Here is a 57,671-nt window from a genome sequence, read left to right on the forward strand (position 1 = left end):
TGCGCGTGTGGCGGAATGGCAGACGCACCAGACTTAGGATCTGGCGTTTCACGACGTGGGGGTTCAAGTCCCTTCACGCGCACCATATTTTGCGGAAGTGGCTCAGCGGTAGAGCATCGCCTTGCCAAGGCGAGGGTCGCGGGTTCGATTCCCGTCTTCCGCTCCATAATTTTTGCGCCCTTAGCTCAGCTGGATAGAGCGTTTGACTACGAATCAAAAGGCCGGGAGTTCGAATCTCTCAGGGCGCGCCATTTTTATTACTAAGTAATTACATGTTTTGACGGGATGTAGCTCAGCTTGGTAGAGCACCTGGTTTGGGACCAGGGGGTCGCATGTTCAAATCGTGTCATCCCGATTTTATACCTTTGCGGGTGTAGTTCAATGGTAGAACTTCAGCCTTCCAAGCTGATAGCGTGGGTTCGATTCCCATCACCCGCTTATAATTAAGAAACATCTGTCTATTATAGGCAGGTGTTTTTTTGTATAGTTACATTCATATGGATACAATAGAACTTAGGGCTTTTAGTTGAGGAGGTAGCAATGTTTGAATTTGAAGCTAAATTAGTGCGACCTGATGCAAGTGGGAGCTGGACTTATCTTAACGTCCCTTTTGATTGTCGAACAAATATTTGAAACAAAGTCCAGAATACAGGTAAAAGGAAGTGTAAATGGAATCCCCTATAGAGGAACGCTTATGCCCCATGGAAACGGAAAGCATTTTATGGTGGTAAAGAAAGAACTACGGGATCTAGCCAAAGTTCAACCTGGTGATATTGTGCGTGTGACGATGGAGCAAGATCATCAATTACGGGAGGTAGAAGCCCCAGAGGATTTCCTTGATGCGTTGAGTAGCCATGAGCAGGCAGAAGCTTATTATAACGGTCTGGCTTATTCTTATCAGAAGGAATATGTATCTTGGATCGAAGCGGCGAAAAGACCTGAAACCAGAGCATCTCGTATCGAAAAATCAGTCAGTAAACTGGCTGAAGGATTGAGGCTCAAATAAAAGTATGAAGAGTGCTTAACAGGCTGAATAGATGAACAGCGTCCTCTTCCATAAGATTGGAAAGGGACGCTGTTAATGTTGGTGATATATGCGAGTGGGCTTAAATAAGAACGGCTACCTCACCACAATTCACAAACTTAATACTTTCGATTTTTACTGATAACTCACCTGAAGGAATAGCTAGCTGACATGTACTGCCGATCTGAGCTAACAGCAACTGCATGCCAATAGGCGAGAACATTGAAATTTTATTATCATTGGGTTCTGCCTGGTTTGGAAATACGATGGTGTAGGTATCTGTAGTATTGTCGTCTAAGTAGCGTAGCTGAAGCTGACTTCCAATCAATACGAGTGAATTCAATTCTTCACCATTGAAACGGGAAAGTAATTGTTCCAGCTCGGAGCAATAATGGGACAACAGCGTTTCAGCATTACTTCTTTGTTTGCTTCGTTCAGGGAAATACTGATTTAGAAATGCGATTTTTTCCTCATCAAAATAAATAAGCTGCTGGACCAGTTGTGTCCTTGAGCCTTCATAAATTAGACTATGGTTCATAGTAGATTTCACCCCCTCTAAGTAGCACATTCTTTGCAAATTTGTTATGACGCGTTGCCATATTAAAATCCCTCCTATACAAATAGAGGTCCCCTAGAGGGAACCTTCTGATCAGTATAACAGCTTCTATATGTAAATCCAATCCATTTTGAAAAGGCAATAAATTCTTACTAAATATTGTATTTAAAACGTTTGACTATTGTATAGTTGGGTGCTATGATAGGCTGATGTTATAGGCATTTCGTAGAAAACTGCGGAATGCCTATACTATATTTCGAAGATAATTTTACATTAAATGTTACCAGGGGAGTGATACGCCATGTACATTTCGTTGAGTTCACCTATAGAATCTAGACATAAAAAGTAACTATAATTTATTAAAGGAGAGATCAGGATGATTCAAGTAAAAGAGTTTGTAGATGCTGATAATTCGTATGCTGAGAATAAGGCGAATGAGTTCTTGGCAGGGCTGCGTGAGGAACAGGTTGTGAATATCTGTTACGGTTCGGTAGTTAAATCTTCACGTGATGGGGCAGAGCATCAAAGAAGCAGTATACTGGTCGTGTATAAGACAAATGAAGGGCAATAACTGGAATACTTTTTTTTCGTGCTTATCTGTTGTCTCCACGCTATGCATCGTGATCGTTCTTATATATTATATGTTTTAGCTTTTCTTATGAACAAAGAGGACCTTTCCCATTTACGGGTAAAGGTCCTCTTTGATTGTATAAGTGCAATTACACTCTTATAATCCGCCTGGGACGGATAATCCTAAGCCGTATGCAACACGCTGTCCTAATTCCGGATCAGCTTTATAGAAATGAACAATTTGACGAAGTTTAATATCGTTACTTTCAACTGGTGTCATAGCGCCTACGATATTTTGAACAAGACGGGTACGTTCTTCTTCACTCATCAGGCGATACAAGTCACCAGGTTGTGTATAATGGTCATCACTATTGTAGGAGACACTGTCGGCATTTCCAGATACTTCGAAAGGTGATGTTTTGTACTGTGGTGCTTCTTTAGGTCCGCCTAAGCTGTTAGGTTCGTAATAGGCACCGGATCCGCCATTGTTGCCGAGTGCCATGCCACCGTCACGTTGATAGTTCTTCACTTCTACTATTGGACGGTTGATAGGCAGGCTGTTATGGTTAGGACCTACACGGTGACGATGAGCATCGCCGTAAGCAAACAGTCGACCCTGTAGCAATTTATCAGGAGAAGCTTCAATACCAGGGACAAAAGAGCCAGGAGAGAACGTAACTTGCTCTACTTCCGCAAAGTAGTTCTCTGGATTGCGATCCAGTACCATGCGGCCAACCTCAATTAATGGATAATCTTTTTGCGACCATACTTTTGTTACATCGAATGGATCAAAGCGGTAAGTGTTCGCATCTTCGATCGGCATAATCTGCACGTAGAGCTTCCACGCTGGGAAATCTCCTTTATCAATAGCATTGAACAAGTCTTCTGTATGATAATCTGGGTTCTCCCCAGCTATTTTGGCGGCAAGATCTGGAGCAAGGTTCTTAATGCCTTGTTCTGTTTTGAAATGATATTTCACCCAGACGGCATTGCCTTCGGCATTTACCCATTTGAAGGTGTGGCTTCCGAACCCGTGCATATGTCTCAACGTAGCTGGGATTCCGCGATCTGACATCAAAATCGTAACCTGATGTAGAGATTCCGGCGATAAAGACCAGAAGTCCCAAACCGCATTAGGGTTCTTTAAGTGTGTCTGTGGATCACGCTTCTGTGTATGAATAAAGTCGGGGAACTTGATTGCATCACGAACGAAGAATACAGGTGTATTGTTACCTACGAGATCATAGTTTCCTTCTTCGGTATAGAACTTCACAGCAAAACCACGTGGGTCTCTTACAGTATCAGCAGAACCTAGCTCCCCAGCTACCGTTGAGAAACGGATGAACATTGGGGTACGCTTGCCTACCTCAGATAAAAAATTAGCTTTTGTATATTGAGTTAAATCCTGAGTGACCTCAAAATACCCATGAGCGCCAGCACCCTTAGCATGAACGACACGTTCAGGAACACGTTCTCTGTTAAAGTGGGCTAATTTTTCAAGCAGATGGACATCTTGCAGCAAAGTAGGACCACGATCACCGGCTGTCATTGAATTTTGATTGTCGCCTACTGGAGCACCCCAGCTGGTCGTAAGATTATTATTATTGGAGCTCATTAATAGAATCACCTCGTAAGATTTGATTTTAGATTTAGTATAAGTTCTATATTAATGTTTTTTGGGGAAAATGCAACACTTTTTGAATAATTGACACATTACAGTATGTGGTAATCGTCGTCCCATTCAGATATATATGATAGATAGAGTGATTAATTACTAAGCAGAGTTAAAAAAGAAACAGCGCACCTCTACCATCACTGGAGGGTGCGCTGTTCTATTTTGATATAGGAATATCCGTTTTCTGTACTTAGTTTTTAATGTACATTCTGTTATAGTATTCATCCAGCATTCTTTTGGTGGCAAATTCGGTGCGAGTGGTTTCGATACTCTTCTTCATCATTTGTACCCACTGTTCACGATTCTCATAATAGGTTGGGAGTACTCGATTCAATAGGGTGTCGTATAGCGCATCACTATCATGCTTATCCAGAACCTCGAAGTCAGTAGTCTCGAAGCCGTCTCCGATCTGCCAGCCATTCTCGCCATCTAAACAGGCTTCCGGCCACCAGCCATCTAGAATAGAGCAGTTCAATACGCCGTTCATGGCTGCCTTCATCCCGGAGGTACCACTTGCTTCCAGTGGTCTACGCGGATTGTTGAGCCAAATATCAGAACCGCGTGTCAGCTGTGCGCCGATAGTCATATCGTAATTCTCCAAGAAGACAACACTCTTCGGATATTTTTTCATCATCGCCACTAAATTGCTGACGATTTTTTTGCCGTTATCATCGAGTGGATGGGCTTTGCCAGAGAAGACGATTTGTATTTTGCCGGACTCCAGATAAGGCTCAATAATTTCCGGCTGCGAGAAGATCAGGTCACTGCGTTTATAAGGAGCAGCTCTGCGTGAGAAGCCAATGAGTAGATTGTCAGCATTTAGACTAATGCCGGACCGTTCTTTGATGAAATCAATCAGTTCACCCTTAATTTCCTTATGCACTGCCCATAAATCGCCATTTTGTTCATAGGCTTGTGTCATTCTTTCATCTACCCAGGTAGGGGTATGAATGGCATTAGTAATGCCAATGATGTCCGATCTTCCGGCAACCTCTTTCCACATCTTATTGGCTGTATCCGCATGAAGCTGAGCCACTGCATTGGAAATACGGGAGAGTCGCAGACCGGCAACCGTCATGTTGAACGGCTCACCACCGATACGCTCCATCTGGTCGCGGGTTAAGCCATTGAATGCACTCATATACTCTAGGCGGTCGAGTGGATGGGTTTCGTTGCCTTCTTTTATCGGTGTATGTGTAGTGAACACAACCTCTTCCCGAGTAGCTTTCCAAGCTTCCTCAAAGGTGCTGCCTCCGGACATCTTCTCACGAATGAGCTCGATGGCTGCTAAGGCTGCATGGCCTTCATTGAAATGATAGACATCAATCGGAATGCCCAGAGCACGCATAGCTTTTACTCCGCCGATCCCGAGTACGATCTCTTGAGCGATCCGTTCCTCACCGAACCAGCCGTACAATTGTCCAGTAATCCAAGCATCATTATTCTCGGGGATATCCGTATCCAGTAGATACAACGTGCTGTTGCCAAAATAATCAGTCTTCCATACTTTGCACACCACATCGGTCTTTCTGACTTTTACAGTTACCTTCACCCCTGTATCTTCAAGAAAATCATAAACATAATTGTGATAGGAGTCGTATGGATTACCGTTCGCATCAATTTTTTGATCCGTATAACCTTGTTTCCACTTCAGCCCAATAGGGATGATAGGAGCATTGATGTCTTTAGCTCCCTTAATGTAGTCACCGGCGAGAATTCCAAGCCCTCCGGCATACATTTTAAAATCGGAATGTAACCCGTACTCCATACTGAAATAAGCTACTGATGGTAATTTTTGTTCGTTCACTTGATAAGCCTCCTAATCGCGGATTAGATTGAATTGCAGTAAAGCTGCTGGCATTATCTACGATGCAAACGTTTGCTCAAAAAACAGTCAACAATCGTTGTGGAAGCGATTGCACCATCATTCTAGCACACTTTATCTACAAAAGCATAACGTCGATTTGGTGAAAATAGCCAATTAGGGGCAAAATCAACGGAAGTGATTGATAAAGTGAAGGGAAGACCCTAAGATAAAGAGATTGAAGAAATAATTATTGGTGGTGTATAAGTTGGGTATAGTTGTGATTGGAAGCTTAAATATGGATATGGTAGTACGTACGAACCGGGCACCGAATGCAGGAGAAACGCTTATGGGACAAGCATTTTCTCTATCTCCCGGTGGGAAAGGAGCGAATCAAGCCGTTGCCGCAGCACGTCTGGGTGCTGAGGTTAGTATGATCGGCAGCGTCGGAAAAGATACCTTTGGAAGCGAAATGCTTGAGATTATTAAGCAAGAAGGTATTCATATAGAACATATCTCAGTGAGTGAAACGGAGGCAACAGGTGTAGCTTCAATCGTTATTGAAGAAGATGGAGAGAATCGGATTATCGTTGTACCCGGAGCGAATATTGATCTCTTTGCAGAGGATATACAGGCGTTAGAGACTGTCATCAGCCAGGCTGAGATGATTGTGATGCAGCTTGAAATGGAACTGGCGATGAGTGAGCATGCTATTGCCATTGCACATCGTCATGGAATTCCGGTCATTCTGAATCCAGCACCAGCTAGAGTGCTTAAAGACGAGATGCTGGGTCAAGTATCATATCTGATACCTAATGAGACAGAAGCGGGAATTTTGACTGGAATGACTGTAGATAGTTTAGAGACTGCTGAGCAGGCAGCCCGTATTTTGCTGCAAAAAGGTGTTAAAAATGTGATCCTAACCTTAGGATCTAAAGGCGCACTGATCGTTAATGCTGAAGGCGCTAAGTCAGTTCCTGGATTCCCGGTCAAGGCGATAGACACAGTTGCTGCCGGAGACTCATTCAATGGGGCATTAGCCCAGCAATTGGTCTTAGGCAAAACGTTGGAGGAGGCAGTGAGCTTCGCTAATGCTGTTGGAGCACTGGCTGTAGGGAAAGAAGGCGCGATCCCATCGCTGCCGCAGTTATCAGAGGTTGAACAGTTTCTAAAACATGTATCGGCAGTAAAATAAACAATACAGAATCAATAGCAGACGACTGGATAAGGGGCTGAAATAATGAGCAGGACAGTAATCGTTAAAAATGTGATCATTGGCGAAGGAATCCCTAAAATATGTGTCCCATTGATTGGAGCTACCTTGTCTGAACTGAAACAGGAAGCCGAATCATTAAAAGAGCTTGGTCCCGATTTAGTGGAGTGGCGGACGGATTTTTTTGATGAAGTTGAAGACGTAGAGGCGGTCAATTCAGCATTAAAAGAAATCCATTCTGTAATTCCGGAGTTACCGCTGATTTTTACTTTTCGGAGTGCCAAAGAAGGCGGCGAGAAGCAGGTTAGCACGGAATATTACATAGCATTGAATATAGCTGCTGCTGAAAGTGGTCTAGTAGATATAATTGATGTTGAATTATTCAATGAGGAACAGGATGTAAAGCTACTAGTCGAGACTGCCCATACTCATAACGTGTCTGTCATTATCTCGAATCATGATTTTCATGGAACACCTTCTCAAGAGGAGATCATCTCGCGATTACGCAAGGCACAGGAGCTTGGCGGGGACTTGCCCAAAATTGCGGTGATGCCTCAGGATGCGGGGGATGTACTGACTTTACTAGAAGCTACGCATATGATGAAAGAACAATATGCAGATCGCCCGATTATTACAATGTCCATGGCGGGAGCTGGGGTAATTAGCCGTCTAGCCGGTGAAATATTCGGTTCAGCGCTTACCTTTGGAGCGGCGCATAAGCCCTCTGCGCCTGGACAGGTAGCTGTGGTTGAGCTGCGAAATGTACTGTCACTGCTGCATCGCAGCCTATAGGAGCTAGAGCTATCAGTGAGGTTCCGGATAATAGAAATAGAGCGGCGACCGGATTTCCGGTGCCGCTCTATTTCTATTTTATTATTTTGTTCCCGTGTATACGTGAACGGCATCTCTTAGGAACGCTGCAAGTCCAGGGCGATGCTTGTCGTAGTACTTGGTAAAACGTTCATCATCCACATACATTTGCGCGACGCCGGCATGTGCCTCTTTGGAATAGGAATCCCAGTAGAAGGAGAGCCACTGGCGGTGTAGATCAGCACTTTTTTGCGCCAATACACTGGCAGGATCTCCATGCTCCATAGCTTGCACGAGTGTCTCGAACATTTCCTCCTCAAGCTGCTGTATAGCCGCATATTGCTCCTCTGTCATACCTTTAAGCTTCTTGTTGGATTGATCCACGGCGCTGTCTCCGTATTTTTCCCGGATTTCTTGACCATAATTCTTCTCGTTATCCTCTACCAGATTTTGCTTAAAACCTTCGAATTTCTCAGCGTCACTCATAGTCATTCTCCCTTCTTGGTGAGCCAGCGTCTGTTCGACGTTAGCGATTAATAGATCTAATTGATGTCTCTTTTCAAGCAGCTTGTCATGATGCTCCCGGAGCGCTTTGGCTCCGTCGAATGACGGTTCAGTCATAATAGCTTTGATACGTTCCAGACTTAAGCCAAGCTCTCGATAAAATAAAATTTGCTGTAGAAGATCTACTTCGGTGCGGCCATAGATACGATACCCCGAGGAGTTGATTCTCGCCGGCTTAAGAATGCCAAACTCGTCGTAGTAGCGCAGGGTTCGCGTACTGATTCCAGCTAGCTCAGCGAGCTTCTGTACTGTGTATTCCGTAGTATCACCTCCCACAAATTCAATGTACACCTTTACGTAGCGTGAAGGTCAAATGTTTTTTTAGCGTATCCAAAACAGCGGCAGTTACCCGCTGAAGATCATTGGGAAGACTGCCGCTGCTATGATTTGCTGATGTTTGAAGTTATTTTTGACCCATCTGCGCCGCAAAATAATTTTGTAATTCCTCTAATTTGCGAGGATCAGCTAGGGTTGTTTTGTCTGAGAAGTAGTGTTCGAGAACAAGGTCCCAGGTAGGTACTATTTTTTGTGAGTTCATCGCTTTAATGGCGACTTTGACCGTCTTGCGTTCTTTGGCATTAGAAAAGGTATCTACGTAATGCTGTGAGCGCTCAAAATCCAGATCCTTAAACACAGCGCGGAAGATTTCCGAAGTCATCTTTGCGTCATCCAACGCACGGTGAGCAGATCCAGACGGTTCAAGTTCAAATAAAGCCATCGCACCTTCGACACTGATATCATTGCTTAGGCCACGAGCACGCAGCACACCCTTCAGTAAATCAAAATACGTTGCGGACATCCAGTAGGAATCGTCCATTTTGTGCATACGCACATCCTGAATGATCCGCTTCATGTCCTCGCCGCCCCAAGTAAGCAGCAGCACTCCGTCCGTACTTAGATCGAGCCACTCTCTAAACGCAGTGATTACTTTCGGAAAGCGGGCTGCGATATCGATTTCCTCTTGAGGAATACCGGTTTTTTTCTTAATGAAAGAATTAAGGGTGGAGAAATATATGGGTTTGATCAAGGAAGAAAATTCATCCTTATACTGCAATGAAGAGTCTAACCGGACAGCTCCAATCTCAATGACCTCCATAGGGTGCTCGCTGGCAAACTTACGGCCGTTGAATTCGATGTCCAGAATAATATAATCCACAGGTACTTGCCTCCGTTCCATGACTGACGCTGTAGTGCTTAATACGTCGACTACTCTATTTTAACAAAAAAAGCGATGTAATGGGGAGTATGGGAACAAGCTAATATTGGAACATAAAAAAGAACCAGCACTATGCGGGTTCTTTTTATAACTATTAATGAGTAAAAAGATTGCAAACAATAAAGTAAGACGATTAATGTTCTGAACCGGCAGCAGGTTCAGGCTGATGAATTGGCTGTTCCAGCAGGACAGATCCGTCTTCAAGACGAAGCCAGGTATCGAAGTCTTGGGTGCCTTGGGTCAGTCTGATGACGCGTGCGCCCCGCATAAAGCCTTCTTTTCCATAAGTATTGTAGCCGGTAGCACGGCCATAGGAAAGACGTATGCCATACAGGCTGCCCGTAAAATCATTGATATGGTCATGTCCGCAGAAGGTGCCAAGCACATCACCCATTTCAAGCAAAGCCGAGAATAATCCCGAGTTAACCTCAGGTGAGCATACACGCTCATACTTATATCCATTGCAGACTTGTGTAGACCAGACCTCACGATATTCCGGAATCGGGATATGGAAGAAAGCCAATGCAGGCAGCCTGTTCTCAGCAGTTTTAGGATTCAACCGAGCGGATTCAGCAGTTAACCAGTTGATTTGATTCCGGTTAATCCAATTGTAGCCTGGGATATGCTCCATCTCGGAGTAACTGCCCGAGTCAACAAAATAAAGGACAGCGGCTGCTTGGCCATCCTGATCTTTTATTTCAAGCGTGTAATTGCCTGTACCTTCAAGATCCTCTGGACCGGCTTCGGCCAGACAGTGGGGATGTTCTAATGCAATCTGCATCAATTCACTGCGGGAGATCAGAGTTTCTGTATCATGGTTACCAAATACGAAGGCCCAAGGGGTACCTGTTTTTTCTACAGCAGCGACAGCATCCCGAAAAGCTTGGGCGGGGTCTTCACAAGCCTTTTCACCAGGTGATACAGGGGCGGTGTAAATTAGATCTCCCGTGAAAACGACAAGATCAGGTTGTTCCGCTTCCAGCACGCGTTCCATCAGTTCACGGGTACGCTGATCTTCGGCTCTTCCATCCATCCAGTGAAGATCAGTGAATTGTACAATTTTCAAGGTTCCATCTTGCTGAAATGATAAGCTGTGTCTCATTGGGGTTATCTCCCTTACTGTCTAATATAGTTAGCCGATCCAGATCCGCTGGGTGAAATGGTCTCCGGAGCTTCTACCAATCATAATATCAAATTCCCCGGGTTCGAAGACCATTTGATCATCTTTTCCGTAGAACATCAGCATTTCTCTAGTGATCTCGAAAGAAACCACTTGTTTCTCATGCGCTGCGAGTGTAATTTGTCGGAAGGCTTTCAGCTCCTTGACCGGGCGTACGACACTTGCACTAACGTCATGGATATAGAGTTGAACGGTTTCCTTGCCGGCGATGTCTGAAGTATTCTCCACCTCAATGGAGGCAACAATCCGCTCGGCAGCATCAACCTTGAAGTTGCTGTAATCAAAACTGGAATAGCTCAGACCATAGCCAAAGCAGAAAAGAGGGTCATTAGGGCAATCCAGATATCGGGTTACATAACGCACATTGGGATATAGGGGGTCATAGGGACGTCCCGTCTGATAGGCATTGTAATAAACAGGGATTTGCCCAACTGAGTAAGGGAAGCTCATAGATAAACGAGCGGACGGATTATAATCTCCGAACAGCACATCAGCTAATGAATTTCCGGATTCTGTACCCAGAAACCAGGCTTGCAGCAAAGCATCGCTGGCCTCAAGAACAGGCTTTAGTTCCAGCGGTCGGCCGCTAAATACAATGGTAACAATCTTTTTGCCGGTATCTTTCAGACGCCAGATCAGCTTCTCCTGATTGGTCGACAAGCGCAAATTGGTTCTGCTTCCGCCTTCCCCGGTATCCTGCTGATTCTCACCGACAGCAGCGAGAATTACGTCGCAATCTTTTAGGCGCTGAAAGGCTTCTTCGATTTCATCCTCCACATCAAAAACACCCTCTAGCATGCTTCCCAGCTCACCAGTCATGGCCGTAATAATATCCGCGGCAGATGTTTTTTGAGAAATGCCGTTGTAGAGTGATACGGCCGGGTCTTTTTCCGTTCCAGACCAGCCGCCCAGCACATGAATAGAGGTAGCGAAGGGACCAGCCAATCCAATCTTCATACCGTGTTTCAGGGGCAGAGCGTTATTGTCATTTTTCAGCAGCACCACTGAGCTGGCACCCAGCTCTCTCGCAGCTTGTAAATTCTCCGCGCTCGGCGTGGGCGCCTCATCTACTAGTGGATCTGCATCCTTGAATGGATTGTCAAACAAGCCGAGAGCGTCCTTGAGTTCTAGCACCCGGATAACGGCTTCATCAATCAAGGAGATATCAAGCTTGCCTTCCTCGACGAGAGCAGCACCGTGGTTTAGATAATGGGTGGACATCATTTCAATATCTAGTCCGGCAGCCAGACTTTTCTCCGCTGCTTCACGACCATCTTCGGCAGCGCCATGAGGGATTAGTTCATTTACGGAATTGAAATCGGCGATGGTAACGCCATTGAAGCCCCATTCCTCACGCAGAATCCCGCGGAGAAGTTTGGAATTACCGCTTGCAGGTATACGATCAATCGTATTGAATGCGGCCATCACCATGGCTACACCAGCATCAACAGCAGCTTTATAGGCTGGTAGATAGAACTCACGTAATACGCCGAGGGACATATCTACCGTATTGTATTCTCGACCGCCTTCGGGAGCGCCATAACCGGCGAAGTGCTTCACACAGGCAGCGATACGACCTTTTTCTTTTAGGTCTTTGCCCTGATAGCCCCGTACCATGCTCTCAGTTACACGAGCATTCAGATAAGGGTCCTCACCGGATGTCTCCATCACCCGTCCCCAGCGCGGATCGCGTACAAGATCCGTCATAGGCGAGAAAGTGAGGTGAATACCGGCAGCCGCGCTCTCCTTGGCTGCAATTTCAGCGAACCTTTCACAGGCCTCCATGTCAAAGCTACAACCTATCGCAAGCGGGATCGGTAGGATCGTTCTGTAACCATGAATCACATCCGCCATGAAGAGTAAGGGGATTTTCTGACGGCTGGCTTGCAAATGCCGGGTCTGTAGATCAATCACATTCCTGGCTCCAATGCCGTTCAGAACGCTTCCGATGTTCTGCATTACCTGCGGCTTAATGTTCAGTTCCTTGAATGGACCGGTTAAATCTACGGTATCATCCAAACCCCAATAGTGAGGGCCTAGCTGGGTTAATTGGGCCAGCTTTTCTTCTAGAGTCATATCGTTCACAAGATCTTGGATAAACAGTTTAGTCATGGTTAACACCTTCCTCGTGAGCGCATTGAAAGTTATTGTGACAAATAGATGTGCTATACCAATAAGAAAGCGCTTGCTATTTGAGTTCGCCGCTGTGCACACGCAGATAAATATAATTGGATGAGACATGATATAGATAAGAACGGGGAGTTCATTGTCAGACATCATATATAAGACTGACATGTCTGTGAAAGAACAAATAGAAACGTTTCCATTAACGATACATATCGATCTTAGTCCGAAGACCATAAAAAGTCAATTATCTTCGCGAAATCGGCCGATTCATTATATTTAGGTTGTAAAGTGTGATTTTTATTACTAGAAAAACAAAAATAAAATGAATTGACAGCGCATACATCTAGGGAGTATGATTTTCGTACAGGGAGTTTCAAAGAAATTATGGAAACGTTTCTATATCATCCGATACGCTTTATCATAAAGGATGAGCAATCAGTTTCAAGCTGGTTGCGGGACAAGAAAGGAAGCTAAGTTATGCATGTGATGAAATGCATCTTTCAAATTGGAGGTGGGCTCATTGGCAAGAATTAAGCTTGCGGGTGGAAATATTGTCCGGGAAGTCATTAAGAACAAAGTGCTTTTTCTAATGTTGCTGCCTGTAATCCTATACTTCATTATTTTTCACTATGCGGTAATGCCTGGCGCTTACGTCGCATTCGTAGATTACAAGCTCAATAAGGGTATTTTCGGAAGTAACTTTATCGGTCTGAAAAACTTCGAATTTCTGGTTCAGAATGGCGATCTGTGGAATATTACCAAGAATACACTGCTCTACAACATCGTCTTCCTAGCTCTGGGTAACATTATTCAAATTGTGTTTGCCATTATGCTTTCGGAGATCTCGGGCAAGTGGTTCAAGAAAGTGTCTCAATCCGTTATTCTCCTACCTTACTTTATCTCTATGGTTATCGTCGGTGTGTTTGCCTACAATATATTCAATTTCAATTCCGGGTTCATCAATACGATGCTAACTGGAATGGGGCTAGACCGTTACGAGTTTTATTCTGATCCGGGCATATGGAAATATATCATTGTAGCCTTCAAGATCTGGGCCGCTACCGGATATGGAATGATTGTCTATCTAGCAACGATCACAGGGATTAATCATGATCTGTACGAGGCTGCTTATATGGACGGAGCCACTACCTGGCAGCGGATCCGTTATATGACCTTACCGATTCTGAAGCCAACCTTTATTCTGCTTTTACTGTTTGGTATGGGTGGAATTCTCAAGGGCTCCTTTGACCTTTTCTATAATCTGATCGGTACGAACTCGGTGCTGTATCCGCAGACGGATATTATCGATACCTATGTCTTCCGTTCACTGGTGGGACAATTCAATTTCTCTATGGGTGCCGCGGTGGGCTTCTACCAATCCATGTTTGGCCTGATTCTGGTGCTAGTAGTTAACTTTATTGTACGCAAGGTCGAGCCTGACAGCGCATTGTTCTAAAACCAGACACGAAACAGGGGTGATGAATATGGAAACTCAAAAAATCAAACAGGATTCCGGAAGTATTATCATAAAAGTGATTAGCTATATCTGCATTAGTATCTTTGCACTGTTCTGTGTATTTCCCTTCGCACTAATGATCTCCTCATCGTTCATGAACGAACAGGAGATTGTCCGTGAGGGCTACAAGCTGCTGCCTAAAGAATTTTCCTTTAAGGCTTACGAATTGTTGTTTAACAACTCTACGCAATTGGTAAATGCTTATAAGATCACTATTTTTATAACCGTAGTGGGTACGGTCCTTGGACTGTTCATGATGTCGATGGCTGGCTTCGTGCTTAACCGCAAGGATTTCAAGTATCGCAACTTCTTTTCCTTTCTTATTTACTTTACGACACTCTTCAGCGGTGGCTTGATTCCAACGTATATCCTGATGGTCAAGCACCTGCATATGAAAGATAACTTATTTGCCATGATTCTACCGGCTGTAGTTGGCGCTTGGTCGATCTTCCTGATGCGTAATTTCATGAAGGCGATTCCGGATTCCTTATATGAATCTGCTACCATTGACGGTGCTGGCGACTTCCATATCTATTGGCGGATATTTATTCCGCTGGCGGTTCCTTCCTTAGCTACCATCGGGCTTTTCTCGGCGATAGGCTTTTGGAATGAGTGGTACAACGGGATGTTATATATGGACTCCCCGACGAAATATCCACTCCAATACTTTTTGCAGCGAATGGTCAATCAGACGAATCTCGGTACACTAATCAATTCGGGGGCAGTTATCAATACGGCTGATCTTCCAACGCAATCCATCAAGATGGCTACAGCTGTGCTAGCCACCGGGCCAATTATTCTCCTCTATCCATTTGTACAGCGTTATTTCGTAACAGGCCTCACTGTTGGGGCTGTAAAGGGTTAATGGACGTCTCCTTTTCGAAGGCGCGTTTATTATAAATGCAATTCATAAATAGAAAAGAAAAGGGAGGCTTACCTAATGAAAGGTAAAAAAATTGCGTCTTCTTTAATTGCTGTACTCATGCTTACTGGGGCATTGACAGCCTGTTCATCGAAGAACAACGAGGCAAGTAATGATCCGGCAGCTACGAAGGCACCAGAAGCTTCAACGAATACAGGAGGAGTAGATACTTCTAAAGAAGCTAAGTTGGTGTACTACCTGTGGGGCAGTGAAGGTGTTCAAAATAAGGCGATTCTTGCTGAGATTAACAAAAAGCTTAAGGCTGATCTTAACGCTACAATTGAAGTGAAGTATATTGACTGGCCGGATATCAATACGAAATATCCGTTGCTATTTGCTTCTGGTGAGCAGTTTGATATGTCTCATGCATCTCCTGGAGCACCAGTATCCTATTTCACATTGGCTAGTGAAGGCGCTCTAGTGGATCTTACCGATATGCTCGATAAAGTTGCTCCTAAGCTGAAGGCAGAAATCCCTGCTAGTGTATGGGAAAATACTAAATACAAAGGTAAAATCTATGGTGTTCCGAGTCTTTATAGCGAATATACACCGAATGGTTATGCCTATCGTGTAGACTTGCTGAAAAAATATGGCATGGAAAAAATTACAACAATCGATGATATGGTTAAATACATGGATAATGTTGTTGCCAATGAGTCCTTCCCACCAATTAACGGTAAGTCTGAAGATGCGGCCAATATGTTCAGAATGCTCGTAGATACTACAGGAATGTGGCTTAACGCACCTGGTATATCTTTGAATGAACTGAATCTTGTGACGAAAAGTCCAGAGGACTACAAGACCGTCTTCCATCCAGCATACACTCAAGAATTCGAAGATTGGGCTGTGAAGATGCGTGAATGGGCAGATAAAGGGTACTGGGGCAAAGATGTACTGTCTGCAACTCTTGGAAGTAAAGATAACTTCAGAGCAGCAAACTCCGCAGGTTATTTGACTCATGCTCAGGACTGGATCGGCCAATACGGTGCAGATTTGAAGGCACAACCAGAGGCAGAAACTGCATTCTTTACCTTTGCGGAAGCCAACAAGAAGATCAAACGTAAGATGGGTGTTGACAACTCGACTGTAATCAGCACGAGCTCCGAGAATCCAGAGCGCTCTTTGATGGTAATCGAGAAGTTCATGACTGACGAAAGCTACTACAACCTCATCCAAAACGGTATTGAAGGCAAACAATATGTTATGGAAAATGGTGTTAAAAAGCAGCCTCCAGGCTTCAACGAAAAAACGGACGGCGGAGGTTTCGCTGCTTGGTCACTTCGTAATGACAAATTCGTAGTTCCTACGGATACAGAAAATCCAATTCGTAACTCCTTATTTGCAGAGTGGGATAAAGTCGCTATCGATGATCCATACAATGGCTTTAGCTTTGATCCAGCTAATGTAACTACAGAAATTGCTTCTATCTCCAACGTGAATTCCCAGCTTGGTATTCAATTGATGCTTGGTAAAACAAGCAAAGATCCTAAAGCTGCTGTAGCGGATTACCGTGAGCAACTGAAAAAAGCAGGAATTGACAAGGTTATTGCCGAAGTAGAAAAGCAATTGGCTGAGTTTGTTCCAGTGAACTAAAGAACGTTAAAAGGTGTGAGGGAGCTATAGTAGCATATAGCTCCCTTACTTATAAGTGGGGGAGTACAGTGGACGTAAATATCAAGGATATCGCGCGGATTTCCGGTGTGGGCATCTCGACGGTTTCCAGGGTCATCAACAATAAGGGGCTGGTGAGTAAGGCTACACGGGAAAAGGTTCTGAATGTTGTTAAGGAATACAATTACATTCCCAATTCCAATGCGAGAAATCTAAAAACTACGGAGTCTAAGAACATTGCACTTATGGTTAAGGGGATTACGAATCCGTTCTTCTCCAATATGATCAAAGAAATCGAGCGGCAGGCTAATCTGCGAGGGTACCCTTTCCTCATTCATCAGGTAGAGGATGGAACGGATGAAATTAATGCGGCGATTCAGCTGACCAAAGAAAAGAATCTATGCGGGATCATCTTCATGGGCGGAACTTACAATCATTCCGAAGAGAAATTCAAGCAGCTGACGGTCCCATTTGTACTGACGACGATCACCTCCACACAAGAGGTGGACCCTGATATTTTTTCCAGCGTCACCATTAATGAATTGAAGGAAGCTTATAAGGCCACCATTTACTTGATATCACTTGGGCATGAGAATATTGGTTTTCTAGCCAAGTCCCCATTACTGGATGAAACGACAGGCAACCGGCGTTATTTGGGCTACAAAAAAGCACTGGAAGAACATAATCTGCCTTATGATGCACAGCTTGTGGAAGATTGTGAATACAGTCCTAGCTCTGGATTTGATGCAGCGCGAAGATTGCTTAAAAGGAATAAGGGAGTAACCGCAATATTTGCAGCCTCCGACACGATTGCTATCGGTGCTGCCAAAGCGGTGCTTACCGCAGGGTTGTCTATTCCGGATGATATTTCAATCATTGGCTTTGACGGGATCGAAATGGCTGAATATTTTCATCCTTCACTTGATACGATCAGCCAACCGGGTACAGAAATGGCTTTATCCAGTGTGGGCGTTCTGTTTGATCTAATTTCTGGACGGTCAGGTCATCAGCATATTGTCTACGATGCGGTATTGCTCAAGCGAGGCTCTTGCAAGATGCTCAAAACACTTAAGGTTTAATACTGACTATAAACGCTATCATTGGAGTGGTAACCCAAATGCAAGACACATTGAGAATAGGTACTCTGGTTCGTGGCGGGGAGGCCGTCACCGTGATTCCGCAAATCGTTCAGCATGGTTTTGAATCCTTTAACCTGAACTTTTGGCAGACCACAGGTGAAACCAATCTTGTAGAAACAGCTGCACGACTTAGGGAACTGGCTGCTGAACATGATTTTGTCATCTCTTCTGTTGGGATTTATGGCAATCCACTTTCAGGAACAGGCGACAACGCTGACACACTCGCCAGCTGGGAGCGATTGATTGATCATGCCCATTTATTCGGCACAGATATTATCGGCGGATTCACTGGACGTCTTCCAGGTTCTTCGATTGACGAGTCGATTCCGAGATTTGCAGAGGTGTTTAGTGAATTGTCCAAAAGGGCAGCCGATCGTGGCTTAAGAATTGCTTTTGAAAATTGCTCTATGGGTGGAAACTGGCAGGCCGGAGAGTGGAACATCGCTCACAATCCTTCAGCCTGGGAGAAAATGTTCAATGCTGTACCGGCAGACAATCTGGGGCTGGAATGGGAACCGTGCCACCAGATGATAGGTCTCATTGATCCGATTCCGCAGCTACGCAAATGGGTGAATAAGGTATTCCATGTACATGGCAAGGATGCCACTATTGCCTGGGATATCGTCAAGGAATACGGAATTCACGGACCTAAGCCTTATGTGTGGGACCGGACGCCTGGCTTCGGAGATACGAACTGGGTGGATATCATCTCGATTCTGCGCCAAGCCGGCTATAAGGGAACTATTGATATTGAAGGCTGGCATGATCCTGTCTACCAGGGTGAACTAGAAATGACTGGACAAGTACATGCGCTAAATTATTTGAAGTATTGCCGAGGTGGCAGTTTTGTCCCTAATCCGGTGTAAAGGATATCAGATAGTAACAACCCAAAAATGACCTCAAAATCCACAGTGAAGTGGAGGGTGAGGTCATTTTTATTTGCATAACTTTAATCCCGAATAAGATATCCTTGCCCAAGCTGGATTTCTTTAAAGCCTGCCATGTGGCGAGCTTGAAAGCGGATCGGCTTAAATCCACCTATAATAATGATGTTTTTAATATCCGCAGCCCCATCTGAAGGCAGTGAAAAGGATTTAATATAGGTGAATTCTTCCGCGAGCGTGGTGTGAATCGCGTTAATATGTGGGTCATTTTCACCTTTTCCCATTAGATTCATTAGGAGATACCCTTCGGCATTCAGTTTTGAATACACGATGCTGAAAAATTCACTGGAGATTAAGTGCCTCGGCGTGCCCGCGGCGGTGAAAGCATCCAAGATGATATAATCATATTTCTGTGGTTCTTCACCTTCAAGGATCTGACGTCCGTCCCCGATCACTACGTTATCTTGGTTGTATCCAAAATAGCGGCGGCTTAATTCGACTACTTCACTGTCTAGCTCAGCTACTTTAAATCTTTTGTCTATAAAATGCCCAGCAATCGTTCCAATCCCATGACCAATAAGAAAGGCATCCTCGAAAGAGGGAACATTGCATTCCATCAAGTGAATGATGGCTTGCGGATATTCAAACACAACTCGTTCTGGGTGATTGAGATCCATCGCACCTTGAATGGCCTGATTGGAAAACTGCATGACGCGGAACGCACCTTGTTCACCGTATAGTTCTGTGGTGTCATAGACCGTGATTTCATGATTATCGCTGCTCGTGTGAATCTGTGATTGCAAGTGATCAAACTCCTTATACGATAGAAATTCGTTTATATTCATTGGGTGTAACGCCGACAACACGTTTAAAAAGCTTATTGAAATAGGCAGGATCGCCATATCCAACTTCTGCTCCAATCTCGTGAATCTTTAGGTCAGGGGCATTCTTGAGCAGATGCTTGGCTTTACGTAGCCGGATTTCCGTGATGTAGTCTGTTAATGTAAGTCCAGTCTCTTGTTTGAACAGCTTACTTAAATAGCTTGGTGTCAAAAAAACCATATTCGCTAAGGTGTTCAGATCCGCATGTTGATTATAGTTGGCTGATATCCAGCGCTTTATGGTTTCTACAGCTGTACCGGACATCTCTAGGCGATGGGCTCTGATCTCAAATAGAATGCTTGAGAAATGGTTGGTGAAACTACGCTCGATTTCACTGAAGCTCATACTGACCCCTATACTTTCATCCAGCCCGAGATAGGGTGAACCTTTATAGCGGGTCTCGAATTCTTGCAGTTCTTTCTGTGCAGATTCAACAATCCATCGACAGACACGGAGAATTTGATCGGGCACAGCTTGTTGTGATTTCAGAACTGAGAATAAGTTATGCACGCGTTCTAAAGCACCCTCCATATTCAGGATCTGCAGATCATGGATTAATGGTTCCTTGATCGCATTAAAAGGCTCAAGGATATTTATCTCTGGCTGCTGAATGTTCTGAATATTTGCATAGTGCAATCGGTCAGGATTATAAATGCCGACGCTGCAGGCTAACTTAGCATCTAAATATGCTTGTCTAAGCTTGGCGGTATCATTATAGGAACTGCTAGTACCTACATGCAGTATCATACCATTGGCAGAGATACGGATCCTGTCGCCGATTTCATTCCTATCGCTGTCTGAGAGTTGCTTTGTAGAATACAGGATACAGACATGCAGTCCATTTTGAATCTCTAGGCTGTCGATACTAAATGCCATCTCTTGCCGCAGACGGTCTACACAAAAACAGACGGGTTCTCTTGATCTTCCTTTGAACACAAAAACTGAGAAATAAGGCTGGGGCAAAGTAAGGCTCGACAAAAGCAAAGGTGAAGGGGGCTCGTCGCCTTGAAGAAGGGTCAGTAAGAGACCAGAACGGTGACGTACCTCCTTGTCACGAGAGAACTGCTGCTCTTCCTCCAATTGATAAAGCAGCTCGAATAATTGCTCCTTATCGATTGGCTTTAATAAATAGTCTACTGCAGAGCTGCGTATGGCTTCTCTGGCATAATTAAATTCAACAAATCCACTCATTAGAATGGAGCGGATTTGTGGGTGACTGGCTTTTAATTGTTTAATTAATTCCAAGCCGTTAATTTGCGGCATACGAATATCAGTAATCACAACATCAAGTTGAAGTGAAGGTAACTCGTCAAGTAGATGTTTCCCATCGGAGTAGGTGCCGATGACCAGAAATTCAGTATTTTCTTTGCTGATCATTCGGGCCAGACCTTCGCGGATCAGGATTTCATCGTCAACAATTGCAATACGCAGCAATCAGAGCATCTCCTCTCTGTAATTCATATCATCTTCACTAGGAGTAGTGAAGGTAATGTCCTCAATACGCAGCGTAACACGAGTACCCACTCCGAGCTTACTCTCTACAAGGAGCCCGAATGAGCTGCCGTAATGCAGACGGATCCTTTCATTCACATTTCGTAGGCCAATACCAAACATTTCACTTTCAGTCCCATTTTGCAGACTATTATTTAAGGAACGAAGGGTAGCTGCATCCATACCGATGCCATCATCTTCTACACAGAATACGACATTTCCATGCTCACTCCATGCGGTGATGCTTAAGGTACCGAGACCTACTTTTTGATCTAAGCCATGAAAAACTGCGTTCTCCACAATGGGTTGGAAGACAAGCTTGATTACAGGAAGATGTAGAAATTTCTCAGGCACATCAATGTGTAGATTGAACTTATCTGGAAACCGGATTTGTAGCAGATGATAATAATTTCGTACATGATCCAGCTCTTGTCTGATCGTAACGGCTTCTTCGCTTCGGACAATACTGTAACGCATCTGAAGTCCAAGCAAATAGGTGAGTTTCGCTACACGGGGGTCATCATTGCTCTCTGCCAGCATACGGATAGACTCCAGCGTATTATAAATAAAATGGGGATTGATCTGATTCTGAAGTGCCCTCATATCAGCCTTCTGCTTACGCTTCTCGGTGAGGGATACTTCCTGCAGCAGATCCTTGACCCTTATGATCATTCGATTAAAATGACTGCCAAGCATTCCAATCTCATCATTATATTTGGAGTGCTGCCAGACATCTAGATTACCGTGCTGTACCCGTTTCATTAGACGGACTAAAGATTTAAGGGGTTTGGTCAGCGCATGTGAGATGAACGTCGCAACACAAAGTGCAAAAGCAATAATGATCAGTGTAGTTAATATAAGAGCATTGCGATTCTTCTGTACAGGTGACAGGATCCGGGCCAAAGGAATCGTAACCATAGTCGTCCAACCTGTCTGTTTCGAGACGGTATACACTACAAGATAAGACTGGCCATTCATTTCTATTTGAAAATGATCCTGTTGCTGATTCACATGCTGCAGCAAAAGCTGCGTGTTCAGACTTTGCCCCTCGCCGGTTTGCATCGAATTTGAGGTGTCTTCGCCGTCATAGATCAGTTCTCCGGTATTATCTACAATTAGTGTGTTGCCTTGTGTAACTGCGTTTACGGGATCGATGATCCCCTTAAACAAGTTGATGTCTACATCAAATACGAGAATTCCTATATTATCTAGCGTGCTTACAGAATTAATGGTACGAAGTACACTGAAAACCTCTCTATGGACATTGGAGTTTATACGTATCGTATGTCTGCCTTGAATGACAGGAGCGGCCCCAGCTTCTTCACTTAAGGTTCTCCATTCGGCTAGTCGTTCTTCAGGATACAGCTCGTGAATCCCGGGGACTCTATCATAAAAAACAGAACCGTACTGATCCACCATGTACACGGCGATGATCTCTTCCTTCGTATGCTTCAAGTAGCTCAGGAACATCGCCATGCCAGTACTTTTATCCCAGTCGGTATTTTGTTGAGTTAGGTAGAATTGTACATCGGTGTTATACAGCGGTAGCGCTGTGTATCTTTTTAGATCGGCAACATAACGGTCAATGGTATCAGAGGCATTCGATGTCATTTGGTTCGCGCCTTCCGTTGCATTCACAAGAACAGAATTGAACATGGAGCGGGAGGACAAATAACTAACATAAGTGATTGGAAGCGAGATCAGAAAGACAAATACGACGATCAGTTTTCGCTCCATCGGAAGATTGGCAAGGAACAACCACATTTTTCGTAAGGCTAGCCGGATGAATGATACCATTTGCGTTGTTCCTTTCTTAAAGAGGTTGTTCAAAAAGTCGACTTTTTGAACTCGCACTTAAAGTGAACTGCCTTATTTAACTGCGCCGCTGGTTACGCCTTCAAAGATGTAACGTTGTAGGAAGAAATATAGAATTATTGTGGGGAGCAGGATAAGCAGAATGGCCGCACAGATCAAATTCCATTCGCCCGAATTGACCCCTTGAAAACGCATCAGGATCGTCGTAACTACGCCCAGGCTTTGTTTTGGCATATATAGATAAGGGATGTACATGTCATTATAGATACTAATCGTCTTCAAGATAATCAAAGTAGCCGTAGCCGGCGTCAATAATGGAAAAATAATCGAGCGATAGATTTTAAAAAGAGATGCACCTTCTACCATCGCGTTCTCATCTAGATCCACGGGAATGTTACGGATAAATTGCAAATAAAGAATAATTTGAATCACATCTGCTCCGATATATAGCACGATAGGGGCGCCGAGTGTATTATAAAGCCCCATGCTTTTGATGATACCAAAAGTGGCTACTTGCGTCGTGATGCTAGGAATGATAGTAGCTATTAGATAAGCACCAAAGACAACAGGTTTTAATTTAAAAGAGAAGCGTCCCAGTACAAATGCTACCATAGTTCCAAATAGAATGTTCAGAATTAAAGTAACAGCAATAATAATTAATACATTACCAAATCCGTTAAGTAAACCTCCACGCTGGAACACCGCAATGAAATTATCGAAATTAAAAAAGCTTTTTGGCAGTGCCATGGAGCTACTACTGTTAAATTCATCAGTCGATTTGAAGGCATTTACGATAACTACATAAGGAGGGAAAAGCACGACAAATACGCCGATGATTAGCGAGAAGTATTTAATAACATCTGTAAAGCGGAATTTGGAGTTTGTCATGTCTATTTGTCTCCTCCCCGGCTAAGAACTAGTTGCTGTATTAATAGTACGATGACGACAAAGAAGAGCAAGATAATACTCATGGCAGAAGCGAGACCATAGTTGTTGTAAGCAAATGCAGTGTCTACAACTTTCTGTACGTAAGTTTCGCTGGCGCCTGCAGGACCACCCTTGGTCAATACGAACGGGAGATCAAAGACTTCCAGTGCTCCTGTGACGGTAAGAAATAAGTTAAGCTGAATGACTGGCTTCATATTCGGTAAAGTAATTCTCCAAAGGGTTTGGAAAGGTCCAGCACCATCAATCTTTGAAGCCTCATAGATATCGTTTGGTATGGCCTGCAAGGAGGCGATGTAGATGACCATGTTATAACCCATGAAACGCCAAAATCCTGTGGATGCCAGAGAATAGTTGACCAGTCCTTCTGTTCCAAGCCAGCTGGTCTGTCCTAGTCCGGTTAGACCGATGCTATTCAGGAACATATTCAGAGATCCGTTAGTAGTGTCAAAGACATAACCAAACATAAAAGCAACGGCAACTCCGTTCATGATGTAAGGAAGGAAAAGTAAGATTCGGAATGCGTTTTTCCCTTTGAGCTTACTATTCAGAACAACCGCAAAATAAATGGCGACTATGTTCTGAATAATTCCCATAGCGAAGTAAGCAAAGTTATGTGTAAATACTTTGAAAATATCAGGATTAGAGAAGACCTCGCGGTAATTAGCAAGTCCGACCCATGGTTTCTCTGGGCTATAGCCATCCCAATTGGTGAAACTGTAATAGATCAGCTTAAGCGCTGGATAATACGTGAATGTCGCAAGGAGCAACAATGGGATCGTAAGGAATGATACAATGATTATCATTTTTTGTTTGTTATAGGAAAGTGTTCCGAACATCGCTAGCCCTTCTTTCATAAAAGCTTGGTATGGAAAGGCAAAATGGACTATCCGTAAGGGCGATAATCCATTTTGCACCGTGTTGTACTTCTGGTCAAAAGTTTGTATTAATAGCCGAGATCTTTCTTAGCTTTAGCCCAGGCTTTATTCCATTTGTCTAATACAGTTTGTGGATCTTTGGCAAGCACAAATTCCTGTACAACAGCAGGGAGATCTAATTGTGCCTTGTTGCCGATTTCTGTAACCTTCGCATCGTCAACAGTTCCTTCTACTAACTCTACTCCGGTAGCTTGGAATTCTTTTAGCTGAGCCAGATTAGATTCTTTTCCTTTTAGTGGGGAGATAAAGCCCGCGAAGTCCTCATAGCCGGAATCCTCAATCATCCATTTTACGAAAGCTTTGGCAGCTTCTAAATTTTTGCTGTTTTTAGCAACAGCATAGAAGAAGTCAGGGCTAAGAGTAGCGGATGGTTTACCTGAATTGTCATAAGGGAACGGGAAGAAGCCAACATCGTCTGAAGGAGCTCCTACTCCAATAACTTGGTTAATGACCCAGTTGCCGAGATAGTACATGGCGAACTTACCAGAAGCGATGTCTTTTTTCGATTGCTCCCAGTTGGTGGAGTTGATGTCTTTTTCCAGATACCCTTTTTCGTTGAGCTCCTTGAGCAGGCTAAAGGCTTTACCATAGCCGTTGTCCATGGTAAATGGTGTTTCAGAGTTCAGCTTCTCATTAGGGAAGTCGGGGTTGCCTGCAATTAGGCGCGGAGTGTCATAAGCCCATGTACCCAGTGGCCATTTATCTTTGAAGTTAGAGGACAGCGGAATGACACCCTTTGCTTTCAGCTTTTCGCAGGCAGCCAGGAATTCATCCCAAGTCTTAGGGGTTTCTGTGATGCCAGCATCCGTAAATGCTTTTTTGTTATAAACAATCCCAGATGTAGAGTTCCCTGTGGTAATTCCGTACAGCTTGCCATCAAAGGATTTGAAGTCTTTAAAGGTGATTTGATCGTTCAGGCCGAGATCATCCAGTGAAGCGAAGTATTTCGGTAGGTCGGAGTTAGGAATGGTAGGAATGAACATAACGTCAGGAAGCTCGCCGCTGGCCATTCTGACTTTAGCCTGTTGATTATAGTCGGTCTGGGAAGCCTCGAATTCGACTTTAACGTTCGGGTATTTTTCATTAAAGCGCTTTAAATATTCATCGTATTCTTTGCCAATCATGTCTGTTCTGTTAGTCAGGAAGGTAATTTTGCCGCTAATGTCAGCTCCTGCTGCAGGTTCGGCTGTTGCGTTGCTTGTCGTGTCACCGCCGGTAGTCTCTGTGTTAGTTGCTGCGGGCTTATCGGTTGCAGAAGCCCCGTTATTGGTGCTGTTGCCATTGTTCGAGCCACAGCCAGCCAGCGTTGATGATAAAACCATAACCATAACAAAAGATAACGAAAATAACTTATTTCTCATAACTTAATCCCCTTTTCATTATTTTGTTAGCGTTTACATGAACATTATAGCTTTAAATAAAGCGTTTAGAAATGTATTGTATTATTATTTATTGTCTTTATTTGTTTTGTTTGAACGATTATAATTAGTGTATACCTAACGAATGGATAACAAAATACCAAAAACAACAAGTGGATTCAATGAAATGCTAGAAGAGGTATGTTATTTTGAAGGATGAATAGGCTTACAAAACTTAAGCAGACGCTTTCGAAGTGAGTTTTGTACGAAGTCACTTGGAGAAGCATATGCTCTACAAAACATTTAGCAATTAGGAGGATATTATGAAACATCTAGAGATGAATCTTGCGAAGTGGGAATTTAGAAGCTGTGGTGACGAGGAGTGGCTTCCGGCTACTGTGCCAGGCACGGTCCATACGGATTTACTGAAGAACGGAAAGATTGAAGATCCCTTCTATGGAACAAATGAACATAACCTACAGTGGATTGATAAGAAGGATTGGGAATATCAAACCACTTTGCAGCTTGGTGAAGAGTGGTTGGAGCTTACTTGCACAGAACTGATTTTTGAAGGTCTTGATACATATGCAGACGTGTATGTGAATAATGTACATGTGCTCGCTGCAGACAATATGTTTTTGGCGTGGAGAGTGGATGTTAAAGATCAGTTGAAGATTGGTGAAAACCATATACTAGTGAGATTCCGCTCTGTAGTTAAAGAGGATCTACCTAAGCTAGAGAAGCAGGGGTATGCGTTACCTGCACCGAATGATCAATCCGAGCTTGGGGGACTAGAGGAACAGCGGATTAGTGTTTTTGCCCGCAAAGCACCTTATCATTACGGCTGGGATTGGGGTCCGCGTTTCTTGACTAGTGGAATATGGCGTAAAGCGGCCCTTAAGGGACGTGATTCAGTTCAAATCATAGATCTCTATATCCGCCAAAATGTGATCACAAAGGAAGAGGCTCAATTAACCGCAATTATTGAAGTAGATGCTCCTGCGGCATGGGAGGGAATGCTGCGAATGAGTGCTGATGGTTTAGAGTCGATGCAAGCGGTTTCCTTAAAGAGTGGCAAGCAACAAATAGAGATGGATATCGTGGTAGATCAGCCGCAGCTCTGGTGGTGTAGAGGGCTGGGCGAGCCACATTTATATACATTCCAAGCGGATTTGGTGAAAGGTAAGGAAGTTGAAGTTAGCAAAAGTGTAAGAACCGGTCTCCGCAGCATTCAATTGATTCGGGAGCGTGATGCGAAAGGGACTTCATTTTCTTTTGTACTGAATGGTGTGTCGGTCTTCGCCAAAGGTGCCAATCATATTCCGAATGATAGCTTCATCACAGAAGTAACTGAGGAGCGGTATCGGCATGAAATTGCCACGGCCGCAGAATCAAACATGAATATGCTGCGAGTGTGGGGCGGCGGTTTTTATGAAGAGGAGATATTTTACAAGCTCTGTGATGAATACGGGCTGTTGGTCTGGCAGGACTTCATGTTCGCTTGCAGCATGTATCCGGGGGATGAAGCGTTTCTTGCGAATGTGAAGAAAGAAGCTGAGTATAACGTCAAAAGATTGCGCAATCATCCCTGCATCGCCCTATGGTGTGGCAATAACGAGATTGATTCGGCCTGGTCACAGTTCGAGGAAAATATGGGCTGGGGCTGGAAAGAAAAACTCAGCGCGGAGCAAAGAGCTACAATGTGGGCTGATTATGAGGAAATATTCCACCGGATTCTACCGGAGGCTGTAGCCGCGTTCCATCCAGGTGTGGACTATTGGCCGTCTTCACCGATGCGGAATTTGACTGGAGATATGAATCAACATGCGACGCGGATTGTGGGCGATGGGGATGTGCATTACTGGGGCGTGTGGCACGGGATTGAGCCTTTTGAGAATTATAATACCAAGGTTGGCCGCTTTATGAGTGAATACGGATTCCAGTCGTTCCCGGAACTGAAGACCGTAATGAGCTATGCTGAAGAGCAGGATTTGGAGCTTACCTCAGAGGTGATGCTGGCGCATCAGAAGAATGGACGCGGAAATCTGTTGATCAAGGAATATATGGATATGTATCTGCCGCAGCCGAAGGAATTTAAAGCATTTCTGTATATGAGTCAAATTCTGCAGGCCGAAGCGATTCGAATCGCGATTGAAAGTCACAGAAGAAATAAACCTTACTGTATGGGCACTTTATACTGGCAGATGAATGATTGCTGGCCGGTCGCCTCTTGGGCGGGGATGGATTACAACGGACGCTGGAAAGCATTGCAATATACCGTGCGCTCAAGCTTTCAAGATGTTCTGTTGTCTATTGACGGTACAGACCGTGAGCGGATTGACGTTCATGTCGTATCTGATTTAAGAACAGCAGTCACCGCTGATTTGGGGCTTAAATTGTATCAGTTTAACGGTTCGGTACTGCGAGAGTGGACACATCCCGTTGAGCTGGGAGCCGATTCAGCGGCTATCGTATTCTCGTCTCCATTGGCGGAACTGTTAGAAGGTCATGGATCGAACGATGTATTGCTTGAGATCAGCTTGCAGGCTAATGGCGAGATGATAGATCGTAAGGTGCACTATTTTATCCCGGAAAAAGAAATTCGGTTGCAGCGTTCAGTAATTAACATAACGGAAACTCCAGATAGCGGAGGTCTAAGCTTCATTGTGACAAGCGATGTATTAGCTAGAGGCGTATACCTGACCTCAGAAGATGAAGGAATATTCTCTGACAATTACTTTGATCTTCTCCCAGGGCAGCCCAAGACGATAACGTTCTCGGAACGCGGAAACGATGGAAGGGACTGGATTCCAGGCGCTCCTAAGGGACTGAAGGTTCAATCGATGGTTGATTTTGTGAGCGAAGATTTACTGTAAATCTTAAGGAGAGAAGGACTATCGCATGGGGATTTCAATTCAGGAAGATAAGGAATTATTCCATTTACAAAGTGCGGGGATGAGTTATATTCTTCAGCTGGTCAATGATTATCCGGCACATGTGTATTGGGGCAAAAAGCTGCGTAGCGACAGCAATTTGGACGACCTATTGAATCTGGGAGGAAATACGGGACTTGACCGACTGCCGCAGGAATATCCACAATACGGCACGGGAGATTTCAGAACGCCTGCTTATCAAGTTCGGCTTGAAGACGGCACTCGTATCACGGAATTGAAATACAGTGGGTATCGCGTAATGGAGGGGAAACCAGCACTTGCCGGGTTGCCTTCAGTATATGTAGAGTCTGACCAAGAAGCACAGACGCTAGAGCTTACGCTTAGGGATGATTACGCCAAGCTAACTGTTATTTTACGATATACCATATATGAGCATTCCAACGTAATTACCCGCTCGGTCGAGTTCGCAAATGATGGAGAAACACAACTGCGATTACAGCGTGCATTGAGTGCGAGTGTGGATTTCTCGTCTGGCGAAATGGATATGATCTATTTGGCAGGAGCTTGGTCAAGAGAAGGTAATCTGACGCGCAGACGTCTGGTGCAAGGTGGTACAACCATTGGGAGCCGCAGAGGGATGAGCAGCCACCAGTTAAATCCATTTGCTGCGCTGGTGAAACCTGAAACGGATGAGAATCATGGAGAGGCCTACGGCTTCAGTCTTGTATATAGTGGAGGCTTTGAAGCTGAGGCAGAGGTCGATTCCTTTGGGATGACACGGTTTACGATGGGGCTGAACGCTTTTGATTTCTCTTGGCTGCTGGAACCTGGGGAACACTTCCAAACCCCAGAGGTAGTTATGGTGTATTCATCTGAGGGGATCGGGGAAATGTCGAGAACCTATCACCGCTTGTACCGGACTCGTTTGTGCAGAGGATTATATAGAGATAAGGAACGACCGATCTTGGTCAATAACTGGGAAGCCACCTATTTCAACTTCAATGCGGACAAACTGGAGTCCATTGCGGCCGAAGGAGCGAAGCTTGGGATTGAACTATTCGTGCTGGATGATGGCTGGTTTGGCAAAAGAGACGCTGACAACTCCTCTCTCGGAGACTGGGTGGAGGATCTACGCAAGCTTCCAGGCGGATTGTCTGATGTCGCCCAACGCGTGAACCATCTAGGCTTGCAGTTCGGACTCTGGTTCGAACCGGAAATGATCTCGCCAGACAGTGAGCTCTACCGGAAGCATCCCGACTGGTGTCTGCATGTGCCAGGACGCCGTCGTAGCGAAGCCCGCTGGCAGCTGGTGCTCGATTATACGCGAGAAGATGTAAGGCAGTACATCTATAAATCGTTAAGTCGAATTTTCACTACCGTGCCGATTAGTTATGTGAAATGGGATATGAACCGTTGTTTAACGGAGATCGGCTCTGCAGAATTACCCTCTGAACGCCAAGAGGAAACTGCACATCGTTATGTGCTAGGTTTGTATGTACTATTGGAGCGAATAACTTCAGAGTTTCCACATATTTTGTTCGAGAGCTGCTGTAGTGGTGGTGGCCGTTTCGATCCAGGCATGCTACATTACATGCCGCAGACCTGGACCAGTGACGATACTGATGCTGTAGAACGGCTTAAGATTCAGTACGGAACAAGTCTGGTGTATCCGGTTAGTTCCATAGGCGCGCATGTGTCCGCTGTGCCGTATCATCAGGTAGGACGGATCACCCCGCTGTCCTTTCGTGGTGATGTAGCTATGTCCGGTAATTTTGGTTACGAGCTGGATCTTACGAAGTTTACAGACGAAGAGAAGGAGCTTGTGAAGGAACAGGTTGCGAACTATAAACAGATCCGCAGTCTTGTTCAGCAGGGCAATCTGTATCGTCTGCAAAGCCCGTTCGAGGGTAACGAGACGGCATGGATGTTCGTCTCAGACGATCAGCATGAAGCACTCATTTATTACTTCCGGGTAATGGCTGTGCCGCACCCGCCACGCCGCAGCTTGAAGCTGAATGGCTTGAATCCGGAGCTGAATTATACTCTGGAGGCAAGCGGAGAGGTCTACGGTGGCGACCGTCTAATGCAGGTCGGTCTGGCACTGCCGGACATTCAGCAGGATTATGTTAGCGGATGCTTTAAATTGAAGGTGCAGGAATAGATAATTTATTTCAAAAGGAAACAAGCCATGAGCTCGGCTCTTGGCTTGTTTTTTGTGCTGGTATAAGTGGATTTTGACTGTTCATGCTCAGTTCATGTTAACGTCATGGGGAGTACATCTTCATTGGTTAGTCTTACCTTAGCAGTCGGATAGGGCAGTCCAATACACAGAGGATGACAGGAGAAGATACGAGTGAAAATAAAAGAGGGAATAACAACGAAGGTGGGCACGAGAACAAGTAAAATATTAAACATAGTACTTAAAGTAATAGGGGCAGTAATCATCGCAATTATGCTTTTTCTCGCCATTGTATATACAGTTAATCTGATTAGCAACAAATCGGAACAAAGAAAAATAGAACCCTATGGTCAGTTAGTACCTGTAGATGGAAAAAATATGAATGTTTTGATTCAAGGACAAGGCGAAGAAACAGTTGTGCTATTACCAGGCTATGGTACAGCAGCACCAGCTCTTGATTTTAAAGCATTAATAGATGAGCTATCACCGTTTTATAAAGTTGTCATGATTGAGCCTTTTGGGTATGGATTAAGTGATCTGACCAAAAAGGAGCGCAGCACAGAGAATATTGTAAGTGAAATTCATGAAGCTTTACAGGGTCTTAATATTGACCGTTATATTCTAATGGGCCACTCCATTTCGGGCATTTACGGACTTGATTATGTTAACAAATATGAAAATGAAGTAAGTGCATTTGTCGGGCTCGATAGCAGTGTTCCATCGCTAAGTGAGAGGAAGATTGAAGCTTCGGCATTAAGAACTTTAAATCTACTCAAAAAATCAGGTCTCGTCAGACTGCAAATGAAACTAAGTGCTGACCCCATTGCTGAACTACCGTTAGATGATACAACAAAAGATCAAATAAGAATGATTAATCATAAAAACATATACAATCCAACCCAATTAAATGAAGCCGGAAGTATGTATTCTAATTTTAAAACAGCTGAAAGTTTAACCTTTCCCAAAAATCTTCCTGTAATTTTCTTTGTGCAAGCGAATCATCCAGCAACGGATAGATGGATACCAGAGCATGAAAAGCAAGTAAAAGACTCTGTACGTGGAAAAGTGATGACATTTGAAGAAGGTCATTATTTATATCGTACTAAAGCAAAAGAGATCGTAGAAAACTTCAGAGTATTTATGGAAGAAGCTAAGTAAATGACTGTTGAGCCGAACGAACTTCAGGGTTTTCTCTGATTGTCGTTCGGTTTTTTCTCGTTTAACGTTTAAGGAATTATGATCCAAAAGCCTGACGGTACTTTACGGGGGACATCCCCTCGAACGTTCTGAACACTTTAATGAAATAGCTGGACTGGGCAAAACCGGACTGAGTCGCAACCTGAGCAATAGAGAGTCCAGTAGAAACCAGTAGAAGCTTGGCTCTGGCCAGTCGACAATCCGTTAAATAACGGTTTGGTGTTTTACCCATAACCATTCGGAACAGCCGTAGAAAATGATAGCTGCTATACCCGGTTAGTCTTGCCATCGACTCCAGTGACCAAGGTCGAGCACATTCGACATGAATGATATCTGCGGCACTGCGGATAGACTGCCTGACCTCGTGCGGTACTGAGCCGTGAAGCGGTTCGGAGTTCTGCAGCAATTTCACTAGAAGCTCGTACAGAAGCGCGGATAGTCTTGGCTCACTACGTGTTACATAGGAAGCGCTCAGCAAATACATTTCCTCGAATAGCTCGTCCAGCTTAGCGTCCAAATCAAAAGTGAACAGGTATGCACTAGACTGGTCCACTTCTTCTAATAAGGGGAGTACAATTTGAGTGCTAAAATGAACCCAACGAACATCCCAAGGCTCTCCGGGATCAGAGCCGTACTGCTGGTAGGCGCCTTTAGGGTAAAGAAACCCTCGTCCTCTGCTCATCGGAATACGTTCGCCCTCATGGAATACATAACCCTCCCCACCAAAGATTAAATGCAGGTTATAGCTTCCCAGGAATCCTTCACTTCTTCTCTCGGTATGCTGTGGAAAGTGACTGTAATGTCCCAAAAATTCAGGATAACAGACATATTTTGAAAAAGCTGGCGTCGGCAAATACCATTGTTTCTTCATGTTATATGGCACTCATTTCTGTCGCGCATCAGAGCGCTAGTTGGATTAAGGTAATTAACGCAAGATAGTTATATGATCGCAATATTTTGTTATATAAGCCTTATTAACACTGATAATACAATAGAATTATAAAATACTGAAAGCATATTTTTAATACTTTGGAGGTAATCATGAAGAAACCTGTCGCAACAGAAAAATTCGAGCTTGGCGTCTGTTATTATCCGGAACACTGGCCGGAAAGCATGTGGGAGGACGATTATCGCCGAATGCGAGAACTAGGCTTTACAATCATTCGGATCGGGGAGTTTGCTTGGTCTATTTTTGAACCAGTCCAGGGTGAATTTCAGTTCGGGCTCTTTGATCGGGCGATTGATTTAGCTCATAAACATGGTCTTCAGGTTGTGCTCGGTACGCCGACGGCAACACCTCCAGCTTGGCTGACCCATAAGTATCCAGAAGTATTAAACGTGACGTATGAAGGTGTTACCCTCCAGCATGGCATGCGCCGTCATTATAATTACAGTAGCCCCAAATATCGTGAGCTGTGTGCTCGGATTACGGAACAGATGGCTGAACATTATGGTAATCATCCAGGTGTGGTCGGTTGGCAAATTGATAATGAGCTCAACTGCGAGATCAGTGAATTTTATTCAGAGAGTGACCATAAGGCTTTCCGGGAATGGCTGCAGCAGAAATATGTCACGCTTGAGCGGCTAAACGAGGCTTGGGGGGCTGTTTTTTGGAATCAGAGTTATAGTGATTGGTCTCAGGTGTATCTTCCGCGTCCTACCCCGTCACCCAAGCAGCCCAATCCCCATCAGGCTTTGGATGAAAAGCGGTTTATATCGGACAATACGATTTCTTTTGCCAAAAACCAAGCGGACATCATCCGTAAACTTGCCCCTAAGCAGTGGGTAACAACGAACGGTCTGTTCGGGCATCTCGACAGCCATGAATTGACGGATGAATTACTGGATTTCTTCAGCTATGATTCCTATCCGCAGTTCTCGACTATTTTTTATGATCCGAATGAGCGGAATCCGCTGAATGACAGAGGCTGGGGACTTTCATTATCTGTTGTCCGTTCTATTTCCCCTAATTTCTGTATTATGGAGCAGCAGTCGGGACCGGGTGGCTGGGTGAACCGGATGGATATGCCTTCTCCGAAGCCGGGACAGATGCGGTTATGGACCTATCAATCGATCGCTCATGGCGCAGATATGGTGCTGTATTTCCGCTGGCGGACAGCCACGATGGGCAATGAAATTTATTGGCATGGCATTAACGACTACCATAACCAGCCCAACCGAAGAGTACGGGAAGCGGGACAGATTGGTCAAGAGCTGGCGGGGGCAGGGCAAGTACTTATCGGCACCCGTAATCAGGCTAATGTTGCTATTATTCGTGATTATGCTAATGAGTGGGATGGAGAGTATGATGTGTGGCATGGTCCATTTATGTGGAAGAGCAATAAGGAGTGGTATAAGGCACTCCAGCGGAAGCATATCCCGAATGACGTACTCTATTTACGCAAAAAGACGACGCTGGAAGAGCTCGCGCGGTACGATGTGCTTATCTATCCTCACCCGGCAATTATGACAGATGAGACAGCATCGCTTCTGGATGAATACGTTCAGCAAGGTGGAAAACTGATCTTCGGATGCAGAACCGGCTATAAGGATGAACGCGGCCAATGCTATATGCGTCCTTTCCCAGGTGCTGCTAGAGATCTATGCGGGATCACAGTCGAAGAATTCACAATGGTTAAAGGTAGTCGTCAGCCAACGACGATTAGCTGGTCGGGTGCGGCAGAAGTGGTTACTGGGGCAGATGATTTTAATGATATTCTCCGGATTGAGGATGATTCGGTCGAAGTCATGGCGGTCTATGCCTCGGACTATTATGCGGGAAAACCGGCGGTTACAAGAAATCGTCGCGGCAAAGGCGAGGTTTGGTATTACGGAGCAGTCTTTAATGAACAAGCAGCGTCCATAATCATAGATCAAGTCAGCCTGCAGTCGCCAGTAGATTGGCTGGTGCTCCCTGAAGATGTAGAGCTGCAAGTTCGTAACGGGACTTCTTCCAGTTATACTTTTTTGCTTAATTATAGTGAAGCTCCTGTCGCGATCCATCTTCATGAGACCAAAATGGATTTACTGAGCGGGACAACGTTATCGGGTGAGGTTACTATGGAAGGCTTCGGTGTATTGATATTACATTAACGCTATGAATAAATAATGATATTAATGGAGTTGCGTATTAGAGAACTAATATGTAACTCTATTTTTTTATAGAAGATATTCAAAAGGATACTTTTTAAATATAGTTATTAATTCCAACAAAATACAACGAGCAACAGGTACAATATAAAGAATATTCTAGATTTGAAGGAGGGAAGTCTTATGATCATTGAAGCTGAGAAAGTATTGTTGCAGTATTCGTTCATTGATCCCATCATTGAATTCATTAGACATAATGAGAATATTACATTTAAAGTGACCGACAAAACGGATAACAAGAATTATTTGTTACGTATACATAAACCAATATCTGAAGGGTTCTCAGGCTTACAACATACTCGAGATGGATTACAGGCAGAAATGTTTTTTCTGCGAGAAATCGATCAGAAGAACATACTAAAAGTTCAAAGACCTGTTCTAAATCAAAAAGGGGAACTGGTTACTGAATATAGTTCGGAGCAATTTGGGGCTAGTTTGGCCACTCTTTTAGAATGGATCGAAGGCTCGACGCTAACCCAAGATGAAGATAACATTGAACAGATTGTTTATAGATTAGGTAGAAATCTTGCTAGTTTACATGAATTCTCACGAACGCTAATGCCCTTGGAGTTACATAGACCTGTATACAATGTCACAAAGATTGATGAAACTTTAATAGAACTTGGAAAGGGAACAGACAATGGAGCCCTTATTCAGGAGGATTACGAAGTTATTAGTAGCGTTCTACTCGTAGTAAAAGAACAATTAGCAGAACTAGACGCTAGGGATAACTCATGGGGATTCATTCATGCTGATTTTCAACTGGGCAATGTCGTTGTGTCAGAACAAAATCCTATCTTAATAGATTATTGTTTATTTGGTTATGGTTACTACCTGTTTGATTTGGGCTCTGCATCTTCCATGTTGAAAAGTGAGCTCCGCAAAACGCTTTTGGAGGGTTATGCTTCTAGATCAAGCTTTTCGCTTGATGAGATTCGGTACATTGAAGGACAAATATTTATGGATATTTTTATTAGTTACGTATTTTTTATTCATGACTCTGAGAGGAACGGTTGGATAAAAGAGCATGCCTCCAAAATATGCAGTACCCTATGCCTCGATTTTCTTGAGGGGAAAGAGGTATATTATTCGTTTTAACGATGGTGTGATATTCTAATGGGGAATGAAAAATGAAGGGACTGAACTATGCGCAGAGATCATTATTTTTAAACCAATTATTAAAATTTAATGGAGGTAAAAATAATGTTAACTACAGAGTTACACACAGAACGATTACATTTAAGAAAAATGAAGGTATCGGATTCGCCAAGTTTGTTTAAAATTTGGTCTGATCCAGAGGTTACCAAGTTCATGAATATTGATAGTTTTACTGATGAAAATCAGGCAAAAGATATGATAAAACTTCTTGATGAATTTTCTCTAGATAACAAAGCTATTCGTTTCTCTATAATTGAAATGGAATCCAATGAAATCATAGGTTCTTGTGGTTTTAATTCCTTAGACTTTGAAAATGAGAAAGCGGAGATTGGATATGACATTGCTAGAGCATTTTGGGGAAGAGGCTATGCTTCAGAAGCTATAAGTGCTTTGTTAGATTACGCATTCTCAACTTTGAAGCTGAATCGAATCGAAGCAAAAGTGGAACCCGAAAACGTGAATTCAGTAAAAGTCTTGCGAAAGCTGAACTTTATGTTTGAGGGAACCTTAAGAAGGTATGAAAGAGTAAACGGAAAGTTTATAGATCTCAATATGTATTCAAAATTAATAACAGATTGATTATTAAAGGCAGTTTAACGCAAAAACTTAGATTTATCCCAGAGGTTATATAGGTCTCCATAAGGAATAAAAACTTATATACTATAAATATAGGAGTTGACCAGATGGAGACAATATTAACAGAGGAAATGATCTTGGATGACCTACTAAAAACATTTCATCGTTTATTCGGTATGAATGTAATTGAAACTACTTCGATAAAACGAGGCTGGTTAAACTTAAAGTGGAAAGTTACGACGGATGCAGGGGAATTGTTACTTAAACAATACAATAAAGAAAGATATAAATTATATAAGTCAGAGGAGATATTGTTAGCACTCTCTCAACAGATTAGATTGTATGACCAAGGTCTAGCGTGCCCCAAAGTGCTATCACAGAATGAAAGTATTTTGCTTGAATCTGATAATGGAGAACGCTTCCTGGTGATGGAGTATTGCCAGGGAAAACTAATTTCACCAGGTAAAATCAATGTCCATCAAATATATGATTTAGGTCGAGCAACAGGAAAAATGCATCGATTGTTAAATGACGGGACACTTGGCATTAAAAATAGTCCGCAATTTATTCCTCCAAGTCGTGAGGAGCGCTTAGCACATTGGAACTCCGTTTGGGAAAAGACTAAGGGACTTGGTAAACCTCAGCTGCTTGCTGATATAGAAACTCAATTTAAAGCTACTGAAGAAATGAATATAGAACTACTCGAATTACTTCAAACAGGCTGGGCACATCGTGACCTTTGGGTAGATAATCTTTTATTTAATGATAACGGATTATCTGCAATTCTAGATTTTGATCGACTAAAATATGACTATCCGCAGCTCGATGTAGCTCGTGCTGTGATGTCATGTGTCTTAGATGATAATTTAGATGTCTCCCTGGCTTCGGCGTTTATGGAAGGGTACAGTGAGGAACGCGACGTGGTAGAGGGCTATTTAACACATTCATTACAGTTGTTGTGGTATATGGAAAGCACATGGTGGATTAATGCTAACATGGATCAACATAGTGTACCGCCAGCTCGCTTTGCGAAGGAAATGATTTGGCTTGCGGAAAATCAAAAAAATATGTCCGCTTTGTTAGGAAATCTTTAGGCAGCGTAAAATTAACCACTATTCGTTAAGCTAACGGGTAACTATAGCTCAACTAAACAGCGACAGTCTAGGGCTTTGTCTCCACGTCCATGACTGCCGCTGTTTCTATTATTGAGGTAATTCGATAAGAACAAGACCTTTTTCCCCATAATCTACATTGACTTGGGTTTGTCTCACCCCTATGATGATTATTAATATAAAATAAATGGCACGAAGAGGAGCGAAACATCATGGCTTTGGAGATCGAACGCAAGTTTCTGCTGCCGGAATTTCCGGAGCAGCTTATTCAAGAAGGCGAATTGAAGATTGTGACCCGGCATAATATCGATCAGACGTATCTGGCGATAGACGGCGGACAAGAGCTGCGTGTGCGTAAAATTACGGATCTGGACTCAGGTGAGGTAACGTATACACACACGTTTAAGGATGGCAAAGGGATCAAACGCGAAGAGATCGAATATTTTATCTCGGAGGGTTTATATAATCAGATGATTGAAGCGGTTAATGCGGTAGCCTTGGTCAAAGAGCGGATTACGGCGGTGTGGAATGGCACAACGGTTGAGATCGACGTCTATTCTCAGCTGAAATTGTCCGTTCTGGAGGTTGAATTTGAATCTTTGGAGGAAGCGGAAAGCTTCAAGGCGCCGGAATGGTTCGGCAAGGATGTCAGCACGGAACGGCAGTACAGCAACAAAACCGTCTGGAAAGAGCTGCAAAATAAGACAAAGAATTAACGGACTTTAGCGCGTAAACGTGGTAGTATATAGGGAAAACAGGCAACGATTAAGTGAAACTTATATTTATATATAGTATATGAGGGGTTCAGGAGGATGAGCATGAAGTATATAAGCACAAGAGGCAATGTGGAACCTAAAGGCTTTATCGATACGGTGTTGATGGGACTTGCCGATGACGGCGGATTGATGGTTCCTTCCGAGATTCCTGTCGTTTCAGCAGCTACTTTAGAAGAGTGGAGAAGTCTTAGCTACCAGGAATTGTTCCTGAAGATTTTCGCCTATTACACTAATGATGAGATTCCTTTAGAAGATTTGCAGGACATGGTCAATACCAGTTATGGCAATTTCCGCACGCCAGAAGTAACGCCTATTCACCAAGTGAATGATTCCCTGTATGTATTAGAATTGTTCCATGGCCCTACTTTTGCCTTCAAGGATGTAGCACTGCAGTTTATGGGTGAGCTGTACTCGTATATTTCCAAAAAGCAGAACAAGATCATCCACATCCTCGGAGCAACCTCGGGGGATACTGGGGCGGCTGCGATTCAGGGTGTCCGCGGCAAAGAAGGAATCAAGATCTGTATTCTTCATCCGCATGGTAAGGTTAGTAAAGTGCAGGAGCTGCAGATGACTACGGTTGATGACAGCAATGTACTGAACCTGTCTGTTCATGGTAACTTTGATGATTGCCAAAAGGTGATTAAGGATCTGTTCGCGGATCTCGACTTTAAGAGTCGCTATCATCTGCGTGCGATCAACTCCATTAACTTTGTACGTATTCTGGCGCAGACTGTCTATTATTTCTATGCGTATTTGCATGTCGATGGCAGCAGCGAGAAGAAAATTAACATCAGTGTGCCTTCCGGCAACTTCGGTAATATTTTCTCCGGATATTTGGCGAAGCAAATGGGATTACCAATTAACAAGCTGATTATTGCCACGAATGAAAATAACATCTTGGAGCGTTTCGTGAACACGGGTGATTACAAACCGGGCAGCTTCACAAGCACATACAGTCCTTCGATGGATATCCAAGTGGCGAGCAATTTTGAGCGTTATCTATATTATTTGGTAGGCGAGGATTCCGAGAAACTATCCGCGTATATGTCCAAGCTGCAAACCGAGGGCAAGATTACGGTTGAAGGCGAGGCGCTTCAGCAGGTGCAGAAGGATTTTGCAGCGCTTGGCGTGAAGAATGATCAATGCTTGAATACAATTGCTAAGTATCAAAAAGAATATAGCTACCTACTTGATCCGCATACTGCATGTGGAATCGCAGCTTACGAAGCTTTTAATGGCTCGGATGAGATTGGGATTACCTTCGCGACCGCACATCCAGCTAAGTTTGATGAGGCGATTACTCTGATTGACATTAAGCAGGAATTCCCGGCACAAATTAAAGCGTTGTTCGAGATGCCACAACACCAAACCGTAGTGGATCATGACAAGGATGAAATTGTGCGTCAATTGCAGGCTTTTTATAAATAAGTTGTAAATCCATATGGCTTAGCAGGCTCCTGTTCTTAAGTTAAGAATGGGAGCCTTTTTACTGCATCCTTCGACAAATCATGTCGCAGTCTACCAGGAATAGTTTCTTATCGACAAAAGATGAAGGAGTGGTGCTTTTTTTCACAAGGCGGATCTATCGGAATTTGTCGGAAATTTGTCCTGAAAAGTAGACATGACTACCCTGAGAGTGAGAAAATAGCATATAGAGCTTTAGTAAGAACTAAAAAGGACGGGATTATCATGACAATTCGTTTCGGGGTCATTGGAACAAACTTTATTACAGACCGCTTCGTGCAAGCCGGCTTGGAGAATGAGGAGTTTATCCTGACAGCCGTGTACTCCCGCACAATGGAGAAAGGTCAGGCCTTTGCTGCAAAATATGCTGGAGCTACAATTTATACGAATTTGGAAGATATGGTTTCCAGTAAAGATGTCGATGCTATTTACATTGCAAGCCCGAACTCCATGCATGCTGAGCAGGCGATTATGTGCTTAAATCATGGCAAACATGTGCTCTGTGAGAAACCAGCTGCCTCAAACAGCGCGGAGCTTAGAGCAATGATTGAAGCCGCTCAGAACAATGATGTGTTGTTGGTAGAAGCAATGAAATCGACCTTCATGCCGAATTTCGGAGTGATCAGAGACAATTTGTATAAGATTGGTCAAGTACGTCGTTATTTTGCGAGCTATTGTCAATACTCATCGAGATATGACGCCTATAGACAGGGAACGGTATTAAATGCTTTTAACCCAGCCTTCTCTAATGGCTCGTTGATGGATCTTGGTGTTTACTGCCTGTATCCTATGGTAGTGTTATTCGGGAAACCGAAGTCTGTAAAGGCTGTGGGCCTAATGCTCTCTTCTGGAGTGGATGGAGAAGGAAGTATTGTCATGCAATATGATGATATGGATGCAGTTGTGATGCATTCCAAGATCGCTGATTCCTATTTGCCAGCTGAGATTCAAGGGGAAAGTGGTACAATGGTGATCGATAAGATCAACCAACCTTACCAAGTGAAGATTCATTATCGCGACGGAACCGTCGAGGAGCTTACGCAGCCTCAGGTATTCGAGTCTATGTATTATGAGGTTGAGGAATTTATCAACTTAATTAAGAATGGTGAACGGGAAAGCAGAGTTAATACACATGCCAATTCCTTGGCAGTAGCAGAAGTTATGGAGGAAGCCAGAGCACAAATCGGCCTCCGCTATGCCGCAGATCTATAAATAGAATGGGGAGCAGCACTTGAAGACTTTTAAAAAGGTATACATTGAAATAACAAGCGTCTGCAACCTGGCCTGCAGCTTTTGTCCACCAACCGCCCGAACGAAGAACTTTATGAAGCTCGATACTTTTAATACGATATTAGATGAAATTAAGCCACATAGTAATCATATTTACCTTCACGTAAAAGGTGAGCCATTGCTGCATCCCAAGATTGGTGAGCTGCTGGATGCGGCACATGCCAAAGGGTTCAAGGTCAATATTACTACCAATGGTACGTTAATTCATAAGGCTGGCCCTAAGATTCTTGGCAAACCTGCACTACGACAGATGAACTTCTCTCTGCATAGCTTTGATGGGCATGAAGGATCTGAGAACCGCGAAGGGTATTTGTCGGAGATTATTTCTTTTGTACGGGAAGCCTCCGCGCAAGGGGTCATTATTTCCTTCCGGCTGTGGAATTTGACGGAGGATAATCTGACCAATCTGGAGAAGAATCGGAACCGTGAGACCCTTGCTGTGCTGGAGGAAGCCTTTAACCTTGATTTCAAGATCGAAGAAAAGGTTGTACCTGGCAGCGGCGTCAAGGTTGCCCCACGGGTATATCTCAATCAGGACCATGAGTTCCGTTGGCCTGCACTGAACGAGCCGGAAGATGACGGAAAAGGGTTCTGTCATGCACTACGCAGCCAAGCGGCAATCCTTGTGGATGGTACCGTTGTACCGTGCTGTCTGGATGGTGAAGGAGTCATTAACCTCGGAAACATTCATGAGACTCCTTTCTCAGAAATCGTAGAGGGTGAGCGAGCGAACAATCTGTTTTACGGGTTCTCTCGTAGAGAGGCAGTAGAAGAGCTGTGCCGCAAGTGCGGATATCGGCAACGGTTCGGAACTTGAGGATTGGAATATAAACAGAATCGGGACATGGCAATTTCATGAATCCTGGTTCTGTTTTTTAATTAACGGGAGTGTATATATAATAATAAGTCTTTATAGTCTCCACTTTGGAGCGAAGGAGGAGTATATGCTGAAATCGTTGGAAGCCATCACCTTATACCGTGAAGGAATACAAGATCATTTGGAGGATAACCTCTGGCTGAAGCTTATTGTCCAAGCCGAGGAGCAGATTGTAAATTTGGAGCGAGTGGAATCTCTGGAGGAGTTGGACCGCAGGAATCCCGTGCTGGATTATGTGGAACGCAGTTTGCAGCTGCTAGACCAGCTTCCCCGTTCGATTTGGATCAAAGAGCTTGTGGAAGAAACATTAATCTGGTCAGAAGCAGCTAAGGGTGGCACATTAAAGGAGCGGTTACTTTGGCAGGAGGAAGGCATTAACTGTTTTGTACATAACATTGGCTCCGCACAGTTATACGGGAAACATTTGAGCGGTACGGTCTCTGACAAAAGCGCACTGGTTCATCAGCTTATTGAAACCCATGGACTGATAGGACAGCAAATCCGTGGGGAGGTGCCTCCGGAAGTAAATAAGCCGCTTCGTGATCTTGTGGAGGAACAATTACTGACTGCCGAGGAACTTGAACGCTTGCTAACCGTACTCAATCATTGCATCATCGGAGCTGTATCTCCCGAGCTATGGCTGAATGTAGAGCATGAAGTGAAACAGCTTATCACTCTGATTGCATCCGGTGAACTTGCTAGTCCAATGCCGATGAAAGAAAGACTGCGCAGAATGCGGCTAGGTCCGATCTCTAGAGGAGAGGATTTCACTACGGAATGGGCAAAGCTGACACAGGAAGGCTTCCATGCGGAACGGTTGGAGTCTTTAAGTAACACTATCTTCTGGTATGTGGAATCTGCAATGCAGACTTTCTCGTTGGAGCAATTTCTGAAGGTGATGTTGCTTGCAGCCCAAAGGGCTCAGAATGAACCCCTACGTCATATCAGCTTCGAGCAGGTTATGAACAGCATTTACTATGACTACAAGGGTGTTAAGAAGATCAATGTTTATAAGAAGCGGATTATAGAAAAATATTTATCGGAGCTTACATGGGAGGATATCGAAAAAGGGACTTTACCTGATGAGAATCCTCATCTAATGCTTCGTCCATACGCTAAGGAGCATCTGCCAGACACCATGTTTTTTCAGTTCCAATTCTCGGCAGCGGCAGAGAAGCTGATCGAATTCTGTATGGAAGCTGAAAAATCGCCCTTGTATGAACGTGCTGTGTTGCTGTTATTCGACTTGTTCGAGCTACGCAGAGACGCCTTCGACCGTTTTCATAATGAAGATACCTACTTAAGTCAAATGAATAATACCGCAGATTATAAGGCGGTGATTCTGGAGCATGTCATTGGGAAAAAAGTGCTGGATATCGGCCCTGGCGGCGGTGTGCTGCTGGATTTGCTGGAAGAGCGGATGCCAGAGGTTACCCCTATCGGCATTGATATATCGAGCAATGTAGTGGAAGCTCTGCGGCAGCGCAAGCAACGGGAAGGTCGTCAGTGGGAGGTCCTGCAGGGAGATGCGTTGAACCTTGAAGATTTCGTAGAGGCTGGAACGGTGGGTACGGTAATCTTTTCTTCGATTTTGCATGAGCTATATTCTTATGTGCCGCTTGATGGTAAAAAGTTCAATCATGACACCGTCTCGGCCGCCCTGCGAAGTGCTTTTGATGTATTGTCAGTGGGCGGGGCTATCATTATTCGTGATGGGATTATGACCGAACCCACAGCATTGCTGCGGAAAGTTCGCTTTCTGGAGGAGGACGGTATGGCGTGGCTGGAGCGTTATGCGAAGGATTTTGCCGGACGTCAGCTTCAGTATCAGAGATTAGGGGAAGAAGAAGTACTCATGCCTGTTAATGATGCCATGGAGTTTTTATATACGTATACCTGGGGCGAAGAGGCTTACATTCATGAAGTACAGGAACAGTTTGGTTATTTTACCCCTACGGAGTTTGCCTCATTTATTGAACAGACTTTAGGAAAGCAGGCGAAGATTGAAGTCTTCCGGCATTACTTGCAAGAAGGTTATACCGAAGCGCTGCGCGATAGAGTAAGGTTCATGGATGAGAGCGGACAGGAAGTGGCCTTGCCAGACAGCACCTGCTTTATCGTGATTCGGAAGGAATAGTTGAAAGATAACATCATCTGCATATAAAAAAGCAATCGGCAACCCCTTTGATGTGGTAGAGGTCCGATTGCTTTTTCTATATAGAGAATTTTGTCTTTGTTAGATTAGTATTTCTAGCTGCGACTTATCAGAATCTTCGGCTAAACGCTGAATTTCTTGGTAGGTGGCTAATTTCTCAGTCCGTTCCTGATCTTTAATTTTATCTCCGGTGTCTTTTATGGTATCGCCTAACGTTTCATTCATTTCCGATATTCTATCTTCGATTTTGGATAACTGCTCACGTTTGGCTGTTGCAGAATGAGTAGAACGAGCTTCATCCGATTCGATTTCCTTGGTCAGAACTCTTGTCTCGCCATGCATCTTAGAATGGGTAGAAGAAACTACCTCCATTTGTGAAACATTTTGGCTTATAGCAACAATCGTATTCAATCTTTCGTTTTGTATCTCTTGCTCGGTTTTAGGTTCATCCGATAGATCTTCTTTTTGAGCTTTTTCTAAGTTCTTTTGTTGCTCTTCAAAGGTGTACTTCGCAATTTGTTGGTCAATCGTTTGGAGCTGTTTATCGAATTCCTTAAGTTGATCTTGAATAGAATCAAGGTTATGTGAGTTTTTGGTGGTTCTTTCAATTAGGCTGTTCTTGCTATCGATGATACTCTGTTTTTGTTTAAGTAGAGAATCAACCATTCCGCTCATTTGAGATTGATTTTGAAAAGCTGCTTTTGCAGATTTGCTTATCGATAAGTGGTCTCCGCTACCACTTGTCTTGCTGTTTGAATTTATGGTTTTATCGTTAGTTTGGTGACTAACAGCTACATTAAGTCTCGTTCCCATAGCAGAGGTCATATTCGTTATATGCATAGCTCATTCTCCTCCTACGACGATAAGATCTATCTATAATATATCGGTAGATCAACAGGAAGAATTAATAAAGAAATTGTGGTTGGAAATTTTAAAAAAGTAGTTCAATATCTTGATATTCATTCCACTCTGATGTTGTTAGTATTAGTAATATAGCGCTTACTTGTAGGTTGTAATTGTTTAAGTAGTGGAACTAACCAACATAACTGAAGACGAGAGAGAGTGATGACCATGTCGAAAAAGGCCAAGATGACCATAGAAAAGGAATTCAAACTGGCTGAGGTAGATCCTAGAATTTATAGCTCGTTCATTGAGCATTTGGGACGTGCGGTATATGGAGGGATATATGATCCGGGCCATCCTTCAGCAGATGAACACGGATTTCGGCAAGATGTAGCTTCAATGATCGGAGAGATTGGTGTACCGATGATTCGTTATCCTGGAGGTAATTTTGTATCCGGTTACAATTGGGAGGATGGAGTAGGACCAGTAGCAGATCGTCCTCGAAGACTGGAATTAGCGTGGCGAACGACAGAACCCAATGAAGTAGGCACGAATGAATTTATTCGCTGGGCAAAAGGAATCCGTTCGGATGTTATGATGGCGGTCAATCTAGGGACGAGAGGCGTAGATGCAGCACGAAATCTGCTTGAATATTGCAATCATCCCTCTGGCTCTTATTTTAGCGATTTGAGAAGATCTCATGGCTTCGAGGAGCCGCATGGCATTAAGACTTGGTGTCTTGGCAACGAGATGGACGGTCCTTGGCAAATTGGCCAGAAGACAGCAACCGAATATGGGAGACTAGCAAGCGAAACCGCTAAAGCGATGAGACTGGTTGATCCGAGCATAGAGTTGGTGGCTTGCGGAAGCTCATTCCGTTCCATGCCTACCTATGCTGAGTGGGAAGCTACTGTGCTGGATCATACTTATGAGCAGGTTGATTATCTGTCCCTGCATACCTATTACGGAAATGCAGAGAACGATACGGCAAACTATCTTGCTAAATCACTGGATATGGATCTTTTTATAAAAGAAATCGTCGCTGTATGTGATTATATCAAGGCAAAGAAACGCAGTAAGAAGACGATGTATCTTTCCTTCGATGAATGGAATGTCTGGTTTCATACCCTGGAGTCAGACAAGCAGATTGACCCTTGGCAAGTAGCACCAGCTCAACTGGAGGACCAGTATACATTTGAAGATGCACTGATGGTCGGAAGTATGTTGATCACGCTACTGAACAATGCCGACCGAGTAAAGATTGCTTGCTTGGCTCAGTTGGTTAATGTGATTGCACCTATAATGACCGTAAGTGGAGGCTTAGCTTGGCGTCAAAGTATTTTCTATCCCTATATGCATACGTCCTTGTATGGCCGGGGAACGGTGCTGCATCCTATCGTGTCTTCACCTTTATATGACAGTAAGGATTATACGGATGTACCGCTGCTAGATTCCAGTGTAGTTTATAACGAAGAGAATGAGGAACTGGTTATTTTTGCGGTAAATAAAAGTCTGGAAGACATGTTGCTGCTGGAATGTGATATTCGAGGATTTGAGGGATATCGTGTGATTCAGCATACCGTGCTGGAGAACGCGGATGTAAAAGCAGTAAATACAGTAGTGCAGCAGTCTACGGTAACACCACATGATCGTGGGGATGCAAAAGCGGTCGACGGGCACCTCACGGCGTCCTTATCTAAATTATCTTGGAATGTTATTCGCTTGCAACGTGCTTAAGTGATTAATTGAAGAAACGGTTCTCGTCCTTTTAAGGGCGCCAACCGTTTCTTCTTGTCTATTTACAGGTGAATTTTCGTCTGAAATTTGAGGGAGAGATCCCTTCTTTCTTGGAGAAGCAGGAAGAGTAATAAGTAATATGATGAAAGCCAACCTCTTCAGCAATACGTGCGATGGACCAGGAGGTCTGGATTAACAGTCTTTTGGATTGCTCCAGGCGATAGGACAGAAGGTATCCCATAGGCGTTACACCGTATATTTTCAGCATATTTTTGGCGAGGTAGTTGGGATGATAGTTGAGCTCCTTTTGAAGGAGGGAGTTGGTCACCTCACGTGTGTAGTTTTGCCGAATGAACAGCTCAATCTTCTCAGCCAGTTGAATGGCGGTTGCATCTGACGCCTCTGCAAGATCACGGTCTAAGAATTGCAGGAACTGTTGGAAGGAGGCTTGACGCTTCCAGTTACGCATCGACTGGGGCTCCTGTTCCAGCTGAAAAAAGAACTCCAGCACCTCCATTGCTTTTTGTGAGATCTCCATATGTTTCGGAATAAAGATCGAACATACATCACTGTGATTCAAATATGCTTTCTGTTTATGGTTCTCGATGAGCTCGCTCTGATTATCCAGACATTCGTTCATATCCTGACACTCTTTCCAGCTACCAAAGGTCTGAAAATGAATCCAAATGATTTCGGTTTCTATAGGACAGGGGGCGAAGCCATAATGATGTGCGTCTGGACGAAGGATGAGAAATTGGCCTTCTTTTAATTCCCACTGCAAATCGTTCTCTGCGATTGGCAGGATGCCCTTCTTAACGATGATGAGATCAAACACACCGATGCAGTTTCGACTGATATGATAGTCTCCAGCATCGTAATGGGCACGGCCACAGTCTATGAAATAAGGAATAGGTGGTGTGATAAAGTGGAGAATCGGGGAGCTCATCTTACACCTCCAAAAGGTTGTAATTTTTAAAAATCAGGTTGTAATCGATCGTTTATTTTCATGATATAACATGTATTATTATAAATAAAGCGTTTCCTTTTAATGTTGTAATAATGTAATCCAATGCACAATGTTGAAGCGGTACTTTGGTACAAGCTACGTTGTGTAAGCGCTACCCAACTTACTCCCTAAGGGGTTAAGTATATAAATCATTCAAGGAGGAAGCTGAATGAAAAAGGCATCACTTTTCACGATGGTTATATTGTTGATTGTAGTTATGGGGCTCAGCGGTTGCGGTGGAGGAAATAAAGAAAAAACTTCAAACAACCAGCCAGCAAAAACGAACGAAAGCAAGGGGAGTACAGATACCGCCACTAAGACGGAACCGAAAAAAGTCATCTTCTGGACCTTTGTGGATGCGCACCAAAAATTCTATGAGAGTATGGCGGACAGCTGGAATGAAAGTCATCCGGATGAACAGATTGCTCTAGAAGCTACAACCATTCCTTATGATGACATGCATACCAAGCTACTGTTGGCACTGCAATCAGGCGTGGGTGCACCGGATTTAGTTGATATTGAGCAAAGTAAATTTCCGAATTTCATGAAAGGGAAACCGCAGCTTGTATCTCTGAACGACATACTGGAGCCTGAGCTCGGAAATATCGTCAAATCGAGAGTAGACATATACAGTAAAGACGGCACTTATTACGGGATTGATTATCATGTAGGCGCAACTGTAATGTACTACAACAAGGAAATCCTGGATCAAGCTGGTGTGAACGCAGATGATATTAAGCTGTGGAGTGATCTGGAAACTGCAGGTAAACAGGTGCTTGAGAAAACAGGCAAGCCGATGATTACCTTTGAAGGGAACGGAAACTGGTCTTGGTGGCCAGCGATTAGTCAACAGGGTTCAGACCAAGTGGATGTAGAGGGAAATGTAACCGTTGACAATCCGATTAATGTGAAGACGATGGAGTTCTTTCAAAAGCTAGTGAAGGAGGGTGTTGCTGCTGTAGCTCCGGGCGCGGGTCACGATACTGAGGAGTATTTTGGATACATGGATTCCGGCAGTGCAGCTTCAGTATTTATGCCTTTCTGGTTTATGAATCGCTTCACAGACCATATTCCTGATCTGAAGGGAAAAGTGATTATTCGTCCAATGCCAGCATGGGAAGAAGGCGGTAATCGTTCAGCAGGGATGGGAGGTACAGCAACTTCTATTACGAACCAAACCAAAGAAGAGGCTTTACTAAAGAAATTCTTGTCTTATGCCAAATTGTCTAAAGAAGGCAACATTCAAATTTGGAAGCAGCTCGGGTTTGACCCGATTCGTACGGATGTATGGACAGATCCGGCGATGAAAGAAGCGAATAAATTCACTGATTATTTTGGGACTGATATTTTTGATACGCTCATTAGCGTTAAAGATGAGATCGCTCCAGTTAATATCCGTGAGAAATCACCTGAAGTATTTGATGCCGTTCGCAATAAGGCGATGCCAGAAATTTTTAAAGATCTGAAAGATCCGGCCCAAGTACTTAAAGACGTGCAGGCCAGTCTGAAGTAGGAATCATAAAGCATCATGTTCTATTGGTTGTCTGTCATCCCCTGCACGATAAAGAGTACCGTTATAAGTGAGCGAGTACGAGACCCGGGGTGACAGACAATAAGTAGACGAAAGAACCCGCGGATGTGGGGGGATTTAACCCGACTGGAGGTAACGTTATGCAAATAGAAAGGGAGATCGTTCACACTACAAAGCGAAGATATCAACTGGGCAATTCGCAAAAAATAGCGCCTTATGTATTCGTGTTACCCTTTATTTTGTCTTTTCTTATTTTCTTTGCTTATCCACTGGTTAACGCTGTCATTATGAGCTTTCAGGAAGTATTACCCGGAGAAACATCCTTCGTGGGTTTAGATAATTATGAAAAGCTATGGAATGAAAATTTCGGGGCAGCGTTGTTTAACAGCACGAGGTATACACTCTGGACGTTGCTTCTTTTAATACCAGTTCCGATGGTGCTGGCTGTATTTTTGAATTCGAAGAAAATGGTAGCAAGTAATTTTTTTAGATCGACTATATTTATTCCTGCTTTGACTTCCGTAGTTGTTGCTGGGGTGATCTTCCGTCTCATTTTCGGTGAACTGGATGGGGCTTTGATGAACACGATTCTTCATTTGTTTGGGCTCGAGAGCAAGCAGTGGTTGTACAGTTCGAATCTAGCAATGTTTGCACTGCTTGTGCTCGCGGGCTGGCGATGGATCGGCATTAATGTACTGTACTTCTTATCTGCACTGCAGAGTATTCCGGGTGAACTCTATGAGGCAGCTGAAATCGATGGTGCAGGTAAAATGCGTAAATTCATGAGAATTACGGTTCCACTTTTGAAACCGATCACGGTGTATGTCGTGACGATTACTATATATGGCGGTTACGCCATGTTTACAGAAAGCTATATGCTGTGGGCGGGTAAGCCATCGCCGCAAAATATCGGGCTTACAATGGTAGGTTACATCTATCAACAAGGTTTCCAGTATTTTGATCTCGGTTTTGGGGCGGCAATTGGCATTACACTGCTGGCGATTACACTGGTGGTCAGCTTGGTGCAATTAACACTTACCGGCTTGTTTAAGAAGGAGGAATAAGATGATGCAGGATAACAAAAAAAATAAATTTTCTGCGGCCTCCATACTACTATTACTCTTGTTCCTTATTCTTGCAGTGTTCATGCTGTTTCCATTGTATGCATTATTTCTAGCATCCCTTAAACCGGCTACAGAATTATTCCGCTATGGATTGAATGTCAGGCTAGATTTCAATCTGATGAGTTTGGATAACTATAAGAGTATTTTTTCAGGTGTGGGTGCGGCAGGTAATTATTTTGCATGGTATAAGAATAGTGCAGTGATTACAACGCTCTTTACATTGTTGAGCTTGCTGCTCTCCTCCATGGTAGGTTACGGGCTAGGAATGTACCGATTCAAAGGCCGGAGCCTGATCTTTACGCTCGTTCTTGTTGTAATGATGATTCCGGTGGAGATTATTATTCTTCCACTTTATAAATTGACCATCTCACTGAAGCTGATTAACACCATTTGGGGCGTTATCTTGCCGTTTGTGGTGGCGCCGCTGCCGATATTCTTCTTTCGCCAGTTTGCACTGGGTCTACCGCGAGACTTCATGGATGCTGGTCGAATAGACGGATGCACAGAATATGGGATCTTCTTCAGAATCATGGTGCCGCTGATGGCTCCGGCCTTTGGTGCAATTACGATTCTGCAAGCGATGAACAGCTGGAATAACTTCTTGTGGCCACTTATTGTGCTACGGACAACCGAACAATTCACTCTGCCCATTGGGCTCGCTTCATTTGTGTCCCCACTAGGTAACAATTATGATGCGCTGATTGCGGGTGCGGTGCTAGCCATCCTGCCTATTTTACTTCTGTTTCTGTTCTTCCAGCGTTTCTTTATTGAAGGATTGACGGTTGGCGGAGTCAAGGGATAGACCAGATGTAGTGTGAATTTACACCCTGCAGAGAAGAGAGGAGATTCTAACATGAGTCAGTCAGTTGCAACACACGAGGTAAGGAAAAATCAAATTCAGGACCCGTTCTGGTCAGAATATATTCGTCTAGTGCGTGAGGTTATGGTTCCCTATCAATGGGAGGCGCTGAACGATCGTATACCAGGAGCAGAGCCAAGCCATGCCATTCACAATTTTAAAATCGCCGCTGGACTTGAGCAGGGCGAATTCTATGGCATGGTATTTCAGGACAGCGATGTGGCTAAGTGGTTAGAAGCAGCAGCCTATTTAATAGAGGAAAAACGTGATCCTGTGCTGGAGAAGGTCGTAGACGGTGTTATTGATATTATCGTCAAGGCTCAGCGGGAGGATGGGTATCTTAATACTTATTTCACGCTTAAGGAACCAGGTCGTGAGTGGAGTAATTTGGCGGAATGCCATGAGCTGTACTGTGCAGGGCACATGATTGAAGCTGGGACAGCCTATTATAAGGCAACGGGTAAAAGAAAGCTGCTGGATGCCGTTTCGCGGTTTGCGGATTACATAGATACGGTATTTGGACAGGAGCCAGGGAAACTGAAGGGTTATGATGGGCATCAGGAAATTGAACTGGCTCTCGTCAAACTGTACCATGCCACAGGTAATGAGAAGTATTTGAACCTGAGTCGCTATTTCTTGGATCAGCGGGGGGAGAAACCTCATTATTTTGAGCAGGAGTGGGAGAAGAGGGGAAGAGGATTACATTTTCCTCAATTGTCGATGGTTCACGATCATCAGTACAGTCAGTCTCATCTGCCTGTGAGGGAACAGGGCAAGGCTGAAGGACATGCGGTACGCTTGGTTTATATGTGTACAGCGATGGCAGATATCGCTGCTGAAACCGGGGATGCTGGAATGCTGGCAGCTTGCTGCGAATTATGGGATAACATCGTCAATAAACGAATGTATATCACCGGCGGCATTGGCTCAATGGAGCAAGGAGAATCTTTTACTGCCGATTATGACTTACCAGGTGACTTAGCTTACGCTGAGACTTGTGCATCAGTTGGACTGATATTTTTCGCCAAGCGTATGCTGCGTCTTCACCAAGACTCCAAATATGCAGATGTGATGGAGAGGGCGTTATACAATACCGTAATTAGCGGGATGTCACTGGACGGGACGAAATTCTTCTACGTGAATCCGCTGGAGGTCTATCCGGAGGTACTTGGTAAAAATAAAAATTATAACCATGTGAAGGCCGAACGTCAGGGGTGGTTCAGCTGTGCTTGTTGCCCTCCGAACGTCTCTCGCCTACTCGCTTCGCTCGGACAGTATGTCTATACCGTTCAAGATGCTTCTATCTATGTGCAGCTTTACATTGGCGGGCAGCTGGAAGCCGTAATAAACGGGGCATCGGTTAGGATTGAGCAACAGTCTCTATACATCTCTGAAGGAAAATCCAGATTTATTATCACTCCTGAACAGACCAGTGAGTTCACGCTCGCACTTCGTATGCCGGAATGGTGCGACCAAGCTGAGGTTACAGTGGATGGAGGGAACAAGACTTATTTTGCAGGAGATAAGAATGGTTATATCGAGCTGACTCGTGAATGGAAACCCGGAGAAGAGGTTGAAATCTCATTCTCTATGCCGGTCCAGATTATGAAGAGTCATCCGCAAGTCAGACAGACGTTTAGCAAAGTCGCACTGCAGCGCGGGCCGTTCGTATATTGCATGGAGCAGGTGGATAACGGTAAAGGTTTGTATCAGCTTCAGCTTCCACGGAAGACGGAGTTTACGATCTCAGAACAGATGGGCTCCCCAGGAGGCGTGAAAGTGATTCGGGCAGCCGGACAGCGTATGAAACCCACGGAGGAATGGGCGGATGAACTATACCGCAGTGATTCTCTCTGGAGCATGGAACAGGTGAGTTTGAAATTTATTCCCTACTTCACCTGGGCCAACCGCGGGGTTGGTGAGATGACAGTTTGGATTCAAGAAGCGACCGATGAATAGAAGTTGAACAGCAAGATGTCAACGGGCCCCCTTTCTAAACTCCGAAGGCGAGCATTTCATTGCTCTGCGAAACACTTTAATAAAATAACTCACATTATCAAATCCGACCTCGAATGCGATGTCGGATATTTTTCTGTCGCTTTGTTGCAGTAGATCGGCGGCTTGGCGAATTCGGTAAGAGTTAATGTAATCCACTGGAGTCTTTCGGGTCATTTCTTTGAAAAAACGGCAGAACTGTCCTTCGCTCATAGGAATCAGCTCAGAGAGATCACGGGTTCGAATCGGCTCCTGATAGTTATCCTGAATATAGAGAATAATCTTTTTAAGACGATTGATCTTAGTAGTATCAGCATCATCCAGTTGGCTACGGTTTACAAAACGATCTTCTGGAGCAATCTGCGAGAGCATGATGAGTAGTGTGCCTTTAATAAAAGCTTCATACCCGGGAGATTGCGCAGTGTAGGCGTCCATCATACGCTCTAAGTGTCGCAGAAGTTCTTGTTGCCATTGCACGGCCGGCGTAAGGTGGCGAGGAAAGCTTTGTCTTTTCTCCTGAAGGGGTAAGATGGTGTTCTGCTGGATTGCATCATATTGGGCACTAGCTAGAAGATCAGGGAGAAACACGAGCGCGCAGAATCTGCAGGGAGTGTCCTCGTTCAGTACATAGGCGGCATGAATATCACCGGACTCGATAAATACAGCTTCACCAGCTTTAAGTGGGAAATATTCGGTGTCTACCTGAAACAGAATTTCTCCTTCTAGCAGCATAAAAAACTCCGCTTCTTCATGCCAATGCGTATCGAGGACATGTGTGCCAGCCGGCAATTCTATCCAATAAGCTGCAAGTGGAAACATGCTATCACCATGCACTCTGTCTTCTTTTAGCAAACTCTGGGTTGTACGGTCCATAAATGCCACTCCTTCCGGGTATAACATCAAAATAGTGTTATAAATGAGCTATATAGTATTAGTTTTGTTCATTTTTTATCGGTATAATGCAACTATAAACACCAAATTGAAAGGTGGCAAGTACACAATGAAATTTACTGATGGTCTCTGGCTGGTGCGTGATGGTATCACGATTAACGGCGCAGTTCAAAATTATGTTGTAGAAAAGACTCCAGAAGGATTAACAGCAATTACTCAAACGACTCCAATCACAGGACGTTCAGCAACGCTGAATTCAACCCTGCTTACTGTTAAATTTCATTCCCCGCTTCCAGGTGTGGTAGGGGTTAAGATTATTCATCATGATGGCGTACAAGAACGCGGTCCAGTATTCGAACTCACGAAAGGTACTGGAGATCATGTTAAGATTGAAGAAAACGATTCCGAGACTGTGCTGGTCAGCGGCGGACTGCGTGTAGTGATTCGCAAAGGCCAACAATGGGCTGTGGATTTCTATCGTGGAGACGAGAGAATTACAGGTAGCGGTTTCAAGTCCATGGCTTATATCACGGATCAAGACGGCAACACGTATATGCGTGAAGAACTGGATCTCGGTGTAGGTGAATTCGTATATGGTTTGGGTGAGCGTTTTACCGCTTTTGTAAAGAATGGACAGACCGTAGATCTTTGGAACAAAGACGGTGGTACTAGCTCCGAGCAAGCTTATAAGAATGTTCCTTTCTATGTAAGCAGCAAAGGCTATGGCGTATTTGTTAACCACCCTGAGTTGGTTTCTTATGAGATCGCTTCGGAAAAAGTGAAAAAAGCGCAATTCAGCGTAGCTGGAGAAAGCTTAGAATACTTCGTGATTGATGGTCCTACCATCAAAGAAGTTATCAGCAACTACACATCACTTACTGGCAAACCGGCACTTCCTCCAGCTTGGACATTCGGCCTGTGGCTGACGACTTCTTTCACTACCGACTACGATGAAGCAACCGTAAACTCCTTCGTAGATGGTATGGCAGAGCGCGATCTACCACTGAGCGTATTCCACTTCGATTGTTTCTGGATGCGTGAATATCAATGGACCGATTTCCAGTGGGATGAGCGCGTATTCCCTGACCCAGTAGGCATGCTGAAACGCCTGAAAGATAAAGGGCTGAAGATCTGCGTATGGATCAACTCTTATATCGGGCAACGTTCCCGCTTGTTTGAAGAAGGCAAGAAAAATGGTTATCTGCTCAAAAAACCTAACGGTGACGTTTATCAATGTGATTTGTGGCAAGCAGGTATGGCACTGGTGGACTTCACCAACCCTGCGGCTTGTGAATGGTATGCCGGCTACCTGCGTGATTTGGTAGATATGGGCGTAGATAGCTTCAAGACAGATTTCGGCGAGCGTATTCCTACAGATGTAGTTTACTTCGACGGATCTGATCCGATGAAAATGCACAACTACTACACTCAATTGTACAACAAGGTTGTATTTGAAGTGCTAGAAGAGAAGCTTGGTAAAAATGAAGCGGCATTGTTCGCACGTTCTGCAACTGCCGGTGGTCAACAGTTCCCAGTTCACTGGGGCGGTGACTGCTACGCAGATTATGAATCCATGGCAGAGAGCCTTCGCGGTGGATTGTCTCTAGGATTGTCTGGTTTCGGTTTCTGGAGTCATGATATCGGTGGCTTTGAGAACACGGCTCCGGCACATGTATTTAAACGCTGGTTGGCGTTTGGACTATTGTCCAGTCACAGCCGTCTGCATGGTAGCACTTCGTACCGTGTGCCTTGGGCTTATGATGATGAAGCTTGTGATGTTACCCGTTTCTTCACCAAACTCAAATGTAGCTTGATGCCTTATCTGTATGATGTAGCAGGACAGGCTCATGAACATGGCTGGGCTTCTATGCGGGCTATGGTTATGGAATTCCCGGAAGATCCTACTTGCGAAGTGTTGGATCGTCAATACATGCTAGGTGAATCCTTGCTTGTAGCCCCAATCTTCCAAGAAAACGGCGAGGCGAAGTACTACTTGCCGGCTGGTCGCTGGACTCACTTGCTTACTGGTGAAACCGTACAAGGTGGATCATGGCGCAAAGAGAAATATGATTTCTTTAGCCTGCCACTATTCGTTCGCCAGAATTCCTTGCTGGCAATCGGCAGTGTGGATAACAAACCGGATTACGACTATGCGAATGGCGTTAAATTCGGCTTATATTCACTTGAAGATGGCACTACGACTTCTGCAACCGTTCGTGATCTCAAAGGTACTCCTGAATTGACTGTGAAGGCTGACCGTAAAGGCAGTACGGTAACAGTTACTGCGGAAGGTAGCGGTAAAGAATTCTCGCTTTCACTTAAAGATCTGGGAGCTATCGCTTCTGTAGAAGGTGCAGAGCAAGTAGATGAAACTACAGTAAAAGTAAACGCAGGTGCAAAAACCGTATCGTTTACGATTACATTGAAATAAGATTGTTTCTTAAAGCATATTGATATAGCCATTACCTCTCTTGTAAACTGGGTGGACGATCTGTTCCCTTGGTTTATTGGAGAGGTTTTAGTGTTACAATCTTACTGAATAACGGGGGAATGTTATGGATACTAATTTAACAAAGGGAAGTGGAGTATTGAACCAGACGGAATATACCTCAGC

At 44.1% G+C, this 57,671-nt stretch carries 45 protein-coding genes and 5 tRNA genes (1 of these 50 running past the window's edge); 33 read left to right on the forward strand and 17 right to left on the reverse strand.

All coding sequences use genetic code 11. The annotated features are described in order from the left end of the window. Position 1: 1 nt before the first annotated feature. From PAENI_RS19215 to PAENI_RS19240, 6 genes are all read left to right on the forward strand, one after another. A tRNA-Leu gene (locus PAENI_RS19215) sits at positions 2-85 on the forward strand. A 6-nt stretch (positions 86-91) separates the two neighbouring features. Continuing rightward, positions 92-166: transfer RNA gene (locus tag PAENI_RS19220), tRNA-Gly, on the forward strand. Between the two features lie 8 nt (positions 167-174). Further along, a tRNA-Arg gene (locus PAENI_RS19225) sits at positions 175-251 on the forward strand. 30 nt (positions 252-281) lie between these two features. Next, positions 282-355: transfer RNA gene (locus PAENI_RS19230), tRNA-Pro, on the forward strand. A gap of 12 nt (positions 356-367) precedes the next feature. After that, a tRNA-Gly gene (locus PAENI_RS19235) sits at positions 368-438 on the forward strand. A 136-nt stretch (positions 439-574) separates the two neighbouring features. Beyond that, positions 575-1,006, forward strand: coding sequence for a YdeI/OmpD-associated family protein (locus tag PAENI_RS19240; RefSeq protein ID WP_149646385.1), 432 nt, complete (start codon positions 575-577; stop codon positions 1,004-1,006). A 100-nt stretch (positions 1,007-1,106) separates the two neighbouring features. On the opposite strand, the gene PAENI_RS19245 is transcribed toward PAENI_RS19240, so the two are convergent. Then, positions 1,107-1,562, reverse strand: a complete 456-nt coding sequence (locus PAENI_RS19245) for a GreA/GreB family elongation factor (protein WP_076299073.1) — start codon at positions 1,560-1,562, stop codon at positions 1,107-1,109. A gap of 394 nt (positions 1,563-1,956) precedes the next feature. Here PAENI_RS19245 and PAENI_RS19250 point away from each other — a divergent pair, with 394 nt between their 5' ends. Further along, positions 1,957-2,151 carry a sporulation protein Cse60 gene (locus PAENI_RS19250; protein ID WP_042184993.1) on the forward strand — a complete coding sequence of 65 codons (195 nt, stop codon included), beginning with the start codon at positions 1,957-1,959 and terminating at the stop codon, positions 2,149-2,151. Positions 2,152-2,307: 156 nt separating this feature from the next. Here PAENI_RS19250 and katA read toward each other — a convergent pair whose 3' ends face one another. Together katA and glgP are read right to left on the reverse strand one after the other, a co-directional pair. Next, positions 2,308-3,765, reverse strand: coding sequence for a catalase KatA (katA, locus tag PAENI_RS19255; protein WP_149646386.1), 1,458 nt, complete (start codon positions 3,763-3,765; stop codon positions 2,308-2,310). A 250-nt stretch (positions 3,766-4,015) separates the two neighbouring features. After that, entirely contained in the window at positions 4,016-5,632 is a 1,617-nt protein-coding gene (gene glgP, locus PAENI_RS19260) for an alpha-glucan family phosphorylase (RefSeq protein WP_076299075.1), read from the reverse strand. A 277-nt stretch (positions 5,633-5,909) separates the two neighbouring features. Between glgP and rbsK the strand changes: the two genes are divergently transcribed. Both rbsK and aroD read left to right on the forward strand, forming a co-directional pair. Beyond that, positions 5,910-6,824 (forward strand): ribokinase, encoded by a 915-nt coding sequence (rbsK, locus tag PAENI_RS19265; RefSeq protein ID WP_262495672.1) that lies wholly within the window; start codon positions 5,910-5,912, stop codon positions 6,822-6,824. 45 nt (positions 6,825-6,869) lie between these two features. Next, positions 6,870-7,634: a type I 3-dehydroquinate dehydratase gene (gene aroD / locus PAENI_RS19270; RefSeq protein WP_149646388.1), complete on the forward strand. Its 765-nt coding sequence runs from the start codon at positions 6,870-6,872 to the stop codon at positions 7,632-7,634. Positions 7,635-7,715: 81 nt separating this feature from the next. Here aroD and PAENI_RS19275 read toward each other — a convergent pair whose 3' ends face one another. The 4 genes from PAENI_RS19275 to bglX all read right to left on the reverse strand — a co-directional run bounded on the left by PAENI_RS19275 (position 7,716) and on the right by bglX (position 12,724). Beyond that, positions 7,716-8,507: a MerR family transcriptional regulator gene (locus PAENI_RS19275; RefSeq protein ID WP_262495655.1), complete on the reverse strand. Its 792-nt coding sequence runs from the start codon at positions 8,505-8,507 to the stop codon at positions 7,716-7,718. A gap of 112 nt (positions 8,508-8,619) precedes the next feature. Beyond that, entirely contained in the window at positions 8,620-9,372 is a 753-nt protein-coding gene (locus PAENI_RS19280) for a 3'-5' exonuclease (RefSeq protein WP_149646390.1), read from the reverse strand. Positions 9,373-9,565: 193 nt separating this feature from the next. Next, positions 9,566-10,534, reverse strand: coding sequence for a metallophosphoesterase family protein (locus PAENI_RS19285; RefSeq protein WP_149646391.1), 969 nt, complete (start codon positions 10,532-10,534; stop codon positions 9,566-9,568). A gap of 30 nt (positions 10,535-10,564) precedes the next feature. Continuing rightward, positions 10,565-12,724, reverse strand: coding sequence for a beta-glucosidase BglX (gene bglX / locus PAENI_RS19290; protein WP_149646392.1), 2,160 nt, complete (start codon positions 12,722-12,724; stop codon positions 10,565-10,567). A gap of 535 nt (positions 12,725-13,259) precedes the next feature. On the opposite strand from bglX, the gene PAENI_RS19295 reads away from it, so the two are divergent. The 5 genes from PAENI_RS19295 to PAENI_RS19315 all read left to right on the forward strand — a co-directional run bounded on the left by PAENI_RS19295 (position 13,260) and on the right by PAENI_RS19315 (position 18,793). After that, on the forward strand, positions 13,260-14,195 hold the full coding sequence (locus PAENI_RS19295) for an ABC transporter permease (protein WP_231573385.1): 936 nt from the start codon (positions 13,260-13,262) through the stop codon (positions 14,193-14,195). Positions 14,196-14,223: 28 nt separating this feature from the next. Beyond that, the gene (locus PAENI_RS19300; protein WP_197071264.1) at positions 14,224-15,120 is read left to right on the forward strand and encodes a carbohydrate ABC transporter permease; all 897 of its coding nucleotides are present in this window, start codon (positions 14,224-14,226) and stop codon (positions 15,118-15,120) included. A gap of 75 nt (positions 15,121-15,195) precedes the next feature. After that, positions 15,196-16,770: a DUF3502 domain-containing protein gene (locus PAENI_RS19305; protein ID WP_149646393.1), complete on the forward strand. Its 1,575-nt coding sequence runs from the start codon at positions 15,196-15,198 to the stop codon at positions 16,768-16,770. Positions 16,771-16,838: 68 nt separating this feature from the next. Further along, positions 16,839-17,867 carry a LacI family DNA-binding transcriptional regulator gene (locus PAENI_RS19310; protein ID WP_149646394.1) on the forward strand — a complete coding sequence of 343 codons (1,029 nt, stop codon included), beginning with the start codon at positions 16,839-16,841 and terminating at the stop codon, positions 17,865-17,867. Between the two features lie 38 nt (positions 17,868-17,905). Beyond that, on the forward strand, positions 17,906-18,793 hold the full coding sequence (locus PAENI_RS19315) for a sugar phosphate isomerase/epimerase family protein (protein ID WP_149646395.1): 888 nt from the start codon (positions 17,906-17,908) through the stop codon (positions 18,791-18,793). 83 nt (positions 18,794-18,876) lie between these two features. Here the strand turns inward: PAENI_RS19315 and PAENI_RS19320 are convergent, their stop codons facing one another. The 6 genes from PAENI_RS19320 to PAENI_RS19345 all read right to left on the reverse strand — a co-directional run bounded on the left by PAENI_RS19320 (position 18,877) and on the right by PAENI_RS19345 (position 26,243). Further along, positions 18,877-19,656 carry a spermidine synthase gene (locus PAENI_RS19320; protein ID WP_149646396.1) on the reverse strand — a complete coding sequence of 260 codons (780 nt, stop codon included), beginning with the start codon at positions 19,654-19,656 and terminating at the stop codon, positions 18,877-18,879. Further along, positions 19,628-21,127, reverse strand: coding sequence for a response regulator transcription factor (locus PAENI_RS19325; protein WP_149646397.1), 1,500 nt, complete (start codon positions 21,125-21,127; stop codon positions 19,628-19,630). Before PAENI_RS19325 ends, PAENI_RS19320 begins: the two co-directional genes overlap by 29 nt. Then, the gene (locus tag PAENI_RS19330) at positions 21,128-22,981 is read right to left on the reverse strand and encodes a cache domain-containing sensor histidine kinase (RefSeq protein WP_149646398.1); all 1,854 of its coding nucleotides are present in this window, start codon (positions 22,979-22,981) and stop codon (positions 21,128-21,130) included. A 72-nt stretch (positions 22,982-23,053) separates the two neighbouring features. Then, positions 23,054-23,887 (reverse strand): carbohydrate ABC transporter permease, encoded by an 834-nt coding sequence (locus PAENI_RS19335; RefSeq protein ID WP_149646399.1) that lies wholly within the window; start codon positions 23,885-23,887, stop codon positions 23,054-23,056. A gap of 2 nt (positions 23,888-23,889) precedes the next feature. After that, positions 23,890-24,783: a carbohydrate ABC transporter permease gene (locus tag PAENI_RS19340; RefSeq protein ID WP_042124281.1), complete on the reverse strand. Its 894-nt coding sequence runs from the start codon at positions 24,781-24,783 to the stop codon at positions 23,890-23,892. A gap of 107 nt (positions 24,784-24,890) precedes the next feature. Then, the gene (locus tag PAENI_RS19345; protein WP_149646400.1) at positions 24,891-26,243 is read right to left on the reverse strand and encodes an ABC transporter substrate-binding protein; all 1,353 of its coding nucleotides are present in this window, start codon (positions 26,241-26,243) and stop codon (positions 24,891-24,893) included. Between the two features lie 320 nt (positions 26,244-26,563). Between PAENI_RS19345 and PAENI_RS19350 the strand changes: the two genes are divergently transcribed. The 3 genes from PAENI_RS19350 to PAENI_RS19360 all read left to right on the forward strand — a co-directional run bounded on the left by PAENI_RS19350 (position 26,564) and on the right by PAENI_RS19360 (position 32,471). Continuing rightward, positions 26,564-29,116, forward strand: coding sequence for a beta-mannosidase (locus PAENI_RS19350; RefSeq protein WP_149646401.1), 2,553 nt, complete (start codon positions 26,564-26,566; stop codon positions 29,114-29,116). Positions 29,117-29,141: 25 nt separating this feature from the next. Further along, on the forward strand, positions 29,142-31,295 hold the full coding sequence (locus PAENI_RS19355) for an alpha-galactosidase (RefSeq protein ID WP_149646402.1): 2,154 nt from the start codon (positions 29,142-29,144) through the stop codon (positions 31,293-31,295). Between the two features lie 186 nt (positions 31,296-31,481). Further along, a complete protein-coding gene (locus PAENI_RS19360; protein WP_410477482.1) occupies positions 31,482-32,471 on the forward strand; it encodes an alpha/beta hydrolase in 990 nt (329 codons plus the stop codon). Between the two features lie 76 nt (positions 32,472-32,547). On the opposite strand, the gene PAENI_RS19365 is transcribed toward PAENI_RS19360, so the two are convergent. Continuing rightward, entirely contained in the window at positions 32,548-33,381 is an 834-nt protein-coding gene (locus tag PAENI_RS19365; RefSeq protein ID WP_076283833.1) for a helix-turn-helix transcriptional regulator, read from the reverse strand. Between the two features lie 170 nt (positions 33,382-33,551). Between PAENI_RS19365 and PAENI_RS19370 the strand changes: the two genes are divergently transcribed. From PAENI_RS19370 to PAENI_RS19410, 9 genes are all read left to right on the forward strand, one after another. Continuing rightward, complete coding sequence (locus PAENI_RS19370) at positions 33,552-35,603, forward strand: beta-galactosidase (protein ID WP_149646403.1); 2,052 nt, start codon at positions 33,552-33,554, stop codon at positions 35,601-35,603. A gap of 180 nt (positions 35,604-35,783) precedes the next feature. Then, a complete protein-coding gene (locus PAENI_RS19375) occupies positions 35,784-36,758 on the forward strand; it encodes a phosphotransferase enzyme family protein (RefSeq protein WP_149646404.1) in 975 nt (324 codons plus the stop codon). A 90-nt stretch (positions 36,759-36,848) separates the two neighbouring features. Further along, positions 36,849-37,397: a GNAT family N-acetyltransferase gene (locus PAENI_RS19380; RefSeq protein WP_149646405.1), complete on the forward strand. Its 549-nt coding sequence runs from the start codon at positions 36,849-36,851 to the stop codon at positions 37,395-37,397. Positions 37,398-37,501: 104 nt separating this feature from the next. Continuing rightward, a complete protein-coding gene (locus PAENI_RS19385) occupies positions 37,502-38,488 on the forward strand; it encodes a phosphotransferase (protein ID WP_149646406.1) in 987 nt (328 codons plus the stop codon). A gap of 230 nt (positions 38,489-38,718) precedes the next feature. Continuing rightward, positions 38,719-39,222 carry a CYTH domain-containing protein gene (locus PAENI_RS19390; protein ID WP_076283838.1) on the forward strand — a complete coding sequence of 168 codons (504 nt, stop codon included), beginning with the start codon at positions 38,719-38,721 and terminating at the stop codon, positions 39,220-39,222. A gap of 102 nt (positions 39,223-39,324) precedes the next feature. After that, positions 39,325-40,713 (forward strand): threonine synthase, encoded by a 1,389-nt coding sequence (gene thrC, locus PAENI_RS19395; RefSeq protein ID WP_149646407.1) that lies wholly within the window; start codon positions 39,325-39,327, stop codon positions 40,711-40,713. A gap of 261 nt (positions 40,714-40,974) precedes the next feature. After that, on the forward strand, positions 40,975-41,961 hold the full coding sequence (locus tag PAENI_RS19400; protein WP_042185046.1) for a Gfo/Idh/MocA family protein: 987 nt from the start codon (positions 40,975-40,977) through the stop codon (positions 41,959-41,961). A 19-nt stretch (positions 41,962-41,980) separates the two neighbouring features. After that, on the forward strand, positions 41,981-42,856 hold the full coding sequence (locus PAENI_RS19405; protein ID WP_042124302.1) for a radical SAM/SPASM domain-containing protein: 876 nt from the start codon (positions 41,981-41,983) through the stop codon (positions 42,854-42,856). A 127-nt stretch (positions 42,857-42,983) separates the two neighbouring features. Next, complete coding sequence (locus tag PAENI_RS19410; protein WP_149646408.1) at positions 42,984-45,053, forward strand: class I SAM-dependent methyltransferase; 2,070 nt, start codon at positions 42,984-42,986, stop codon at positions 45,051-45,053. Between the two features lie 99 nt (positions 45,054-45,152). Here the strand turns inward: PAENI_RS19410 and PAENI_RS19415 are convergent, their stop codons facing one another. Further along, on the reverse strand, positions 45,153-45,911 hold the full coding sequence (locus tag PAENI_RS19415; protein WP_149646409.1) for a hypothetical protein: 759 nt from the start codon (positions 45,909-45,911) through the stop codon (positions 45,153-45,155). A gap of 249 nt (positions 45,912-46,160) precedes the next feature. Here PAENI_RS19415 and arfA point away from each other — a divergent pair, with 249 nt between their 5' ends. After that, positions 46,161-47,651 carry an arabinosylfuranosidase ArfA gene (gene arfA, locus PAENI_RS19420; protein ID WP_410477478.1) on the forward strand — a complete coding sequence of 497 codons (1,491 nt, stop codon included), beginning with the start codon at positions 46,161-46,163 and terminating at the stop codon, positions 47,649-47,651. 58 nt (positions 47,652-47,709) lie between these two features. On the opposite strand, the gene PAENI_RS19425 is transcribed toward arfA, so the two are convergent. Continuing rightward, entirely contained in the window at positions 47,710-48,597 is an 888-nt protein-coding gene (locus PAENI_RS19425; RefSeq protein ID WP_149646410.1) for a helix-turn-helix transcriptional regulator, read from the reverse strand. Positions 48,598-48,826: 229 nt separating this feature from the next. Here PAENI_RS19425 and PAENI_RS19430 point away from each other — a divergent pair, with 229 nt between their 5' ends. From PAENI_RS19430 to PAENI_RS19445, 4 genes are all read left to right on the forward strand, one after another. Further along, on the forward strand, positions 48,827-50,170 hold the full coding sequence (locus PAENI_RS19430; RefSeq protein WP_149646411.1) for an ABC transporter substrate-binding protein: 1,344 nt from the start codon (positions 48,827-48,829) through the stop codon (positions 50,168-50,170). A gap of 158 nt (positions 50,171-50,328) precedes the next feature. Further along, positions 50,329-51,252 carry a carbohydrate ABC transporter permease gene (locus tag PAENI_RS19435; protein WP_081382818.1) on the forward strand — a complete coding sequence of 308 codons (924 nt, stop codon included), beginning with the start codon at positions 50,329-50,331 and terminating at the stop codon, positions 51,250-51,252. 1 nt (position 51,253) lies between these two features. Then, on the forward strand, positions 51,254-52,114 hold the full coding sequence (locus PAENI_RS19440; RefSeq protein ID WP_149646412.1) for a carbohydrate ABC transporter permease: 861 nt from the start codon (positions 51,254-51,256) through the stop codon (positions 52,112-52,114). Positions 52,115-52,165: 51 nt separating this feature from the next. Beyond that, a complete protein-coding gene (locus tag PAENI_RS19445; protein ID WP_149646413.1) occupies positions 52,166-54,130 on the forward strand; it encodes a glycoside hydrolase family 127 protein in 1,965 nt (654 codons plus the stop codon). Between the two features lie 18 nt (positions 54,131-54,148). Here the strand turns inward: PAENI_RS19445 and PAENI_RS19450 are convergent, their stop codons facing one another. Then, a complete protein-coding gene (locus PAENI_RS19450; protein ID WP_149646414.1) occupies positions 54,149-55,039 on the reverse strand; it encodes an AraC family transcriptional regulator in 891 nt (296 codons plus the stop codon). A 127-nt stretch (positions 55,040-55,166) separates the two neighbouring features. On the opposite strand from PAENI_RS19450, the gene yicI reads away from it, so the two are divergent. Both yicI and PAENI_RS19460 read left to right on the forward strand, forming a co-directional pair. Beyond that, complete coding sequence (gene yicI, locus PAENI_RS19455) at positions 55,167-57,488, forward strand: alpha-xylosidase (RefSeq protein WP_149646415.1); 2,322 nt, start codon at positions 55,167-55,169, stop codon at positions 57,486-57,488. Between the two features lie 124 nt (positions 57,489-57,612). Beyond that, a protein-coding gene (locus PAENI_RS19460; protein ID WP_149646416.1) for an SGNH/GDSL hydrolase family protein crosses the window boundary here: on the forward strand, positions 57,613-57,671 show its 5' end (the start). It continues 1,108 nt past the right edge of the window; the window shows 59 of its 1,167 coding nt (coding positions 1-59); it begins with the start codon at positions 57,613-57,615; the stop codon falls past the right edge of the window.

This window comes from Paenibacillus sp. B2(2019) (assembly GCF_008370385.1).
Lineage (GTDB): Bacteria > Bacillota > Bacilli > Paenibacillales > Paenibacillaceae > Paenibacillus_AQ.

Bases quoted from the DNA above. Each gene is read 5' to 3' on its own strand.
- PAENI_RS19300 (WP_197071264.1), top strand. From the start codon at position 14,224: ATGGAAACTCAAAAAATCAAACAGGATTCCGGAAGTATTATCATAAAA.
- aroD (WP_149646388.1), top strand. From the start codon at position 6,870: ATGAGCAGGACAGTAATCGTTAAAAATGTGATCATTGGCGAAGGAATC.
- PAENI_RS19320 (WP_149646396.1), bottom strand. From the start codon at position 19,656: ATGAATATAAACGAATTTCTATCGTATAAGGAGTTTGATCACTTGCAA.
- PAENI_RS19330 (WP_149646398.1), bottom strand. From the start codon at position 22,981: ATGGTATCATTCATCCGGCTAGCCTTACGAAAAATGTGGTTGTTCCTT.
- PAENI_RS19245 (WP_076299073.1), bottom strand. From the start codon at position 1,562: ATGAACCATAGTCTAATTTATGAAGGCTCAAGGACACAACTGGTCCAG.
- yicI (WP_149646415.1), top strand. From the start codon at position 55,167: ATGAAATTTACTGATGGTCTCTGGCTGGTGCGTGATGGTATCACGATT.
- PAENI_RS19425 (WP_149646410.1), bottom strand. From the start codon at position 48,597: ATGAGCTCCCCGATTCTCCACTTTATCACACCACCTATTCCTTATTTC.
- bglX (WP_149646392.1), bottom strand. From the start codon at position 12,724: ATGACTAAACTGTTTATCCAAGATCTTGTGAACGATATGACTCTAGAA.
- thrC (WP_149646407.1), top strand. From the start codon at position 39,325: ATGAAGTATATAAGCACAAGAGGCAATGTGGAACCTAAAGGCTTTATC.
- PAENI_RS19345 (WP_149646400.1), bottom strand. From the start codon at position 26,243: ATGAGAAATAAGTTATTTTCGTTATCTTTTGTTATGGTTATGGTTTTA.
- PAENI_RS19385 (WP_149646406.1), top strand. From the start codon at position 37,502: ATGGAGACAATATTAACAGAGGAAATGATCTTGGATGACCTACTAAAA.
- katA (WP_149646386.1), bottom strand. From the start codon at position 3,765: ATGAGCTCCAATAATAATAATCTTACGACCAGCTGGGGTGCTCCAGTA.
- PAENI_RS19435 (WP_081382818.1), top strand. From the start codon at position 50,329: ATGCAAATAGAAAGGGAGATCGTTCACACTACAAAGCGAAGATATCAA.
- PAENI_RS19390 (WP_076283838.1), top strand. From the start codon at position 38,719: ATGGCTTTGGAGATCGAACGCAAGTTTCTGCTGCCGGAATTTCCGGAG.
- PAENI_RS19355 (WP_149646402.1), top strand. From the start codon at position 29,142: ATGGGGATTTCAATTCAGGAAGATAAGGAATTATTCCATTTACAAAGT.
- PAENI_RS19450 (WP_149646414.1), bottom strand. From the start codon at position 55,039: ATGGACCGTACAACCCAGAGTTTGCTAAAAGAAGACAGAGTGCATGGT.
- PAENI_RS19240 (WP_149646385.1), top strand. From the start codon at position 575: ATGCAAGTGGGAGCTGGACTTATCTTAACGTCCCTTTTGATTGTCGAA.
- PAENI_RS19400 (WP_042185046.1), top strand. From the start codon at position 40,975: ATGACAATTCGTTTCGGGGTCATTGGAACAAACTTTATTACAGACCGC.
- PAENI_RS19250 (WP_042184993.1), top strand. From the start codon at position 1,957: ATGATTCAAGTAAAAGAGTTTGTAGATGCTGATAATTCGTATGCTGAG.
- PAENI_RS19350 (WP_149646401.1), top strand. From the start codon at position 26,564: ATGAAACATCTAGAGATGAATCTTGCGAAGTGGGAATTTAGAAGCTGT.
- PAENI_RS19445 (WP_149646413.1), top strand. From the start codon at position 52,166: ATGAGTCAGTCAGTTGCAACACACGAGGTAAGGAAAAATCAAATTCAG.
- PAENI_RS19315 (WP_149646395.1), top strand. From the start codon at position 17,906: ATGCAAGACACATTGAGAATAGGTACTCTGGTTCGTGGCGGGGAGGCC.
- PAENI_RS19340 (WP_042124281.1), bottom strand. From the start codon at position 24,783: ATGTTCGGAACACTTTCCTATAACAAACAAAAAATGATAATCATTGTA.
- PAENI_RS19370 (WP_149646403.1), top strand. From the start codon at position 33,552: ATGAAGAAACCTGTCGCAACAGAAAAATTCGAGCTTGGCGTCTGTTAT.
- PAENI_RS19430 (WP_149646411.1), top strand. From the start codon at position 48,827: ATGAAAAAGGCATCACTTTTCACGATGGTTATATTGTTGATTGTAGTT.
- PAENI_RS19440 (WP_149646412.1), top strand. From the start codon at position 51,254: ATGATGCAGGATAACAAAAAAAATAAATTTTCTGCGGCCTCCATACTA.
- PAENI_RS19365 (WP_076283833.1), bottom strand. From the start codon at position 33,381: ATGAAGAAACAATGGTATTTGCCGACGCCAGCTTTTTCAAAATATGTC.
- PAENI_RS19380 (WP_149646405.1), top strand. From the start codon at position 36,849: ATGGAGGTAAAAATAATGTTAACTACAGAGTTACACACAGAACGATTA.
- PAENI_RS19285 (WP_149646391.1), bottom strand. From the start codon at position 10,534: ATGAGACACAGCTTATCATTTCAGCAAGATGGAACCTTGAAAATTGTA.
- PAENI_RS19375 (WP_149646404.1), top strand. From the start codon at position 35,784: ATGATCATTGAAGCTGAGAAAGTATTGTTGCAGTATTCGTTCATTGAT.
- PAENI_RS19415 (WP_149646409.1), bottom strand. From the start codon at position 45,911: ATGCATATAACGAATATGACCTCTGCTATGGGAACGAGACTTAATGTA.
- PAENI_RS19410 (WP_149646408.1), top strand. From the start codon at position 42,984: ATGCTGAAATCGTTGGAAGCCATCACCTTATACCGTGAAGGAATACAA.
- arfA (WP_410477478.1), top strand. From the start codon at position 46,161: ATGACCATAGAAAAGGAATTCAAACTGGCTGAGGTAGATCCTAGAATT.
- PAENI_RS19305 (WP_149646393.1), top strand. From the start codon at position 15,196: ATGAAAGGTAAAAAAATTGCGTCTTCTTTAATTGCTGTACTCATGCTT.
- PAENI_RS19335 (WP_149646399.1), bottom strand. From the start codon at position 23,887: ATGACAAACTCCAAATTCCGCTTTACAGATGTTATTAAATACTTCTCG.